35 protein-coding genes (1 of these 35 running past the window's edge) are annotated in these 57,671 nt (G+C 69.7%); 18 read left to right on the forward strand and 17 right to left on the reverse strand.

Annotation, left to right across the window (positions count from 1 at the left end):
• Window positions 1-20,000, reverse strand: a 20,000-nt coding sequence (locus ACWFRB_RS11945; RefSeq protein ID WP_452641214.1) for a non-ribosomal peptide synthase/polyketide synthase, incomplete at its 3' end; no start/stop codon positions are given.
• Window positions 20,001-20,462: 462 nt separating this feature from the next.
• Here ACWFRB_RS11945 and ACWFRB_RS11950 point away from each other — a divergent pair.
• The 6 genes from ACWFRB_RS11950 (at window position 20,463) to ACWFRB_RS11975 (ending at window position 26,086) form a co-directional block, all read left to right on the forward strand.
• Complete coding sequence (locus ACWFRB_RS11950; protein WP_452641215.1) at window positions 20,463-21,359, forward strand: sulfurtransferase; 897 nt, start codon at window positions 20,463-20,465, stop codon at window positions 21,357-21,359.
• Window positions 21,356-21,769 (forward strand): SufE family protein, encoded by a 414-nt coding sequence (locus tag ACWFRB_RS11955; protein WP_452641217.1) that lies wholly within the window; start codon window positions 21,356-21,358, stop codon window positions 21,767-21,769. Before ACWFRB_RS11950 ends, ACWFRB_RS11955 begins: the two co-directional genes overlap by 4 nt.
• 106 nt (window positions 21,770-21,875) lie before the next feature.
• Window positions 21,876-23,288: a condensation domain-containing protein gene (locus ACWFRB_RS11960; RefSeq protein WP_452641218.1), complete on the forward strand. Its 1,413-nt coding sequence runs from the start codon at window positions 21,876-21,878 to the stop codon at window positions 23,286-23,288.
• Between the two features lie 188 nt (window positions 23,289-23,476).
• Complete coding sequence (locus ACWFRB_RS11965; RefSeq protein ID WP_452641219.1) at window positions 23,477-25,264, forward strand: acetyl/propionyl/methylcrotonyl-CoA carboxylase subunit alpha; 1,788 nt, start codon at window positions 23,477-23,479, stop codon at window positions 25,262-25,264.
• Between the two features lie 76 nt (window positions 25,265-25,340).
• Entirely contained in the window at window positions 25,341-25,751 is a 411-nt protein-coding gene (locus ACWFRB_RS11970; protein WP_452641220.1) for a DUF1707 SHOCT-like domain-containing protein, read from the forward strand.
• Window positions 25,751-26,086, forward strand: a complete 336-nt coding sequence (locus ACWFRB_RS11975; RefSeq protein WP_452641222.1) for a hypothetical protein — start codon at window positions 25,751-25,753, stop codon at window positions 26,084-26,086. The genes ACWFRB_RS11970 and ACWFRB_RS11975 overlap by 1 nt, the downstream gene beginning before the upstream one ends.
• On the opposite strand, the gene ACWFRB_RS11980 is transcribed toward ACWFRB_RS11975, so the two are convergent.
• Together ACWFRB_RS11980 and ACWFRB_RS11985 are read right to left on the reverse strand one after the other, a co-directional pair.
• Complete coding sequence (locus ACWFRB_RS11980) at window positions 26,079-26,885, reverse strand: tyrosine-protein phosphatase (RefSeq protein ID WP_452641223.1); 807 nt, start codon at window positions 26,883-26,885, stop codon at window positions 26,079-26,081. The two genes, ACWFRB_RS11975 and ACWFRB_RS11980, sit on opposite strands and share 8 nt — an antisense overlap.
• Before the next feature lie 33 nt (window positions 26,886-26,918).
• On the reverse strand, window positions 26,919-27,290 hold the full coding sequence (locus tag ACWFRB_RS11985) for a MerR family transcriptional regulator (protein WP_452641224.1): 372 nt from the start codon (window positions 27,288-27,290) through the stop codon (window positions 26,919-26,921).
• A gap of 50 nt (window positions 27,291-27,340) precedes the next feature.
• Here ACWFRB_RS11985 and ACWFRB_RS11990 point away from each other — a divergent pair, with 50 nt between their 5' ends.
• Both ACWFRB_RS11990 and ACWFRB_RS11995 read left to right on the forward strand, forming a co-directional pair.
• Window positions 27,341-27,982: an NAD(P)H-dependent oxidoreductase gene (locus ACWFRB_RS11990; RefSeq protein WP_452641225.1), complete on the forward strand. Its 642-nt coding sequence runs from the start codon at window positions 27,341-27,343 to the stop codon at window positions 27,980-27,982.
• Window positions 27,983-28,124: 142 nt separating this feature from the next.
• A complete protein-coding gene (locus tag ACWFRB_RS11995) occupies window positions 28,125-29,003 on the forward strand; it encodes a sigma-70 family RNA polymerase sigma factor (protein ID WP_452641226.1) in 879 nt (292 codons plus the stop codon).
• A 4-nt stretch (window positions 29,004-29,007) separates the two neighbouring features.
• On the opposite strand, the gene lat is transcribed toward ACWFRB_RS11995, so the two are convergent.
• Together lat and ACWFRB_RS12005 are read right to left on the reverse strand one after the other, a co-directional pair.
• Window positions 29,008-30,339, reverse strand: a complete 1,332-nt coding sequence (lat, locus tag ACWFRB_RS12000) for an L-lysine 6-transaminase (protein ID WP_452641227.1) — start codon at window positions 30,337-30,339, stop codon at window positions 29,008-29,010.
• A 65-nt stretch (window positions 30,340-30,404) separates the two neighbouring features.
• Window positions 30,405-30,845, reverse strand: a complete 441-nt coding sequence (locus ACWFRB_RS12005) for an Lrp/AsnC family transcriptional regulator (protein WP_097210503.1) — start codon at window positions 30,843-30,845, stop codon at window positions 30,405-30,407.
• Between the two features lie 50 nt (window positions 30,846-30,895).
• Here ACWFRB_RS12005 and amaB point away from each other — a divergent pair, with 50 nt between their 5' ends.
• Window positions 30,896-32,416, forward strand: a complete 1,521-nt coding sequence (gene amaB / locus ACWFRB_RS12010) for an L-piperidine-6-carboxylate dehydrogenase (protein ID WP_452641228.1) — start codon at window positions 30,896-30,898, stop codon at window positions 32,414-32,416.
• Here amaB and ACWFRB_RS12015 read toward each other — a convergent pair.
• The 3 genes from ACWFRB_RS12015 to ACWFRB_RS12025 are packed head-to-tail and all read right to left on the reverse strand — an operon-like array spanning window position 32,367 to window position 35,682.
• Window positions 32,367-33,266 carry an SDR family oxidoreductase gene (locus tag ACWFRB_RS12015; RefSeq protein ID WP_452641229.1) on the reverse strand — a complete coding sequence of 300 codons (900 nt, stop codon included), beginning with the start codon at window positions 33,264-33,266 and terminating at the stop codon, window positions 32,367-32,369. The genes amaB and ACWFRB_RS12015 overlap by 50 nt on opposite strands.
• On the reverse strand, window positions 33,263-34,750 hold the full coding sequence (locus ACWFRB_RS12020; protein ID WP_452641230.1) for a flavin-containing monooxygenase: 1,488 nt from the start codon (window positions 34,748-34,750) through the stop codon (window positions 33,263-33,265). The genes ACWFRB_RS12015 and ACWFRB_RS12020 overlap by 4 nt, the downstream gene beginning before the upstream one ends.
• The gene (locus tag ACWFRB_RS12025; RefSeq protein ID WP_452641231.1) at window positions 34,747-35,682 is read right to left on the reverse strand and encodes a patatin-like phospholipase family protein; all 936 of its coding nucleotides are present in this window, start codon (window positions 35,680-35,682) and stop codon (window positions 34,747-34,749) included. The genes ACWFRB_RS12020 and ACWFRB_RS12025 overlap by 4 nt, the downstream gene beginning before the upstream one ends.
• A 70-nt stretch (window positions 35,683-35,752) precedes the next feature.
• On the opposite strand from ACWFRB_RS12025, the gene ACWFRB_RS12030 reads away from it, so the two are divergent.
• Complete coding sequence (locus ACWFRB_RS12030) at window positions 35,753-36,370, forward strand: TetR/AcrR family transcriptional regulator (protein ID WP_452641232.1); 618 nt, start codon at window positions 35,753-35,755, stop codon at window positions 36,368-36,370.
• On the forward strand, window positions 36,367-37,392 hold the full coding sequence (locus ACWFRB_RS12035) for an acyl-CoA dehydrogenase family protein (RefSeq protein WP_452641233.1): 1,026 nt from the start codon (window positions 36,367-36,369) through the stop codon (window positions 37,390-37,392). Before ACWFRB_RS12030 ends, ACWFRB_RS12035 begins: the two co-directional genes overlap by 4 nt.
• 28 nt (window positions 37,393-37,420) lie before the next feature.
• Here ACWFRB_RS12035 and ACWFRB_RS12040 read toward each other — a convergent pair whose 3' ends face one another.
• Complete coding sequence (locus ACWFRB_RS12040) at window positions 37,421-39,130, reverse strand: alpha/beta hydrolase (RefSeq protein WP_452641234.1); 1,710 nt, start codon at window positions 39,128-39,130, stop codon at window positions 37,421-37,423.
• A 24-nt stretch (window positions 39,131-39,154) separates the two neighbouring features.
• Entirely contained in the window at window positions 39,155-39,559 is a 405-nt protein-coding gene (locus ACWFRB_RS12045) for a DUF7144 family membrane protein (RefSeq protein WP_452641236.1), read from the reverse strand.
• A gap of 126 nt (window positions 39,560-39,685) precedes the next feature.
• Here ACWFRB_RS12045 and ACWFRB_RS12050 point away from each other — a divergent pair, with 126 nt between their 5' ends.
• Both ACWFRB_RS12050 and ACWFRB_RS12055 read left to right on the forward strand, forming a co-directional pair.
• Window positions 39,686-44,215 carry an ATP-dependent helicase gene (locus ACWFRB_RS12050; protein WP_452641237.1) on the forward strand — a complete coding sequence of 1,510 codons (4,530 nt, stop codon included), beginning with the start codon at window positions 39,686-39,688 and terminating at the stop codon, window positions 44,213-44,215.
• Window positions 44,202-44,993, forward strand: a complete 792-nt coding sequence (locus tag ACWFRB_RS12055) for a DNA-formamidopyrimidine glycosylase family protein (RefSeq protein ID WP_452641239.1) — start codon at window positions 44,202-44,204, stop codon at window positions 44,991-44,993. The genes ACWFRB_RS12050 and ACWFRB_RS12055 overlap by 14 nt, the downstream gene beginning before the upstream one ends.
• Window positions 44,994-44,996: 3 nt before the next feature.
• On the opposite strand, the gene ACWFRB_RS12060 is transcribed toward ACWFRB_RS12055, so the two are convergent.
• The 4 genes from ACWFRB_RS12060 to ACWFRB_RS12075 all read right to left on the reverse strand — a co-directional run bounded on the left by ACWFRB_RS12060 (window position 44,997) and on the right by ACWFRB_RS12075 (window position 48,174).
• Window positions 44,997-46,346, reverse strand: coding sequence for a permease prefix domain 1-containing protein (locus ACWFRB_RS12060; protein WP_452641240.1), 1,350 nt, complete (start codon window positions 46,344-46,346; stop codon window positions 44,997-44,999).
• Window positions 46,343-46,708, reverse strand: a complete 366-nt coding sequence (locus ACWFRB_RS12065; protein WP_452641241.1) for a PadR family transcriptional regulator — start codon at window positions 46,706-46,708, stop codon at window positions 46,343-46,345. The genes ACWFRB_RS12060 and ACWFRB_RS12065 overlap by 4 nt, the downstream gene beginning before the upstream one ends.
• A gap of 82 nt (window positions 46,709-46,790) precedes the next feature.
• Window positions 46,791-47,378: a TetR/AcrR family transcriptional regulator gene (locus ACWFRB_RS12070; protein WP_452641243.1), complete on the reverse strand. Its 588-nt coding sequence runs from the start codon at window positions 47,376-47,378 to the stop codon at window positions 46,791-46,793.
• 28 nt (window positions 47,379-47,406) lie between these two features.
• Entirely contained in the window at window positions 47,407-48,174 is a 768-nt protein-coding gene (locus tag ACWFRB_RS12075; RefSeq protein WP_452641244.1) for an SDR family NAD(P)-dependent oxidoreductase, read from the reverse strand.
• A 61-nt stretch (window positions 48,175-48,235) separates the two neighbouring features.
• On the opposite strand from ACWFRB_RS12075, the gene ACWFRB_RS12080 reads away from it, so the two are divergent.
• Both ACWFRB_RS12080 and ACWFRB_RS12085 read left to right on the forward strand, forming a co-directional pair.
• Window positions 48,236-48,904, forward strand: coding sequence for a TetR family transcriptional regulator (locus ACWFRB_RS12080; protein WP_452641245.1), 669 nt, complete (start codon window positions 48,236-48,238; stop codon window positions 48,902-48,904).
• A 195-nt stretch (window positions 48,905-49,099) separates the two neighbouring features.
• Complete coding sequence (locus ACWFRB_RS12085; protein WP_452641246.1) at window positions 49,100-49,594, forward strand: hypothetical protein; 495 nt, start codon at window positions 49,100-49,102, stop codon at window positions 49,592-49,594.
• Between the two features lie 32 nt (window positions 49,595-49,626).
• Here the strand turns inward: ACWFRB_RS12085 and glpD are convergent, their stop codons facing one another.
• Window positions 49,627-51,360 (reverse strand): glycerol-3-phosphate dehydrogenase, encoded by a 1,734-nt coding sequence (gene glpD / locus ACWFRB_RS12090; protein ID WP_452641247.1) that lies wholly within the window; start codon window positions 51,358-51,360, stop codon window positions 49,627-49,629.
• A 161-nt stretch (window positions 51,361-51,521) separates the two neighbouring features.
• Between glpD and glpK the strand changes: the two genes are divergently transcribed.
• From glpK to ACWFRB_RS12105, 3 genes are all read left to right on the forward strand, one after another.
• Window positions 51,522-53,018 carry a glycerol kinase GlpK gene (gene glpK / locus ACWFRB_RS12095; protein WP_452641248.1) on the forward strand — a complete coding sequence of 499 codons (1,497 nt, stop codon included), beginning with the start codon at window positions 51,522-51,524 and terminating at the stop codon, window positions 53,016-53,018.
• 699 nt (window positions 53,019-53,717) lie between these two features.
• A complete protein-coding gene (locus ACWFRB_RS12100; RefSeq protein ID WP_452641249.1) occupies window positions 53,718-54,764 on the forward strand; it encodes a glycosyltransferase 87 family protein in 1,047 nt (348 codons plus the stop codon).
• A gap of 113 nt (window positions 54,765-54,877) precedes the next feature.
• Window positions 54,878-55,201 carry a hypothetical protein gene (locus ACWFRB_RS12105; protein WP_452641250.1) on the forward strand — a complete coding sequence of 108 codons (324 nt, stop codon included), beginning with the start codon at window positions 54,878-54,880 and terminating at the stop codon, window positions 55,199-55,201.
• A gap of 30 nt (window positions 55,202-55,231) precedes the next feature.
• Here the strand turns inward: ACWFRB_RS12105 and ACWFRB_RS12110 are convergent, their stop codons facing one another.
• A complete protein-coding gene (locus ACWFRB_RS12110) occupies window positions 55,232-56,380 on the reverse strand; it encodes an aminotransferase-like domain-containing protein (protein WP_452641279.1) in 1,149 nt (382 codons plus the stop codon).
• Between the two features lie 211 nt (window positions 56,381-56,591).
• Window positions 56,592-57,671, reverse strand: the 3' portion of a protein-coding gene (locus ACWFRB_RS12115; RefSeq protein WP_452641251.1) for an NAD(P)H-quinone dehydrogenase. It continues 324 nt past the right edge of the window; 1,080 of the gene's 1,404 nt are visible here — the last part of the coding sequence; its start codon lies off the right edge, out of view; it ends in the stop codon at window positions 56,592-56,594.

Below are 57,671 nucleotides of genomic sequence, written 5' to 3' on the forward strand. Positions count from 1 at the left end.
GGCACCATGTACGCGGGCAACGACGCCGACAGCTCGGTGCGCAGTTCCTGCGGGTCGAGCGCGACCTCCGGGTCGGCGACGACGTAGCCGAGCAGCCGCTGTCCGGTATGCGGGCTCTCGTGCACCGTCACCACGGCCTGCGCCACCCCGGCGCAGGCCAGGAGGGCGGACTCGATCTCACCGAGCTCGATCCGCAGACCGCGAAGCTTGACCTGCGAATCGGCGCGGCCAACGAAGTCCAGGTCACCGTCGGACGTCCAGCGCACCAGGTCGCCGGTGGCATACATCCGGGTGCCTGACTCGCCGAACGGGTTAGCCACGAACTTGCTCGCGGTGAGCTCGGCGCGGTCGTGGTAGCCACGGGCCAGCCCGGCACCGGACAGGTACAGCTCACCGACCACGCCGAGCGCCACGGGCTGCAGGCGTGTGTCGAGCACCACCGCGCTCACACCCGCGATCGGTGCACCGATGGTGATCCGATCGCCTGCCGCAAGCGTGCCGGTCCGGGTGACGACGATGGTGGTCTCGGTCGGACCGTACCCGTTGAAGAACAGCCGGCCCGGTGCCAACCGCGTGACCAGCTCCGGCGGGCAGACGTCACCGCCGACGCCCACCATCTCCAGGTCGGGCAGGTCCTCGGCGCGCATGGTGCCCATCGCCGCCGGCGCGCTGATCAGGTGGCTCACCCGCTGCTCGCGCACCAGTCCCGCGAGTTCGTCGCCGCCGACGACCTCCGGCGGCGCGACCACCATGGTCGCGCCCGCGCTGAACGCGGTCAGCATCTCGAACATCGAGGCGTCGAAGCTGGCCGAGGCCAGGCGCAGCACGCGTGACTGCGCTGTGACCGCCAACTCCTGATGCGAATCCACGGTGAACGCGGACAGCCCGGTGTGGGTGACCACGACGCCCTTGGGCATGCCGGTCGAACCCGAGGTGTAGATCATGTACGCGACGTTGTCCGCGGACAGCGCCGCCGTCCGGTCCCTGTCGGTGACCGTGGTGTCCGCCAGACCCTCGGCCACGTCGCCGTCGAGCTCGAGCCACACGGTGGTGGCGGGCAGCTGTTCGCGTACCCCGGCCGTCGTCAGCCCCAGTGCCGCACCGGAATCGGTGAGGATGTGTTCGATCCGCGCCGCAGGCAACGCCGGGTCCACCGGCACGAATGCCGCGCCGGTCTTGGCGACCGCCCACATCGCGACAACCGACTCGATCGACCGCGGGAACGCCAGCGCAACAAACGTCTCTGGGCCGATACCCCGCGAGATCAGCAACCGTGCAATCCGGTTCGACGTCGCGTCGAGCTCCGCATAGGACAGCTCGATGCCGGACCCGGTCAGCGCGACCGTGCCCGGATCCAGCGCCGCCCCGGTGGCGAGGATGTCCGGCAGCAGCTGCGTCTGCAGCGACGGCACACGGGCGCGGCCCACGATGGTGGCCCGCTCTGCCCCGTCGAGGAGGTCCACCTCGCCGACCACCACGGCCGGATCTGCCACGAGCGTGCCAAGCAGTCGCACGAACCGCTCGGTGAACGCACGCGCCGTCGACTCGTCGAACAGGTCCGCCGCGTACGTCAACGAGCCCAGCAGACCGTCCGCGGAATCCCGGAACGTGAGCTCCAGGTCCAGCTTCGCCACGGAGACGTCCGCCTCGAGCGTCGACACCTCGACACCGGGCAACTCGAACGAGGCCAACCCCTGGTTCTGCAGCGAAAGCGCCACCTGGAACAGCGGCGAATGCGCCTGCGAACGTGGCGGGTTCGCCACCTCGACGACTCGCTCGAACGGCACGTCGGCGTTGCCGAACGCCGCCAGATCGGTGCTCCGGGTCCGGGCCAGCAACTCCGCGAACGTGAGGGTCGGGTCGACCTCGGTGCGCAGCACCAGCGTGTTGACGAACATGCCGACAAGCTCATCCAGCGCGGCCTCACCGCGCCCGGCGATCGGGGTGCCGACGGTGATGTCTGTCGTCCCGCTCAGCCGGGACAGCTGCACCGACAGTGCCGCGTGCAGCACCATGAACAACGTCGACTGTCGCTCGCGAGCCAGGTCCGTCAGCTTCTCCAGGAGCTCCGCACCCAAGGTGAAGTCGGCGCGGGCGCCGCGCATCGACGCCACCGGCGGACGCGGACGGTCCGTCGGCAACTCCAGCACCGCGGGCGCCCCGGCCAACTGCTCGGCCCAATAGCCGAGTTGAACCGCCGCCAACGACTCCGGATCGTCCTCCGACCCGAGCACCTCCCGCTGCCACAACGCGAAGTCCGCGTGCTGCACCGCGAGAGGCGCCCACCCCGGGGCCAGACCCTCGGTCCGCGCCAGGTACGCCACCATCAAATCCCGCGCCAACGGTCCCGCTGAGACGCCGTCCGACGAGATGTGGTGCACCACGAACGCGAAGACGTGCTCGGACTCGGAGAGCCGGAAGAGCTTTGCCCGCAGCGGAATCTCCGCCGACACGTCGAAGCTCTGCGTCACGAATCCGGCCAGCTCGGCCATCAGCGCAGCGGCCGATGCCTCCGCCCGTTCGAGGTCCACTCGCACCTGCTCGACACCCAGGATCAACTGGTACGGGCCCTCGGCCGACTTCGGGAACATCGTCCGAAGCGATTCGTGCCGTGCCAACACGTCACCGACCGCCGCCCGCAGGGCATCGACATCCAGCGTGCCCGACAGCCGCACCGCCACCGGAATGTTGTATGCCACCGACTCCGGATCGAACTGGTTCAGGAACCACATCCGGGACTGCGCCAACGAGAGCGGAATCCGTTCCGGCCGCGGACCCGCCACCAGTGCCGGTCGTCCACCGGAGCCCGCATGATGCTCGAGGGCCACCGCCAGAGCCGCCACCGACGGCGTCTCGAACAGCATCCGCACCGGAACCTGCGTGTCCAGCGCAGCACCCAGTCGCGAGACCACCTGCGTGGCGATCAGCGAGTTGCCACCGAGCTCGAAGAAGTCGTCGTCGACGCCGACCCGCGGCGTCCCGAGCACCTCGGCGAACACGCCTGCCACGATCTCCTCGATCGGCGTCGACGGTGCCCGGAACTCGCGCACCTCGAACACCGGCGCCGGCAACAACTTCCGATCCACCTTGCCGTTGGCGCTGAGCGGCATCCGATCGAGAACCGTCACCGACGACGGCACCATGTACGCGGGCAGCCGCTCCAGCAGCGCCGACCTCAGCTCGTCCACCGAGACGACCGCACCGGGCTTCCCGACCACGTAGCCCACCAATCGGTCGCCCACGTGAGCATCGTTGTGCAGGACCACCACGGACTGCCCGACCGAACCCTGGTCCAGCAGAGCGGCTTCGATCTCGCCGAGCTCGATCCGCTGACCCCGCAGCTTCACCTGGAAGTCCGAACGCCCGACGTACTCGAGTTCGCCCGAGTCATTCCAGCGGACCAGGTCGCCGGTGCGGTACATCCGCTCACCGGGCGCCCCGAACGGGCTCGCCACGAACCGGTCGGCGGTCAGTCCGAACAGGCCCCCGTAACCTCGGCCGACACCGACCCCGCCGATGTAGAGCTCACCCTCCACCCCTGCAGGGACCAGCCGCATCCGACGGTCCAGCACGAACAGGCCGATATCGGCGATCGGACGCCCGATCGGCACCCCGGAGACATCGGTGACCGAGGCGTCGAAGAAGGAGACCACGTCCGAGGCTTCCGTCGGCCCGTAGCTGTTCACCACCCGCAGACCCGAGTTCATCAGCTCGGTGAGCTTGCCGAGCCGGATCGCCTCGCCACCGAGGAACACCGAATCCAGCCCGGCCAGCACCCCGTCCGTGTCGCTGTCGACGAGCGCCTCGAACGCGCTCGGCGACATGTTCGCCGCCGCGACGGCACCGGCGCCGACGATCCGCAGGATGTCCAGCGGGTCGAAGCCGTCCGAGGCGAGGTGAACCGTGCGCCCCTCGCTCAGCGCGGCCCACACGTTCTTCTGGGTCAGGTCGAAGCTCGGCGACGACGCGATCAGCAGCCCGCCGTCCGCCGGTAGTTCGCGCCGGTACCAGGCGAGGGTGTTCTCGATGCCCGCCATCGGCACCAGCGTCGGCTTCGGCTTGCCCGTCGACCCCGACGTCGAGATCACGTAGCCAACACGCTGACCCGCACCCGGCTCCCGCCACCGATCGACCGGACGCTCCGCGTCGCCATCCGGTGCCGCGAACTCGTCCAGCGCGACGACCGCGACCGGCAGCTCCCGGGCGGTCTCGCTCACCACGCACCGGGCACCGGTGCCCGCGACAACGGACTCGACCCGCTCCGCCGGGTAGGTCGGATCGACCGGCGCATAGGCGGCACCCGCCTTCCACACCGCCAGCATCGCGACGATCCACTCCACCGACCTCGGCAGCACCAGCGCCACCACGTCGTCGGCGCCGACACCCAGTCGGGTCAGCTCCACGCACAACGCGGTCGAACGCTCGTCGAGCTCCGCGTAGGTCATCGATTCGTCACCGGTTGTCACCGCGACGGTGTCGGGGCGGCGGTCCGCCCAGTCACCGAACAGCGAGACAGGCGACCGATCCTCGGCGTCGGCCGGGCGGCCGCGCGACCATCCCAGCACGCGGGCCTGCTCGGCGCCGTCGACGATCTCGACATCGCCGACCGCGACGGACAGGTCCGCGATCATCGCGGACAGCACCCGCCGGAACCGGTCCGCGAACGAGGCGATCGTCGCCTCGTCGAACAGGTCTGTCGCGTACTCGAATTCGGCAAACAGTCCGTCTCCGGCCGCCACGCCCTCGGACATCGTCAGCTGCAGGTCGACCTTCGAGGTCGCGGCGTCGTGGTCGACCGCGGAGACCGTGAGGCCCGGCAACTCGAAGGTGGTCTGTGCCAGGTTCTGGAACACCAGCATCACCTGGAACAGCGGGTGCCGGGACTGCGAACGGGCCGGGTTCAGCACCTCGACCAGCCGCTCGAACGGCACATCCGCGTGCCCGAAGGCCTGCAGATCGATCTCCCGTGCGCGCGTCAGCAGCTCGGCGAGGGACTCGGCCTGGTCCAGTTCGGTTCGCAGCACCAGTGTGTTGACGAACATGCCGACGAGGTCGTCGAGCGCCGCGTCACCGCGCCCGGCCACCGGGGTGCCGATGGCGATGTCGTCGGTGCCGGACAGCCGCGACAGGAGCACGGCCAAGGCCGCGTGCACGACCATGAACAGCGTGACGTTGTTTTCCCGCGCCACCCGGTTCAGCCCGAGCTGCAGGTCGGCGTCGAGGGTGAAGCGGTGGCGAGCACCGCGGTAGGACGCAGTGCCCGGGCGCGGCCGGTCCGCCGGCAGGATCAGCTGATCCGGCAGACCGTCCAGTGCGACCCGCCAGTGCGCGAGCTGACCGGCGATCAGCGACGTCGGATCGTCCTCGGAGCCGAGGACCTCACGCTGCCACAGCGCAAAATCCGCGTACTGCACGGCCAACGGTGACCAGGTCGGCGCCGCACCGAGGCAGCGGGCTGCGTAGGCGACCATCACGTCGCGGGCCAGCGGTCCCATGGAGAACCCGTCGGCCGCGATGTGGTGCACGACGACGACGAGCAGGTGGTCGGTCTCGGAGAGCTCGAACAGTTGCGCCCGTACCGGAACACCGGACGTGACGTCGAATCCGGCCGAGGCGACCTCGGTCAGTGCCTGGATCAGCACATCAGGTGTGAGCGTCCGGGAACCGAGTTCGATTCCGGCCTCGACAGACCCGAGGATCCGCTGCTGCGGACCGTCGTCGGAGTCCGGGAAGACGGTACGCAACGACTCGTGCCGCTCGAGCACGTCCCCGAGTGCTGCCTGCAGCGCCGCGGAATCCAACTCGCCGGTCAACCGCAGGGCGATGGGCACGTTGTATGCCGCCGACTCCGGGTCGAACCGGTTCAGGAACCACATCCGTTGCTGTGCAAGCGACAACGGGAGTCGCACCGGTCGCGGACCGGCCACCAATGCGCGCCGCCCACCCGAACCCGCGTGCCGTTCCACCGCGACCGCGAGGGCACCGACAGTCGGTGCCTCGAACAGCACCCGCACCGACAGCTGCGCGTTGAGCGCAACCCCAAGACGCGAGACCACCTGCGTCGCGACCAGCGAGTTGCCACCGAGGGCGAAGAAGTCGTCGTCGACGCCGACCCGCTCCACCTCGAGCACCGCGGAGAAGACACCGGCAACGATCTCCTCGATCGGCGTCGACGGCGCGCGGAAGACGGCGGCCTCGAAGCTCGGTACCGGCAGCGCCTTCCGGTCCAGCTTGCCGTTGACGGTGACCGGCAGCGCGTCGAGGACGAGCACCTGCGCCGGCACCATGTACGACGGCAACGGTCCGGCCAGCTCGTCGCGCAGCGCCTGCGGGTCGAGCGCGACCCCCTCTTCCCCGACGACGTAGCCGAGCAGTCGGTCCCCCGTGTGCGGATCGTGGTGCAGCACCACGACCGCCTGGGCCACGCCCGCGCAACCCACCAGGGCGGCCTCGACCTCACCGAGTTCGATGCGCAGTCCGCGCAGCTTGACCTGGGAGTCGGCGCGGCCGATGAAGTCGAACTGACCGTCGGCGGTCCAGCGCACCAGGTCGCCGGTGGCATACATCCGGCTGCCGGGTGCCCCGTGCGGGTTCGCCACGAAGCGGCCTGCCGACAGACCCGCCCGGTCGTGGTAGCCGCGGGCCAGACCGGCGCCCGACAGATAGAGCTCACCCACGACACCCACCGGCACCGGACGCAAGCGCGCGTCGAGGACGGCCGCACCCGCGCCCCCGATCGGGGCGCCGATGGTGATCCGGTCACCGGGCGACAACGGTTCGGTGGACGTGATGACGATGGTGGTCTCGGTGGGGCCGTAGCAGTTGAAGAAGCGCCGCCCCGGCGCGAGCCTCGTCATCAGCTCCGGCGGGCACACGTCGCCGCCGACCATCACGGAGCGCAGGTCGGGCAGGTCTCGCGTGTCCATGGTGCCGAGCACCGCGGGCGCGGTGAGGACGTGGCTGACCCGCTCCTCACGCAGGAGTGTCGCGAGTTCGTCGCCGCCGAGCACTTCGGGCGGGGTGATCACCATCGTCGCACCGGCGCTGAACGCGGCCAGCATCTCGAACACCGAGGCGTCGAAGCTGGCGGACGACAGGCGGAGCACCCGCGACTCGGGTTCGAGGCCGACCTCGGGGCGGGTGTCCGCGCAGAACGCGGCGAGCCCGGTGTGGGTCACCTCGACACCCTTCGGGGTGCCCGTCGACCCGGAGGTGTAGATCATGTAGGCCACGTTTGCCACGGTCAGGGCGGCGGTCCGATCGAGGTCGGTGACCGGGGTGTCCAGTCGCGAGGACTCCTCGCGCAGCACCTCGTCGTCGTCGAGCACCAGCCACTCGACGCCGCCGGGCAGCGCGCCGCGGGTGCGCGCGACCGTCATGCCGAGGGCCGCGCCGGAATCGGCGAGGATGTACTCGATCCGGGCGGTCGGGAGGGCGGGGTCGACGGGAACGAAGGCCGCACCGGTCTTGGCGACGGCCCAGAACGCGAGCAATGCCTCGACCGAGCGCGGGAACGCCATCGCCACGAAGGTCTCGGGACCGATTCCCCGTGAGATCAGTACCCGCGCAAGGCGGTTCGAGCGTCCGTCGAGCTCCGCGTAGGACGTCTCGACCCCGTGGAGGGTCAGCGCCGCCGCCGCAGGATCCACGGCCGCGCCGGTGGTGAGGATCTCGGGCAGCAGCCGGGTCCGCGGCATCTGCGCGACGGCGCGCTCGGCGAGCAACGCCCGCTCGGTTCCGCCGAGCAGGTCGACCTCGCCGACGACAGTCGACGGGTCGGCGACGACGGAGCCCAGTACCCGCACCAGCCGGTCGACGAACCGACGTGCGGTGGCCTCGCCGAACAGGTCCGCAGCGTAGGTCAGCGAACCGGCCATGCCCTCGTCGCTCTCGCGGAAGGTCAGTTCCAGATCGACCTTGGCGACGTCGATGCCCGGATCGAGCATCGACACCCGCACGTCCGGCAGCTCGAGCGAGCCGACACCCTGGCTCTGCAGCGACAGCGCCACCTGGAACAGCGGCGAGTACGACTGCGACCGAGGCGGATTCGCGATCTCGACGACCCGCTCGAACGGCACGTCGGCGTTCCCGTACGCGGCCAGGTCGACCGCACGGGTGCGGGCCAGCAGGTCCGCGAAGGTCAGCTCGGGGTCGACCTCGGTCCGCAGCACCAGCGTGTTGACGAACATCCCGACCACGTCGTCCAGCGCCGCCTCGCCGCGACCGGCGATCGGGCTGCCCACGGTGATGTCGGTGGTCCCGCTCAGCCGCGCCAACTGCACCGACAGTGCCGCGTGCAACACCATGAAGAGAGTCGCGCTCTGCTCGAGCGCCAGCTCGCGCAGCCGGTCGGTCAGATCCGCATCGACGGCGAAGTCGACGCGGGCGCCCCGGTACGAGGCCACCGCCGGACGGGGACTGTCTGCGGGCAGCTCGAGCACGGCCGGCGCCCCGGCCAGCCGGTCGGCCCAGTACGCGAGCTGGACCGAAGCCTGCGAGGCGGGGTCGTCCTCCGACCCGAGCACCTCCCGCTGCCACAGCGCATAGTCCGCGTACTGCACCGGCAACGGCTCCCAGTTCGGATGCTCGCCACTGGTGCGGGCCGTGTACGCGGTCAACAGGTCCCGGGCCAACGGCAGCGTCGAGAACCCGTCGGCACTGATGTGGTGGATAACCAGGACCAGCACGTGGTCGACGGGATCGAGCCGGAAGATGCCGCCCCGCAGCGGAACCGCGGCGGTCACGTCGAATCCGCCGGACACCAGGCCGGCGATCGCGGCCGGCAGCGCGGCCTCGCCGTCGACCTCGACCGGGGTGAGCGGGATCGTCACCTCGGCCGCAGGCAGGATCGACTGCCGCGGACCGCGATCGGAATCCGGGAACACCGTGCGGAGCGATTCGTGCCTGGCGATGACATCGTGCACGGCGGCGGCGAGGGCCACCGTGTCAAGCGCGCCGGTCAGTCGCACAGCCAGCGGAATGTTGTACACCGCGGACTCGGGGTCGTAGCGGTTGAGGAACCACATCCGCTGCTGCGCCAACGACAGCGGGATCGTCTCCGGCCGCTCTCGACCCGCCAATGCGATTCGGTCCGAGACCTCGTGCGTGTCGACCAGCGCCGCGAGACCGGCAACGGTGGAGCTGCCGAAGATCTCCCGGACACGGAGCCCGGTGCCCGCGGCCGCGTTGAGCCGAGCGACAACCTGGGTGGCGCTGAGCGAGTTGCCGCCGAGCGCGAAGAAGTCGTCGTCCGCGCCGACCCGCTCGCTCCCGAGCACCTCGGCGAAGATGTCGGCCACCACCTGCTCGGTGGCCGTGCGCGGCGGCAGGTACTCGCGTACCTCGAACACCGGTGCAGGCAACGCCTTCCGATCGAGCTTGCCTCCCGGCGTCAACGGCACCGCCTCGAGCACCGTCACCGATGCGGGCACCATGTACTCCGGCAACCGATCGCGCACGAAGGTCGTCAACGCGGAGGCCTCGACCGGGGCACCCGCCCGCGGCAACACGTACGAGACCAACGACCGGCCGCCGGCCGGGCCGTCGAATCCGACCGTCGCCGCGAAATCGACGTCCGGGTGCGCGGACAGCACGGCGTCGATCTCACCCAACTCGATCCGGTGACCCCGGATCTTCACCTGGGCATCGGTCCGTCCGAGGTACTCGAGGGTCCCCTCCCGAGACCACCGCACCAGGTCACCCGTCCGGTACAGCCGCGACCCCGCCGCGCCGAACGGGTTGGCAACGAACCGCTCCGCGGTCAGCTGCAGCCGCGCGTGGTAGCCACGCGCCAGCCCGACTCCCGACAGATAGAGCTCTCCCGCGACGCCGACCGGCACCGGGTGAAGCCGGGCGTCCAGCACCACGACGTCGGTGCCAACGACGGGACCACCCAGCACCACCGGCCGACCCGCGACCATCGGGTCCGAGTGCACCGCGACGACCGTCGACTCGGTCGGCCCGTATGCGTTGAACATCCGTCGGCCCGGCGCCCACCGCTCGACCAGTGAGGCCTCGCAGGCGTCACCACCGACGACGACGACCTCGAGCTGCTCGAGCCCGGCCGGGTCGACGGTGGCAAGGGCCGCGGGGGTCACGAACGCGTGTGTCACCCGCTGCCCGCGCAGCAGGTCGGCGAGGGCTTCGCCGCCGTAGACGTGTGTCGGGGCCACCACCATCGTGGCCGCGCCGCCCACCGCGAGCATCAGCTCCAAGACGGACGCGTCGAAGCTGGGCGACGCGAAATGCAGTGTCCGTGAATCGGTCCGCACCCCGTAGCGGCCGCGCTGATCGTCGGCGAAGGCACGTAGGCCTGCGTGGCTGACCACGACGCCCTTCGGGACCCCGGTGGAGCCGGAGGTGTAGATGACGTACGCCGGGTTCTCCGGCCGCAGTGCACCCAGCCGATCTCCGTCGGCGACCTGCGCCGACGACCTGGCCTCGATGCGCTCGACCGCCGCCGCGTCGTCGAGCACCAACCAGTCCACGGAATCGCTCAGTGCGGGACGGTTCCGTCCGACGGTCACACCGACCACAGCACCCGAATCCGAGAACATGTGCTCGATCCGCTCGGCCGGATAGGTCGGATCCACCGGCAGGAACGCGGCACCGGTCTTCGCCACCGCCCACACGGTGGTGACCGATTCGATCGACCGTTCGAGGGCCACCGCCACGCACGACTCGGGGGCGACGCCCATGCCGATCAGTTCGCGCGCAACACGATTCGAGCGTGCATCCAACTCGGCATAGGACAGAGCTGTCCCCTCGAACACCAGCGCGTGCCCGTCGGGGTTGGCCGCGACGGCGTCGGCCAGCAGGGACGCCAGGGTCGATGCGGGCAGCTCGAGGCGCGAGGGGGCTCCGCCCAGCTCCAGCAGCGACGCCCGCTCGGCCGCATCGAGGATCTCGATGTCGCCGACGGGCGCCGCGGGAGTGCGCACCGCGGCGGTGAGGATCCGCAGGAAACGCTCGGCGAAGGCAACCACGGTCTGCTCGTCGAACAGGTCGGTGGCGTAGACGAACTCGGCAGCCGCGCCCTCGGCGTCCAGCAGTTCACTGACCGTCAATTGCAGGTCGAATTTGGCAACCCCGACGTCGAGCGGCTCCCGCCCGATCTGCAGTCCTGGCAGGGCGAACCCGTCCACGGGCAGGTCCTCGAAGGCAAAGACCACCTGGAACAGCGGGTGGTGCGCGGTGGAACGGGCCGGTGCGGCGATCTCCACCAGACGCTCGAACGCCACGTCCGCATGCCCGAACGCGGCGAGGTCGACCGCGCGGACCTCGCTGACCAGCTGGTCGAACGAGCGCGCCCCGCCCACCTCGGTGCGCAGCACCAGGGTGTTGACGAACATGCCGACCACGTCGTCGAGGGCGGACTCGCCGCGGCCCGCGACCGGGGTGCCGATGGCGATGTCGGTGGACTCGCTCAACCGGGCGAGCAACACCGCCAATGCCGCGTGCAGCACCATGAACGGCGTGGCGTTGGCGTGCCGCGCGATCTCTCGGACCCCGTGGTAGACATCTGCGTCGATGGTGAAGGGCACCGCGGCGCCCCGGTAGCTCGGCGTCGGGGGGCGGCGGTGGTCGTGTGGCAGCGCCAGCAGGTCCGGCATGCCCGCCAGTCGTTGCGACCAGTACCCGAGCTGGCGTGCGACCAGCGACTGCGGGTCCGATTCCGATCCGAGGATCTCCTGCTTCCACAACGCGTAGTCCGCGTACTGGACCTCCAGCGGCTCCCACCCCGGCGCCACTCCGTGCGCGCGGGCACCGAAGGCGACCATCACGTCACGCGCAAGGGCCTGCATCGACCAGGCGTCGATGCTGATGTGGTGCACCACCATCGAGAGCACGTGTTCGTCGGCCGCAACCCGGAACAGGCGCAGGCGCACCGGTGGCGCTGCGGTGACGTCGAACCCGCCGGCCATCTCGGCGAGGAGTCGATCCGCGAGCTCCGCCGGTGTCACCGCAACGAGAGGCAGCTCGGCATCGGTGCCGCCCGCGGAGAGGATCACCTGGCTGGGGCCGTCGAGCGAATCCGGGTACCGGGTGCGAAGCGACTCGTGCCGCCCCACCACGTCCGCGATCGCCGCCCGCAGCGCCTCGATGTCGAGCGTGCCGCTCAACCGCAGCGCGACCGCGACGTTGTACGCACCGGAGTCCGTGTCGAACTGGTTGAGGAACCACATCCGAGACTGAGCCGGCGACAACGGGATCCGCTCCGGCCGCTCCGCCCGGACCAGCGGTCGGCGCGTACCCGTTCCTACGGCGTCGTCCAGTGCCGCGGCCAGCGCCGACACCGTCGGCGACTCGAACAGATCCCGCACGCTCACCCGCACGCCCAGCTCCGAGTCGAGCCGCGCGAGCAGACGCGTGGCGAGCAACGAGTTGCCGCCGAGGTCGAAGAAGTTGTCGGACGCGCCGACCCGAGGCTTCCCGAGCAACTCCGCACAGATCCGCGCGACCACGATTTCGGTGGCCGTCGCGGGGGCGACGAACTCCGCGCCCGCGAACTCGGGTTCCGGCAGCGCCTTCCGGTCCAACTTGCCGTTGGCGTTCAGCGGGAGTTCGTCGAGTACGACCAGCACCGACGGCACCATGTAGGCCGGCAGGTCACGCCCGACGGCCTCGAGGACTGCCGCCTGGTCGATCTCGGCGCCCGGTGCCGGCACCAGGTAGCCGGCGAGGAACTCGCCGCCCGCACCCCCACGCAGGGTGACCACGGCCTGACCGACCTCGTCGGCAGCGGTGAGCGCGGACTCGATCTCGCCGAGCTCGATGCGCTGACCCCGAAGCTTCACCTGGAAGTCCGAGCGGCCGATGTATTCCAGGTTGCCGTCGCCGTTCCAGCGCACCAGGTCGCCGGTGCGGTACATCCGAGCGCCCGCATCCCCGAACGGGTTCGCAACGAATCGATCCGCCGTCAGGCCGAATCGCCCGCCGTAGCCACGGCCGACACCGACACCGCCGACATAGAGCTCACCCACGACACCCGCAGGGACGAGCCGCATCCGGCTGTCGAGCACGAACAGGTCCAGGTTCGCGATCGGCGAGCCGATCGGCACGCCGGTGAGGTCCGAGGCGGACGCCGCGTGGCTCGAGACCACGTCCGAGGCTTCCGTCGGACCGTAGCTGTTGACCACGTGCAGCCCGGAACTCATCAGCGCCGCAATCTTGCCGACCCGGATCGGCTCGCCACCGAGAACGACCATGTCGAGCCCGGACAGGACGCCGTCGACGTCGCTGTCCACGACCGCCTCGAACGCGCTCGGCGACATGTTCGCCAGCGCCACACCACCGTTGCCGACGATCCGCAAGATGTCCCACGGGTCGAAGCCGTCCGCCGCGAGGTGGATCGTGCGCCCGTCGGTCAGGGCCGCCCACACGTTCTTCTGGGTCAGGTCGAAGCTCGGCGAGGACGCGACGAGCAGCCCACCCTCGGACGGCAGCTCGCGGCGGTACCACGCGAGGGTGTTCTCGATGCCCGCCATCGGCACCAGCGTCGGCTTCGGCTTGCCCGTCGACCCCGAGGTGGAGATGACGTAGCCCAGCCGCTGCCCCGCCCCCGACTCACGCCACCGGTCGACCGGACGGTCTGCAACCGGCTCGGTCTCCGCGAAGGCGTCCATCGCCACGACCGAGACCGGCAGGTCCCGCGCCGATTCGGTCAGCGCGCACCGTGCGCCGGTGTCGGTGAGGATCGACTCGATCCGCTCCGCCGGGTAGGTCGGATCGATCGGCGCGTACGCCGCGCCTGCCTTCCAGACCGCCAGCATCGCCACGACCCACTCCACCGACCGGGGCAGCAGCAACGCCACCACGTCGTCCGCACCGATGCCGAGCCCTGTCAGTGCGAGAGACACCGCCGTCGAACGGTCGTCGAGTTCTGCGTAGGTCACCGACCGGTCGCCCGCGACCACCGCGGCGTGGTCGGGGCGATGGTGCGCCTGCGCCGCGAACAAGGCCACAGGGGAGAGCTGTTCGGCGGCCACCCGGTCGCCGCGCGACCACCCGAGCATCCGCTCCCGCTCACCCTCGGCGAACAGGTCGATCTCCCCGACCGCGAGGTCGGGCCGGGTCGCCATGGTCTCGAGGATCCGGACCAACCGGTCGACGAGCACCGTCGCCTCGGCCCGGTCGAAGGACTGCGGTGCGAACCGCAGACTCAGGCGCAGCTGCGGGTCGAGGATCGAGGTCAACGTGAGTGCGAAGTGGGTCGCGTCCTGCGCGTCGAGGTCGAGCACCCGCATTCCGCCGATGTCGGTGTTCTCGTCGAACCCGGACTTGTCCATCGGGTACGACTCGAAAACCGTCAGGGTGTCGAACAGCTCGCCCACTCCGACTGCCGCCTGGATGTCACCGAGCCCGATGTGGTGGTGATCGAGCAGGTCCGCCTGATCGCCCTGCAGGCGCGACAGGAAGTCCGCCACCGCCTCGTCGGGGTCGATCTGCACCCGCACGGGCACGGTGTTGATGAACAGGCCGAGCATCGACTCGACGCCGGTCAGCTGCGGCGGGCGCCCGGACACGGTGGCACCGAAGGTGACGTCACCACGCGAGAGCAACCGGGCCAGCAGCAGACCCCACGCCGCCTGGACCACGGTGTTCACCGTCACCCCGCGCGCACGGGCCATGCGTCCCATACCGTCGACCAGCTCGTCGGGTAGCTCGACGAGCAGTTCCTCGGGCAGCGGTCCCTGCTCCCCCGGCAACCGGGTGGGTGCGATCAGGGTCGGTTCGGTCACCCCGTCGAGCGCACGCGCCCAGGCGGCGCGGGCGGCGTCGTCGTCGGACTCGGCCAGCCAGGCGAGGTAGTCCCGGTACGAACGGGGCCGGGCGAGGTCGGCGACGTCGGCTCCGGCGGCGTAGGAGACGAGCAGTTCACGCACCAGCAGCGGCATCGACCAGCCGTCGAGGACGATGTGGTGGTTGGTGATGGCGAGGACGTACCGGTCGGCTGCCATGCGGATCAGCAGGATCCGAAGGAGCGGCGGGTGGTCCATCTGGAACCGGGCGATCCGCTCGTCGTCGAGCAGCTTCTGCAGGCGGACCTCCTGCTCGTGCTCGGACAGTGCCCGCACGTCCACCTCGCGCCACGGCACGTCGACGTTCTCGTGGACGATCTGCACAGGGGTGCCGTCCTCGGCGTACCCGAACCCGGTGCGGAGATTCTCGTGTCGGCGAACCAGATCTGTTGCTGCCGAACGCAACCGGCTCGAATCAACGACACCCGCCAGGCTCAGTCGCAGCTGCGCGGTGTACACGTCCACCGTCTGCTCGGCGAGTTCGGCGTGGAAGAGCAGGCCGCGCTGCAGCGGCGAGAGCGGCCACACGTCGGACAGCAGCGGGTGCCGGCTCTCCCACCGCTCGATCTCGCTCTGGCCCACCCGGACCAGCGGGAAGTCCGAGGGCGTGAACCCGCCCGCGGCGGGCTGCTCGGCGTGCGCCGCGAGCCCCACCAGGGCTCGCTGCCACAGGCCGGCGAGCTCGGCGACGTCGTCGGCGGTCAGCACCCCGGTGGGGAACGCGAAGGTCGCCGAGAGCCGCGGCCCGTCGACTCCGTCGTCGACCACCGCGTTGACGTCCACCACCGCCCCGACGGTCAGGTCGGAACCGCTCGCGGCGTTGAGGTCCGGTGCGTCCGGGTCCGGGATCCACCCGAGTCCCCGCATCGACTCGGGCACCTGGGCCGCGCCGGTGCGTCCGAGATAGTTGAAACTGACCTGAGGCACGCGCAATGACGCGAGGACCGGAGAGGTCTCCTCGTCGAGATACCGCAGCACGCCGAACCCGACACCACGACTCGGAACCGCGTGCAGTTGCTCCTTGACGGCCTTCATCACTGCGCCCGCGGCGTCGCCCCCGTCGACGGCGTCGGCGAGATCCACCCCTGCCAGGTCCACACGCACCGGGAACAGGCTGGTGAACCAACCCACCGTCCTCGACAGGTCCGCACCGGCGACGGCCTCGTCCTCGCGACCGTGGCCCTCGAGGTTCAGCAGGAGGGAGGGCAACTCGAGCCCGCGATCCCGGCGCCACACCGACACCGCCACGGCGAGTGCGGAGATCAGCCCCTCGCTGACTCCGCAGCGGAAGGCTCCTGGCAGGGTGGTCAGCAGGGATTCGGTGACGGCGGTGGTCAGCTCCACCCGTACCCGGCCTGCGGTCTTCACCGTGTCCAGTTCCGGGTCGAGGTCCCGGGTACCGAGCGCCGGGTCCGGGCCCGAGAGAACATCCGTCCAGTAGTCCATTTCGCCTGCGAACGTCTTCGCGGTGGCGGAATCGGCAACGCCGTGGGCCCACCTGCGCAGCGAGGTCCCGATCGGCGCGAGTTCCGGGGTGGCGCCGGCGGCCGCCTGCATCCACGCCTGCGCGAGGTCCGGCACGAGGGTGCGCCAGGACACCCCGTCGACGACGAGGTGGTGGGCGACTACAAGGAGTCGGTCCGCAGATTCCGTTGTCAGCCATACGAACTGGACCATGACTCCGCCGGCGGGGTCGAGCCGGCCCGCGGCCGTCTCGCACTCGTCGAGCAGGGCTTCGGCCATGCCTGCCGGGGCGACGGTGACCCTGCGCAGCAGTCGTTCCGGGTCGAGCGAGTCGGCCCGGGTCTCGAAGACCCAGCCATCGCCGTCAGGACGGAACCGCGCGCGCAGCGCGTCGTGGCGATCGGTCAGCGCGGCGACGGCGGCGGTCAGCGAGGCGTGGTCGACGCCGTCGGGCAGGGTCAGGGCGATCGCCTGGAAGAACGTGCCAGGGCCGCCGCGGTCGAGCATCGAGTGCACGATCGGCGTCAACGGCACCGTTCCGATGCCCCCGCCTGCGAGCTCCTCGAGCGCAGCGCTCTCCGTGCCCTCCACCTGGACCGCGACCTTCGCGATCTCGGCAATTGTCTTGCGCTCGAAGACGTCCCGCGCCGAGAACCGCAGTCCACGCTCCTTGGCCCGCGCGACGAGCTGGATGGCGATGATGCTGTCACCGCCGACCGCGAAGAAGGAATCGTCGACACCGATGCGCTGGACGCCGAGCAGCTCCGACACCACCTCCGCGATCAGCTTCTCGGCCTCGGTGACCGGTTCGCGGTACTCCGCCGCGGCGGTGCCGAACACGGGGATGGGCAACGCGCGCCGATCCAGTTTGCCCGCGGTGGTCAACGGGACGCGGTCGATCACCATCACCGCGGACGGCAGCATGTGACCGGGGAGGAACTCCCCCGCGCGGGTGATGACAGCGGCCGGATCCACGGCGTGACCGGTCCGGGGACGCACGTAGGACACCAGCGCGATCGCGCCGTTGCTGCGCTCGTGCGCGATGGTGACCGCGAAGTCGATCCCGTCCTGCGACGTCAACGCGGCGTCGATCTCGCCGAGCTCGATCCGGAAACCGCGGATCTTGACCTGATGGTCGGCGCGTCCGACGAACATCAGCTCGTGATCGGGCGTCCACCTGACCTCGTCGCCGGTCCGGTACATCCGAGAACCGGGCTCCGCGAAGGGATTCGCGACGAAACGATCGGAGGTCAGACCCCGCCGCTCGTGGTATCCGCGGGCCAGCGCCGGGCCGGCCAGGTACAGCTCACCGACGGCCCCCACCGGCACCGGACGGAGCAGGCGATCGAGCACCAGCGCACTCGCACCCTGGATCGGCCCACCGATGGTGATCCGATCGTGCACCGAGAGCGGGCGTCCGGTCGTGATGACGATCGTCGTCTCGGTCGGGCCGTAGCTGTTGGTGAACCTGCAGACGTCGGCGAACTTCTCGACCAGGTCCGGGGTGCAGACGTCGCCACCCACGACCACCGCTTGCAGGTCGACGAGACCCTTCGGGTCGACCGACCCGAGCACGGTCGGCGCCGAGATGATGTGCGTGACCCGCTCCGATCGCAGCAGGTCCACGAGGTCCTCGCCGCCGTACACCTCGGGCGGGGCGACCACCATCGCGGCGCCGGCGGTGAAGGCCTGCAGCATCTCGAAGACCGAGGCGTCGAAGCTGGCGGACGAGAAACGCAGCACCCGGGACTCGGACGTGATGTCCAACTCCTGCCGCGCCGCGGCCGCGAAGTTGACGAGGCCGGCGTGGGTGACCACCACACCCTTCGGCAGCCCCGTCGATCCCGAGGTGTAGATGACGAACGCCGGGTTCCCGGTGCGCAGCGGACGTCGCCGGTCCTCGTCGGTGACCGGATCCGTCGACAGCACCGAGTACCGGGCGATCGTCTCCTCGTCGTCAGTGACCAGCCAGTCGACCGAGGACGGCAACACACCGCGCTGCGCCGCCGTGGTGAGCCCGACCAGGACGCCGGAGTCGGTGACCATGTGCAACTTGCGATCGACGGGAAGTTCCGGGTCGATGGGCAGGAAGGCCGCACCGGACTTCGCCACGGCCCACACGGCCACGAGCGCCTCGACCGACCTGACAAAGGAGAGGGCCACGAACGACTCCGGGCCGACGCCGCTGTCGATCAGCAGCCGGGCGAGCTGGCTGGACCGGGCATCGAGTTCGCGGTAGCTGACCCGATCGTCGCCTGCGAGGATCGCGAGGCCGTCCGGATTCACCGTCGCGCCGTCCGCGAACAGGTCCGGCAGCAGGCGGGCATCGGAGCCCGCCGGCCCGCGCAGCGGCACCAACTCCGCGCGCTCGTCGTCGTGCAGCACGTCCAGGTCGGACACCAGCGCGGCACCATCGGCCGCGGCGAACTGCGTGAGGTACTCCAGGAACCGCGCGTGGTGCCCGTCCAGGTCCTCGGCGGTGTACAGGTTCGGGTTCGCCTCGAAGTCGATGTGGGGTCGGCTCCCGGCGACGCTCGGATAGATGTTGACGGACAGGTCCTCGACCGGACCGGTGGTCAGGACCCGCATCCGCCCGGTCAGTGCGCCAAGACGGATCTCGCTGTGGAACATCATGACGTTGATGGCGGGACCGAAGAATCCACGCTGCCCAGCACCGGAGCCGAGTCCGCGCCGGATGTCCTCGTGGCGGAAGCGCTGGTGTCGCAGCGCCCCGGTCAGTTCCAACTGCACCTGGGAGACGAGGTCCGAGACGGTCGTGCCGTTGCCGACCTGGACCCGCAGCGGGATCACGTTGGAGACCATGCCGCCGGATCGGCGCATCCGCGCGGTCGTCCTGGCCGACACGGGCAGGCTCAGCGCGACATCACTCTCTCCGGTCAGCCGGGAGAGGAAGGCCGCCACCGCCGCGATGGCGGTCGGCGTGAACTGGGAGTCCTGTCCCTCCATGGCTGCCGCGGTTGCCGCGGCCATCGGTCCGCCCGCCACCAGCGAGAAGGCGCCGACCGCCGCGGTGCTGGCGGCGAGGCTGATCGGCTCGGGCAGGTCCTGGGTCCGCTCCATCCAGTACTCGCGGTCCTTGGCGAACCGGGTGGACTCCCGGTAGCGAGCCTCGTCCTCGCAAATCTCACGGACGGGGCTGGCCGTGTGCTCGGCAGCAGGCCTGCCCTCGGCTGCCGCCGTGTACAGCTCGGCCACGCGGTTCATGTACGTCATCGCGCCGAACCCGTCGAGCGCGATGTGGTGGATGCGGGCGTACCAGTAGTAGTGGTCCGCCCCGAGCCGCAGGACGGCGGACTCGATCAACCGGTCCGTCAGCAGGTCGATCGGAGCGCTGTACTCGGCGCGCATCCAGTCCTCGGCCGCCTGGGCCGGATCAGCCGCGGACCGCAGGTCGATGACCTTCATCTGGTCGTTGAGCGTCTCGTCGACGACCTGCGCGGGCTCGCCGTCACGTTCGACGATCCGCAGCATCCCGGTGCCCATCTCCCGCGAGCCCAGTGCCCCCGCCGCTCGCAGCGTCTCGACGTCGAGGTCACCGACCACCTCGACGCACTGGGCGATGGTGATCGGCACGTCCGGCAGCAGGTGCTGCGCAAACCAGATCCCGCGCTGCGCAGCCGACAGCGGGAACGCCTCGACACCGCGGTCCGCATCCAGCTGCGAATGCGAGTGACGGGCATCGGACTCACGGACAGCGTCGCGTGCAGGAACCACGGGTAGAACCTCTCGAGATGATTGCTAAGCCCGAAGAGACTCGGCGATTAGGCAAGTGTCCAGTTGATGGGGCGATGCGTGGGGCTATGTGTGGTTTGCGGCGGGGTCCTTACAGTGCCGATGGCGAGTGCTGGGCACGCGAATTGTGCACGCGGATCGGCGCGTGTCTTTGCGGGAGACTACGAGACACCGCGGACATCGCGCATGCAAATGGTCCAATTATCCGACAAATAGCCCGATGGCCTTGCGATCGGTTCGATATCGAATCGATGCAGGTCAACGTGCCACAAGGCGGCGAACAACTGTTCTTCGACAGGCATTCTGCCGGAGTCCGAAACCGCGAACTATACACTCCTTCCCGCACGAGGACCGCGCCGATCGACGTCGGCGCGGGCGGCACACTCGGCGCCGTCAGCTTAGAATCGACGGCGACCCAATCGCCGCCTCGTCAGGAGATCCCCAGTGCCCGTAGCGCCCGACCCGAATCCCTCCTTCGCGGCGTACGCCCATCCCGAACGACTGGTCACCTCCGAATGGTTGGGCGCTCACATCGGCGCACCGGGCGTCAAGATCGTGGAGTCGGACGAGGACGTGCTCCTGTACGACGTCGGCCACATCCCGGGCGCGGTGAAGATCGACTGGCACCTCGACCTCAACGATCCGGTGACCCGCGACTACATCGACGGTGCGGCCTTCGCGGACCTGATGAGCCGTAAGGGCATCAGCCGTGACGACACCGTCGTGATCTACGGCGACAAGAGCAACTGGTGGGCCGCCTACGCACTGTGGGTGTTCACCCTCTTCGGCCACGAGGACGTGCGACTGCTCGACGGAGGTCGGGACGCGTGGATCGCGGAGGACCGCGGCACCACGCTCGACGTGCCGGAGAACCCGCGCACCGACTACCCGGTGGTCGAGCGCGACGACGCCGCGATCCGCGCCTTCAAGGACGACGTCCTCGGGCACCTCGGCAAGGGACCGCTGATCGACGTCCGCTCACCCCAGGAATACACCGGTGAGCGCACCCACATGCCCGACTACCCGGAGGAGGGCGCCCTCCGCGGCGGCCACATCCCGACCGCGGCGTCGATCCCGTGGGCGAAGGCCGCGGCACCGGACAGCCGGTTCCGCTCCCGCCAGGAGCTGGAGGAGATCTACGGCGGCTACGCACCGACCGACGACGTGGTCGCGTACTGCCGTATCGGCGAGCGGTCGAGCCACACCTGGTTCGTGCTCACCCACTTGCTCGGCTTCGACAAGGTGCGCAACTACGACGGCTCCTGGACCGAGTGGGGCAACGCGGTGCGCGTCCCGATCGCCAAGGGCGAGGAGCCCGGAGAGGTCCCCGCGACCGCATGAGTCTGCCCGAACCCCTCGCCGAGATCGTCGACGACTTCGCCGCCGTCGACGGTCAGCAGAAGCTGCAGTTGCTGCTCGAGTTCAGCCGCGAGCTCCCCGATCTGCCCGCCGAGCTCGAGCAGGCGGCCATGGAGCCGGTGCCCGAGTGTCAGTCGCCGCTGTTCCTCTCGGTCGACGCCACCGATCGGGAGCGGGTGCGGCTGCACTTCAGCGCCCCTCCCGAGGCGCCGACCACGAGGGGTTTCGCGTCGATCCTGCACCAGGGCCTCGACGGCCAGAGCGCACAGGCGATCCTCGACGTCCCCGCCGATTTCTATTCGGCGCTGGGTCTCGCGGAGGCTGTCAGCCCGCTCCGGCTCCGCGGGATGTCCGCGATGCTGACCCGCATCAAGCGGCACCTCACGGACTGATCGATACCTGCACACCGACCCGCCCGCCGGTAGACTCCCGGACGGGCGGGTCAGTGTGGCCCTGTCCATCCGTCAGCACACCACTCGCAATAATTGGATGCTGCCAATGGAATTCACCGAACTCTCCGAGTACCCCATCTCCGCGGGCACCCTCACGGAGTGGCTCCCGTCCGCGCCGTTCGACGCCGGATCGTCACCCTGGTTCGACGATCCCAGGCCGGCCTCGTACGTGCACGAGGCCCGTCTCCGTGAGGCCGCCCGCACCACAGGGCCCGAACACGGATCGTGGCTCGGAACCGCATTCGAGATCACCGGACGGCTGGACACCGCGGCCATCGCGCGTGCGCTGAACGAGTGGATCGACCGGCACGAGGCGCTGCGAAGTCACGCGAGCATCAGCCCGACCACGGGCACGGTCAGCCGTCACACCATCGATACCGGGCGAGTCCGGGTCACGGCCCGCAGCCACGGCTACCGGACCAACGGCGCGGAGAACCACGCCGACCTGGCCGAGCTGTTCGACGGCTGCACGTCCCCGCTGTCCTGGCCCTCGTATGCCTTCGCCACGCTGGTACCGCCCGGCCCCGACGATCGTTTCACCGTGTTCCTCGCGGCCGACCACGCGATCATCGACGGCCTGTCGGTCGTGATCGTCGCGCAGGAGATCGAGGCGCTGTACCGGCAGGCCCGCGACGGCGTCGACGCCGACCTGTTCCCCGTGGGCAGCTACGTGGACTTCGGGGCGCGCGAACGGGACGGCGCCGCCGAGTTGGACCCCGCGCACCCGGTGGTCGAACTGTGGCGGTCGACCCTCGACCAGTGCGGCGGCGCGCTGCCCGAGTTCCCCCTCGATCTCGGCGCCGCCGACCCCGGGCCGGTGCCGCAGAGCGGGGTGTCCGCCTGGGCGCTCGACGCGGACGGTGCGGATGCGTTCACGCTGGCCTGTCGCAAGCTCGGGCACAGCTTCTTCGCGGGCACCCTCGCGTGCCTTGGCATCGTCGGTGCCGAGCTCGCGGGCGAGCCGCGCTTCGAGGCGGTCACCCCGATGCACACCAGGAACGATCCGCAGCTTGCCGCGTCGGTGGGCTGGTACGTCGGGCTCGGACCGATCTGCTTCGACGTGTACGGCGCCCAGTCGTTCGGCGAACTGGCCGCGCGTGCCCAGGAGCAGATCGCCGCGGCCAAGCCCGCGGCCCGGTATCCCTACGAACGGGTCAGCGAGGTCCTCACCACGGCGGCCCGGCCGCGATTCGTCGTGTCCTACATGGACCTGCGCTTCGTCCCCGCGGCGACGCAGTGGCCGGACTGGAACGCGCGGGCGTTGCGGAGCAAGCAGTACGAGCACGACGTGCACATCTGGGTGAACCGCACCCCGCGAGGGGTGAACATCGCCGCCAGGTACCCCGACACCCGCGAGGCCGCGGCCAACGTGCACCGCTATCTCGGCCGGCTCCGGAACCTGATGGAGGAGGTCGTGGGCACCGGTACCTGCACGCTCGCGGACCACATCACCCGGTGACCGGAAGAATTACTGGTCAGTAGTGTTTGGCCGGCCCGCGGGGCCATCGAGACGAATTCGCTATCCGATTACATCGGGTCGGTGGGCGATGCCTACACTCCGATGTGATGCCCGTAACCACCCCGCCGGGTACGACCCCCGGAAGGGGATCGAACAGCGGGTACCCCTTGCGACAAACAGGAGGCTCAGTGCCCAGTCATGCCAGCGCGCACATCACCAAGGTGCTCGTCGCCAACCGCGGCGAAATCGCCGTGCGTGTGATCCGGGCGGCAGCGGACGCAGGCCTGGCCAGCGTCGCCGTGTACGCCGAGCCGGATGCCGACGCGCCGTTCGTGCGCCTGGCCGACGAGGCCTTCGCCCTCGGCGGCCAGACATCCGCCGAGTCGTACCTCGTGTTCGACAAGATCCTCGACGCAGCGAAGCGGTCCGGTGCCGACGCGATCCACCCCGGCTACGGCTTCCTGTCCGAGAACGCCGACTTCGCCCAGGCCGTCATCGACGCCGGGCTGATCTGGATCGGTCCCTCGCCGCAGTCCATCCGCGACCTCGGCGACAAGGTCACCGCCCGGCACATCGCCGAGCGCGCCAAGGCCCCCATGGCCGCGGGTACCAAGGATCCGGTCAAGAACGCCGACGAGGTTGTCGCGTTCGCCAAGGAGTACGGCGTTCCGGTCGCGATCAAGGCCGCCTTCGGTGGCGGTGGCCGCGGCATGAAGGTCGCCCACACCATCGAGGAGATCCCCGAGCTCTTCGACTCCGCCACCCGCGAGGCGATCGCCGCCTTCGGCCGCGGCGAGTGCTTCGTCGAGCAGTACCTCGACAAGGCCCGCCACGTCGAGGCCCAGGTCATCGCCGACCAGCACGGCAACGTCATCGTCGCGGGTACCCGCGACTGCTCGCTGCAGCGCCGCTTCCAGAAGCTGGTCGAGGAGGCGCCCGCGCCGTTCCTCACCGACGACCAGCGCGCCCGCATCCACTCCAGCTCCAAGGCCATCTGCAAGGAGGCCGGCTACTACGGCGCGGGCACGGTCGAGTTCCTGGTGCAGGGCGACACCGTCTCGTTCCTCGAGGTCAACACCCGCCTGCAGGTCGAACACCCGGTCACCGAGGAGACCGCGGGCATCGACCTCGTGCTCCAGCAGTTCAAGATCGCCAACGGCGAGGAGCTGGAGTTCACCGAGGATCCGGCACCGCGTGGCCACTCCTTCGAGTTCCGGATCAACGGCGAGGACGCGGGCCGCGGCTTCCTGCCCGCCCCCGGCCCGGTCACCAAGTTCGTCCCCCCGACCGGCCCCGGCGTCCGCATGGACTCCGGCGTCGAGTCCGGCTCCGTCATCGGCGGCCAGTTCGACTCGATGCTGGCCAAGCTGATCGTCACCGGTGCCACCCGCGACCAGGCCCTCGCGCGCGCCCGCCGCGCGCTGGCCGAGTTCCAGGTCGAGGGCCTCGCGACGGTCATCCCGTTCCACCGCGCCATCGTCTCGGACCCCGCGTTCATCGGCAACGGCGAGAGCTTCGACGTCTACACCAAGTGGATCGAGACGGAGTGGAAGAACACCGTCGAGCCGTTCACCGCCGGTGAGGCGCTCGACGAGGACGAGGCGCTACCGCGTCAGTCCGTCGTGGTCGAGGTCGGCGGACGCCGCGTCGAGGTCTCGCTGCCCGGGCAGTTCTCGCTCGGTGGTGGCGGGTCCACCAACGGCGCCACCCGCAAGAAGCCGAAGCCGCGCAAGCGTGGCGGCGGCGCGGGCGGAGCGGCGTCCGGTGACGCCGTGACGGCCCCCATGCAGGGCACCGTCGTCAAGGTCGCCGTCGAGGAGGGCCAGGAGGTCGCCGAGGGCGACCTGATCGCCGTGCTCGAGGCCATGAAGATGGAGAACCCCGTCAACGCGCACAAGGCCGGCATCGTGACCGGACTGGCCGTCGAGCCGGGCGCCGCCATCACCCAGGGCACCGTCCTCGCTGAGCTCAAGTAGCACAAGCACTCTCGCTGCGCCCCCGGTTGCCAAGGCAGCCGGGGGCGCTGTGCTGTGCGCGCATTATCCTGATGCCATGGCAGACCTTCCCGAGATCCGCATCGGCACAGCCGAACGCGAGCAGGCGCTCGCGCAGCTGAGCGACCACTTCAGCGACGGCCGGCTGACGATGACCGAGTTCGACGAGCGCAGCGCGGTGATCGCCGCCGCCACCACCCGCGGTCAGCTCGAGCAGGTGTTCGCGGATCTGCCCTCGACGCCGGTGCCCGCGGCCACGGCGCCCGCGCCTGCCGAACGTCGCTTCCAGCCGGACTGGTCGGGCCGGATGATGGCGATCGTCCCGATCGCCGCGCTCATCCTGTTCTTCGTCACCGACCAATGGCTGTGGTTCCTCGCCGTTCCCGCTGCCGGTGTCCTGCTCTTCGGCACCGACCGCGAGCGCAAGGACAGGAAGCGACGCGACCGCGAGCACGGGGGTGACGAGTAATGGAGCCCATCGAGGTCAACGCGGGCGCCTGGTACCTGCGCGCGTTGCGCGCCGACGAGCGGGTCGACGACCGGCCCGCGCTCGCCGACGGCGGGATCGACGACCCGGACTACGTCGCCACCCGCACCGCGCAGTGGGCGTCCGACGAGCACTACTCGTGGGCGGTGTGCCAGCCGAACACCGGCGAGCTGCTCGCCGAGGTCGGCCTGACCCTTGACGGGCAGCGGGCCGTGTTGGCCGGCTGGGCCCGCGCCGGGCACGAGGACGCGCTGAGCACCGCGACGACCGTCATCCGCCGGTTCGCCGAGGGCGCGCTGGAGCTGACGGTTACGTGAGCAGGTTCGCGCGCAGCGCGTCCCGGTCCGCCGCCGAGATCCCGAGACCGTCCGCGAAGTAGCCCTCGACGTCTCCGAATCCGGAGCGGACCTGCTCGATCGCCGCCTCGAGATAGGCCCTGCGCACGCCGAGGATGGGCAGCAGGATGTCGGGGTTGCCGCCCGCCGCGCGGAACTTGCCGAAGACCGGCTCGAACGAGGGCAGCAGCTGCTCGTTGGTCAGCAGGTAGTCGGCGAAGGCGTTCTCCTCGCTGACCCCGAGGAACATCAGCAGCGCCGCGCTCGCCCAGCCAGTCCGGTCCTTGCCTGTCGTGCAGTGGATCAACGCAGGCGTGCTCTGCGCCCGTGCCAGGTCCGTGAACAGGCCGCGGTAGGACGCGACAGCGCTGGGCAGGGTGACGAAGTCCCCGTAGCTCTTGAGCAGGTAGTCGTTGGTGTCGCCGGTGCCGAGCAGACGCTCCGCCAGTTCCGGGTCCGTGAGGATCTGCTGCATCATCGCCGGGGCCGCGCTCGGATCGGTGTCCGCCAGCACATCCAGCACCACCTCCTTGGCGCCGGCCGGGATCCGGTCGGGCAGCAGGGCCCGCTCGGCCTCGGTCCGCAGGTCGAAGACGGTGGTGATGCCCAGCGCCTCCAACGCGGCGACGTCGCCGTCGACCACCCGGCCCAGGTCGGTCGACCGGTAGACGACGCCGGTCCGCACCGTGGCCCCGTCTGCTGTCGGGTAGCCGCCGATGTCGCGCAGGTTGGGCACCGAGACGATGGGAATGCCGGCGCCGACCGTGGAAGAAGTGCTCATACCAGCACGGTAACCCACGGTCCCGCGCCGCTCTCAGGCCCGCCCGTAATTTCGTTCGATGTTCGAACGGATTTCATGGATGCCTGCCTTCTCGGCGAGCAGTCGCGCGATGGCCACGTCCAACTGCCTGCTCCGTTCGTCGAGCTTGGCCAGCACGGCCTCGCGCTCGCCCGCCGAAGCGTTCGGCTCGTCGCCGCAGACGATGTGCAGCATCGAAGCCGCCTCGGACAGCGACAGGCCCGATGCCAGCAGGCAACGGACATCGTGAACCGTCTTCGCGTCCTCGGGCGCGTAGCGGCGATAGCCGTTGAGGTCGCGGCCGGGCGAGAGCAGGCCCGCACTCTCGTAGTGACGAAGCATCCGCGCACTCGCGCCCGTCACCGCGCTCAACTCGCTGATCCGCATCAGACCTCCACCTTGACATTGACGTTAATGTCATACTTTACGTTGGCCGCATGACGAAGGAAACGACTCGACCGCATGTGGTTCTCGTGGTTGCGCATCCGGACCACGACTCGGCCACCTGGGCCATCGGCCGCGCAATCGAGCAGGGCATCGAGACCGATGGGAACGCGACCGTCACGACGCATGACCTCTCACGTGCGGGATTCGATCCCGTCTTCGGCGAGCAGGATCTCGCGCACTACCGGCAGTCGGGCGCCGTCCCCGCCGACGTCCTGCGCGAGCAGCGACTGCTCGATTCCGCCGACGTGGTCGCCGTCCTCTTCCCCGTGTACTGGTGGGCCATGCCCGCCCTCGCCAAGGGCTGGATCGATCGGGTGTTCACCCGCGGCTGGGCCTACGATGACGGTCCGGACGCCGGCCCGAGCGCGATCGACCAGCTGCACTTCGTCGGGGTCGCCGCCGTCGACGAGGGCACCTACGATCGGCGCGGGTACCGAGAGGCGATGACCACCCAGCTGCAGCACGGCATCGCCGGATACTCCCGAATCGACGAGTCGTCCGTGCGGCTGCTCTTCGGCGCGGAGACCGCGGACCCGCACGTGCACGAACACCTGATCGCCGAGGGCCACAAGATCGGCGCCGACCTGGCGCAGCGCGCACAGCTCGTCGCCGATCGGGCAGCCGAGGCCTGAGCCGGGCGCCGGCAACGCATCCATCACGCCTGGAACCGCCATCGCCGGGTTGTCCATCCGTGCCTGCATAATGACTTCTCCAGTGTTGACCGGGTTTTCGTCCGTCACGGTGATGACGGAACGCGACGGGAGTGTGTGACGGATGGACGAGAACGACTCGTTGGCGCTGCGTTTCGAGGACCACCGCACCCATCTGCTGGCGGTGGGGTACCGGATGCTCGGCTCGTTCAGCGACGCCGAGGACGCGATCCAGGAGACCTGGCTACGACTGAGCCGGTCCGAGGCCGACAGCCTCACGAATCTCGGTGGGTGGCTGACGACCGTCATGGGACGGGTGTGCCTGGACATGCTGCGTTCCCGCAAGGTCCGCCGCGAGGACTCCATCGACGACCAGCAGTTGCCCGATCCGATCGTCAGCGCGGTGGAGGGCACCAATCCCGAACACGAGGCGCTGCTCGGTGATTCCGTCGGCCTCGCGCTGCTCGTGGTCCTGGACACCCTGACACCCGCCGAGCGCCTCGCCTTCGTGCTGCACGACATGTTCGCCATGCCCTTCGACGAAGTGGCGGCCGTCGTGGGGAAGTCCACCGCCACCACCAGGCAACTCGCCAGCCGTGCCCGCCGCCGTGTCCAGGACTCGACCCCGGTTCCCGATCCCGACCTCGCCCGACAGCGAGAGGTCGTGGACGCGTTCCTCGCCGCATCCAGGGGCGGCGACTTCGACGCCCTGGTCGCCGTCCTCGATCCCGACGTGGTGCTCAGGGCCGACACCGGCGTCGGAATCCTGAAGGTGGTTCGCGGGGCGGAGGCGGTGTCCGCGCAGGCGCTCAGCTTCGCCCGGTTCGCCCACTCGTCCATGGCCGCGCTCGTCAACGGTGCGGTCGGAATGGTCAACGCCCCGGACGGCCGGCTGCAGTCGGTCATGGCCGTGACCATCACGAACGGGCGGATCGTCGAGATCCACATCCTCGCCGACCCGCTGCGCCTTGAGCGTCTCGGCCGGGAGGCGGCCAAGGGCTGACGCGCTACCGGCTCAGCACCCGATCGAGCGCGTCGATCGCGGCGTCGAGTTCGGCCACCGTCACCGTCAGCGGTGGCCGGAACCGGATGCCGCGCTCCCCCGTCCCGAGGATCAGCACGGCCTCGCGTTCACGCATCTCGGTCACGACGGCGTCGCGCCTCGCGGTCGAGTCCAGCGTGCACGCGCACATCAGCCCCCGCCCGCGGGGGTCGGTCACGATCGGATGGCGCTCGGCCAGTTCGACGAGCCGCGCGAGCAGGTGCGCGCCGAGCAGCCGGGCCCGATCGATCAGCCGGTCTCGTTCGATCACCTCGAGGATGCGGCGAGCCCTGACCATGTCGGCGAGGTTGCCGCCCCAGGTCGAGTTGATCCGCGAGGCCACCCGAAACACGTTGTCGGGCACCTCGTCGACCCGGCCACCGGCCATGATCCCGCACACCTGCGACTTCTTCCCGAACGCGACCACGTCGGGCGCGAGCCCGAGCTGCTGGTACGCCCATGCGGTCCCGGTCAGGCCGACACCGGTCTGCACCTCGTCGAGCACGAAGAGGGCGTCGCGCTCGTGGCACAGCGCCGCCATCTGCTGGAGGAACTCGGGCCTGAAATGGTGGTCCCCGCCCTCGCCCTGGATCGGCTCCGCGATGAAGCAGGCGATGTCGTCGGGATACCGATCGAACGCCAGCCGCGCCTGTGCCAGCGCCCGCTCGTCGGCCTCGTCCGCGTCGCGGCCGGGCTCGAGGTAGGGGGCGTCGATGCGCGGCCAGTCGAACTTCGGGAACCGTGCGACCTTGTTCGGGTCCGTGTTGGTCAGCGACAACGTGTACCCGCTCCTGCCGTGGAAGGCATGGCTCAGATGCAGCACCCTGGTACCGAGCGCCGGATCGAGTCCGCGGGCCTCGTTCGTCCGGCTCTTCCAGTCGAACGCCACCTTGAGCGCGTTCTCGACGGCGAGCGCCCCGCCGTCGACGAAGAACAGGTGTGGCAGTGCCGGGTCACCGAGGACCCGGACGAAGGTGCGCACGAACTCGGCCATCGGCACGGTGTAGATGTCGGAGTTGCTCGGCTTGTTCACCGCGGCGGCGGTGAGCTCCGCCAGGAAGGTCTCGTCCGCCGCCAGGTCGGGGTGGTTCATCCCGAGCGCCGAGGACGCGAAGAAGCCGAACATGTCGAGGTAGGTGGTGCCGTCGCGCTGATCGACGAGCCGCCGCCCGTGTGATCGTTCCAGGTCCAGCACCAGGTCGAAGCCGTCGACCAGCAGGCTCGCCCGCAGCACCTCGTGCACCTCGTCAGGAGCGAGGCCGGGGACGGGCCGAGAACGCCGGATCGCGGTGCTCATCCCTCAAGATTATGTTAATAATCCTGTCAAAGTCACTAGAAAGAGGAAAATTGTTCGGCAGTTAGCTAATCGCCGTAAAATGTTTGCAGAATGATGGTGCTGCGAGTGCGCACGTTCGCCGTCGACCGGATCTCCTGCAGCAGCGCCTCGAGCGCCCGGGGCGAGGCCACTCGCACCAGCAGGACGTAGCTCTCCTCCCCTGCGACCGAATGGCAGGCCTCGATCCCCGGGATGTGCTCGAGGCGGGCAGGCGCGTCATCAGGACTGGACGGGTCGAGCGGGGTGATCGCGACGAACGCCGAGAGTTGGTTCCCCAGCGCTTCCGGATCGACCTTCGCGGCGTAACCCCGGATCACCTGACGGGCCTCCAGCCTGCGCACCCGGGTCTGGACGGCCGACACCGACAACCCCGCCTTCTCGGCCAGCGTCGCCAGCGTGGCCCTGCCGTCGGCGATCAGCTCACGCACCAACAGGGTGTCGATCTCGTCCAGTGTGTCCGGCACCAAGGCAGGCTAACTCAGCGGACACTGGAGCAGGCACCGACAGGAGGAACACCATGAACCTTCCCGACACCGAGACCCTGCGGACGATGGCCGAATCGGCGTTGCGCGCCTGTGGTGCCCGCGACGAGCACCCGTCCGTCGACGGCACCCTGCTCGCCCGCACCCCGATCACCGGCGGAGTCCTCTGTGCCCTGACGCCCAGCGGCACGGATCAGGTGGCGGACGCGACGGCCGCGGCACACGACGCCTTCGCGGTGTGGCGCACCGTGCCCGCGCCCCAGCGCGGCGCCCTGGTCCGACGGCTCGGCGAGCTGCTGACCGAGCACAAGTCGGACCTCGCCACCCTCGTGACGCTCGAGGCGGGAAAGATCACCTCCGAGGCGCTCGGTGAGGTCCAGGAGATGATCGACATCTGCGAATTCGCGGTCGGCCTGTCCCGCCAGCTGTACGGCAGGACCATGGCGTCCGAGCGCCAAGGACACCGGCTGATGGAGACCTGGCATCCGCTGGGCGTGGTGGCGGTGATCTCCGCGTTCAACTTCCCGGTGGCGGTCTGGTCCTGGAACACCGCGGTCGCCCTTGTGTGCGGGGACACCGTGGTGTGGAAGCCCTCGGAGCTGACGCCGCTGACCGCGATCGCGTGTGATGCATTGCTGCGCAGGGCCGCCGAGGACGTGGGCGCGCCTGCCGGGGTCCATCGCCTTGTCCTCGGCGCCGGCCCCGTCGGCGAGCAGCTCGTCGACGACCCGCGGGTCGCCCTGGTCAGCGCGACCGGGTCGGTCCGGATGGGCCGGGAGGTCGGGCCGCGGGTCGCGCAGCGCTTCGGCCGGTGCCTGCTGGAGCTCGGCGGCAACAACGCGGCCGTGGTCGCGCCGTCCGCGGACCTCGACCTGGCCGTGCGCGGGATCGTGTTCTCCGCGGCAGGCACGGCAGGCCAGCGCTGCACCAGCCTGCGCCGGCTGATCGTGCATTCCTCGATCGCCGACGAGACGGTCGAGCTGATCGCCTCCGCCTACCGGCAACTCCGGGTCGGCAACCCGCTCGAGGCCGACACCCTCGTCGGTCCGTTGATCCGCGAACGGTCATGGGAGGCCATGACTGCCGCGCTGGACAAGGCCAGGGCGGACGGCGGCACCCTGGTGTGTGGCGGCGAACGGGCGGAGTCGGGCGACGGCCACTACGTATCCCCCGCGCTGGTCCGGATGCCCGCGCAGACCTCCGTGGTGCGAGAGGAGACCTTCGCCCCCATCCTGTACGTGCTCACCTACGAGACTCTCGACGAGGCGATCGCGTTGCACAACGATGTGCCGCAAGGGCTTTCATCCGCGATCTTCACCACCGACCAGCGCGAGGCCGAGCGGTTCCTCGCGGCGGACGGCTCCGATTGCGGGATCGCCAACGTGAACATCGGCACCTCGGGAGCGGAGATCGGCGGTGCGTTCGGCGGCGAGAAGGAAACCGGGGGCGGGCGCGAGTCGGGCTCCGACGCATGGAAGGCCTACATGCGCCGGGCCACCAACACCGTCAATTACTCCGATCAGCTTCCGCTCGCGCAGGGGGTGAGGTTCGGGTGATCGACTTCACCCGCTCCTCGTAGTCCGCCCGTCCGGCCGGGTCGACGGACGTCACCGCCCGGTTCCCACCGACGAGCCGGCGGATCAGGAGGAGCAGCGGCTCCGGCGCGATGGCCTGACCCAGGTCGAGAGCGGCCAGGTAGCCGGGTACCGGGGTCTGCGCCCGCCGCGTCGACACCGTGCGCACCACCGCCGCCGCGATGTCCTCGGGGTCGACGGTCGGCAGGCCCTTGCCGAGCGGAAGCCCCGAGCTCAACGTCGTCCGCACGGCGCTGGGCAGCACCGTGGAGACGCTGACCCCCGCCTCGGCGAACTCGAGGCGGGCCGCCGAGGAGAGCCCGACGGCGGCGAACTTGCTGGCGTTGTACACGGCCAGGCCGGGGATCGCGATCTTGCCCGCGAGCGAGGCGACGTTGACGATGTGACCGCGGCCGCGGGCGACCATCGCGGGCGCCACCGCCCGCATGCCGTGGATCAGCCCCCACACGTTCACGTCGATGGTGGTCTCGCCGATCTGGTCCGGCTCGTCGAGGAAGGCCGCCACCGGCATCACCCCTGCGTTCCCGACCAGCACGTCGACGGGTCCGAGATCGGCCGTCACCGCCGTGACGCAGGCGTCCCACGACGCCCGGGTCCGCACGTCGAGGGTGTAGGCCCGTGCCGCCGAACCGATCTCGGCCACGACCTCGTCGGCCGCAGCGCGATCGAGATCGGCGACCGCGATCTTGGCGCCGCGCGCGGCCATGGCATGCGCGGTGGCCCGGCCGATCCCGCGGCCTGCCCCGGTGATGAGGACGACGGCCCCCGCGAGGTCGATCGCCGGGTAACGCTGCTGTGCTGTCAAGTTCATCGGGTCACCATTTCTGTGGGGAGGACGGTGGAGGTCTCGTACGCCCGCTCGTCGAACTCGCCGAGCCGGTTGCGCATCCGGTCCGTGGACCAGGGCCAGTTGAAGCTGTTGCGCCCGTTCACGTCCAGGAAGTAGCTCTGGCATCCACCGGCGTTGTAGACGGTGGTGGCCAGCGCCTGTTGCACCTCGGCGTTGAAGGCCGCCTGCACCTCCGGACGGGTCTCCATCCGGGTCCATTTGCCATCCTTGGCCGCGGCGATCGCTTTCGCCAGGTATCCCAGCTGCGCCTCGAGAATCATGAATGCCGAGGTGTGGCCGGTGCCCAGCGCCGGACCAAGCAGCACATAGGCATTGGGGAACCCGGCGATCGTGGTGCCGAGGTAGGCCTGCGGGCTGCCCTTCCAGTGATCGTCGAGGCTGCGGCCCTCACCGTCGAAGATCTTGCCGCCGATCGGCATGTCGAGGATGTGGAAGCCGGTGCCGAAGATGATCGCGTCGACCTCCCGCTCGGCGCCGTCGGCCCCGACCACGGTGTTGCCCCGGATGGAGGCGACCGCGTTGGCGTGCACCTCGACGTTGGGGCGGGTCAGTGCCGGGTAGTAGGTGTTCGACAGCAGCATGCGCTTGCAGCCGAGGGTGTAGTCGGGCGTGAGTGCCTTCCGTAGCTCCGGGTCGCGGACCTGGGCACGCAGCTGCGCCTTGCCGATCTGCTGCACGATGCGCAGGAGCCACGGGTGCCGGAATCCGAGCCCGAGCGTCTCCATGATCGAGTACTCGATCGCGCGCAGTGCACGATGCGCGCCAGGAACACGGCGCATCACCCAGCGTTCGGCCTTCGGCACGTGATGGTCCGGCTTCGGCAGCACCCACTGCGCCGTGCGCTGGTAGAGGTGCAGCTCCCCCACGCTCGGCGCGATCGCGGGCACGAACTGCACCGCAGAGGCGCCGGTGCCGACGACCGCGACGCGCTTGCCCGCAAGGTCGTAGTCATGATCCCAGCGCGAGGAATGGAACACCTTGCCGCCGAAGGTGTCCAGGCCGGGGATCGGCGGCACCAGCGGTTCGTTCCACGGCCCGACGGCCGCGACCACGGAGTTCGCGGTGAGCGTGCCCGTCGAGGTCTGCAGTACCCAGCGGAGGGCCGACTCGTCCCAGTCCGCCCGGATCAGCTCGGTGCGCAAGCGCACGTGCGCGTCGACCCCGTGTTCGGCGGCGGTGCGGTCGATGTAGCGGCGGATCTCGTCCTGACCCGCGAACAGCCTGGTCCACTCCGGATTCGGCGCGAACGAGAACGAGTACAGGCCGGACGGGACGTCGCAGGCACACCCGGGGTAGTCGTTGTCGCGCCAGGTGCCACCGAGCGAATCGCCCTTCTCCAGGATCGCGAAGTCGGTGATCCCCATCTGTCGCAGGGTGATCCCGGCGCCGATGCCGGAGATGCCGGCCCCGACGATGAGGACCTCGAAGTGTTGTTCCTGTGTCATGCGAGCGCCTTTCGAGTCGTGCGCAGTGCGGCCTCCAACGTGGCCAGACGCCTGCGGTCGTCCATGAAGTTCGGGCCCATCACGGCCAGGTCCTCGGCCGTGGCGTCGAGCCGGATGACCCGGGTGCCCGCCGCCGAGGTCGCGGCGATCTCCGCGTCGAGGCCCGCGCTCATCCAGCTCCGCAGGACCAGTCGTTCCGCACGGGCGGCGCCGCGGGCACGAACGGGGCCGGTGGAGGCCATCGGCGCCAGCACGACCAGTTCGTCGAGGTCGAGCGGGGCGACCAGGTCTGCGGACGCAGTCGAGGCGGCGCCGCCGTCGACGTAGCGGCGGCCCTTGATCCGCACCGGTGGCATCCAGCCCGGGATCGCCCAGGACGCGCGGAGCGCCTGCGACAGTGTCGCTTCCGGCGCGCCGGGCGAGCCGAACGCGACCCGGGCTCCGGTGTCGTAGTCCATCGCCACGAGCCAGGTCGCGGGGTGCGGGACCCAGGCACGGTCGGGATTCAGCCCCACCGCGAGCCGGTGCAGCCAGGTCGCGTCACCCCCGCCTGGCGGCAGTAGCCCGCTCAGTGCCGTCACCGGCGCCACCTCACGGCGCAGGCCCGCGCGCACCAGCGAGGGCGAGCCGAGCCCGAGTCGGGGCAGCGGCGGCATCCGGCCGGGGGCGTCCGCCAGGTGATCGCGCAGCGCCGGATGGGTCGGCTGCTCCCCCAACTGCATGGCCAGCATCTCGTCCACGCCCACCCCGCTGCCGAGCATGGTGACCAGTTCCGCGCCGGCCGAGGTGCCGACCAGAACGTCGGCCTCGCGCGGATCCCAGTCCAGCGCGTCGCGGACCGCGGCCAGCGCCGCGACGGTCCACGCCGCGCCGAGGGTTCCACCGCAGCCGATCACCAGGCCCCGACGAAGTTGTCTGTCACTCGAAGTCATATTCAGAAACTAGCAGTATTCGAATACGATGGGTATACCAAATTTGAATTTTTCAGCGAACGGAGTTGTGATGGCGCGAATGACCAGGTCGGAGAGTCAGGCCAAGACCAGGGCCGACCTGATTGCGACCGCGCGCGACCTGTTCCTCGCCGACGGGTACGCCGCGACCTCGCTGGAGAAGGTCGCCGAGGAGGCCGGCTACTCGAAGGGTGCGGTGTACTCGAACTTCCGCAACAAGAACGAGCTGTGCCTGGAGGTGCTGCAGCTCATCCACACCACCAAGGGCGCAGAGGTGGCCGCGGTGATGGCGCGGCAGGCCCCGCTGGAGGAGCGGCTCGCCGCGTTCGAGGACTGGGCCGAGCGGACGCTAGGAGACGTCGGCTGGACGACTCTCGAGTTCGAGTTCATCGTGCTTGCCCGCCACGATCCGGAGCTGCGGGCCGCGCTCGCCGCCGGCCTCGGCACGGTTCACGGCGTTGTGGCCGCACTGCTCGCCTCGCTCGTGGCATCCGGTGAGGTCACCCTGCCGATGTCGGTGGACGACGCTGCGACCAGCATGCTGAGCATGGGCATCGGCCTCGGCATCCAGCGCGCCGTCGACCCCACCATCTCGACCGGCATCGTCACCCGAAACCTCCGCGCGCTTCTCACCGCAGCAGGCCCAACGGATCTACCCTCACAGGCGTGACGAACTGGCCCGAGCTCGCGCGTGAGATCGCCGACGACGTGCTGTATCCCGCCGCCGACAGCGTCGACGCCGACGGCGAGATCCCGCTCAGTCACTTCGAGGCGCTGGCCGCGGAGGGTTTCTACGGCCTCGCCGCGCCGCCCGACTTCGGCGGACCCGGCCTCGGCGTCGACGACCTGGTGGCGGTGGTGGAGACGCTGTGCGGCGGTTGCCTCGCCACGAGTTTCACGTGGATGCAGCACCACGGGGTGGTCGCGGGACTGGCGTCGAGCCCGAATCATGATCTGCGCGATGAATATTGGGACGCGTTGATGGACGGATCGGTTCGGGCAGGCGTCGCCTTCGCGGGCGCCATCCCGCAGCCGCCGCTGCTGTATGCGCGCCGCGTCGACGGTGGGTACGTGCTCGACGGTGTCGCACCGTTCGTGACCGGATGGGGCATCGTCGACATCCTGCAGCTGAGCGCCCGTGACGAGTTCGACGATTCGATCGTGCACGCCGTCGTCGACGCGGTCCCCGGCCAGGGCGTGTCGGTCGAGGAGCTTCCCCTGATCGCCGCGCGCGGGAGCAACACCGTCCGGATGCGGTTCGACGGTTTCGAGGTGCCGGACGAGCGGGTGAGCAAGGTGGTCACCCAGGAGGAGTTCGCGGCCGGTCAGGGGTTCGGGTCCTGGCTCAACGCGTGCATGGCGATGGGTGTCGCCCGGCGCTGCCTCACCGAACTCGGCGAGCGGGGCGTGGACACCGTCGGGTTCGCGTCGGAGGCGTCGGCGGTGCGGGCAAACCTCGATGCCGCGCTCGGCGGCCGATTCGACCTCTTCGCGGCGCGGGCACAGGCATCCGAGCTCGCGATCCGGGCCGCCGCAGCGCTGGTGACCGCGACGGGCAGTTCCGCGGCCGTGAACGGCGCCACCGCGGAGCGGCTGATGCGCGAGGCCACGCTGACCCTGGTGGCTGCGTCCAGGCCGCAGATGCGAGCGGCATTGCTCGGCGAGCTCGGGGCAGACGCCGCCACCACCTGAATCGTCTCGACGCGGCGGCCGATCGCCGCTACTCGCCGGCGCCGATGACCGTCCGGAGGGTGGTGAGCTGCTCGGTGGTGAGGTCTGCTGGTCGCAGGACCGCGTTCCATCCGTCGACGTACTCGGTGGTGTACTTGTGCCCGTGACCGCCAGGAACGCCGGTGGAGAACGGCAGGTCGGCGGTGATCTGCCAGAACGTCACGAACGGTATCCAGACCATGTCCTCGAGCACGTCCCGCCCTGGCGGCTCACCGATCCAGTCGGGCTGACTCAGGATCAGGTTCGGGCTCCACCAGACGATCGGGTCGGACGGATGCATCAGGTACAGCACCCGGGTGCCGTCCCACGGGCTCGCGGTGGGAGGAATTCCGGCCTCGGGGTCGTTGCTGAACCGCACCGTTCGCCCGTCCTTGTACACCGGCTCGACCTCCGGGCTCCCCGGCTCTCGCCGATCGCTGAACTCGCGGAACAGCGTGTTGAAGTTGGGAGGGCCTGCGAACAACGTTCCCGAGGTGCGGTTGCGCAGGTCGTACTCACCGCTGAAGGCGGTCTCGCCGCCGAATGAGCCCAAGCTCTCCCCTGCGACGAACAGCCGGGGCCGGTCGTCCTGCGGCAGTTTGGACCACACGTCGTAGACCGCGTCGAACAGGTCGCGCCCTGCTTCCCTGGCCTTCGACTGGTCGACCAGGTACGAGATCCACGACGGCAGGTACGAGTACTGGATCGCCACGGTCGCCGCGTCGCCACCGGTGAGGTACTCGAAGGTGTCCACCAGGGCCGGGTCCACCCAGCCGCTCCCCGTCGTCGTCACCACGAGCAGGTCGGCGCGCTGGAATCCTCCGGCACGGGTGAGATCCTCGACCGCCAACGCCGCCCGGGACTCGGAGTCCGCCGACGACGCCAGACCGGCATACGTGCGAATCGGTTCCAGCGCCTGATGATCGACGAACTGGCTGATCTGATCGGTGGACGGGCCCTCGCCGATGAAGCTGCGCCCCTGCCACCCGAGCGAATCCCACGGCACGACCGATCCGGGCCCACCCGACCGCAGGCCGGTCACAGGCTGCTGCACACCTTCCGGTGTCATCGTGTCGCGCAACGAGAAGGCCCCGTTGGCGATACCGACGAGGCCGCCGAGCAGGACTCCCGAGACCACCGCGTAGACGAGTCCGGCAATCAGAAACCATCCGACGACGCCCGCCGCCCGCTGCCCGATCCACCGGTCGAGCAACCTCGCGCTCCAGCGGTACAGCCAACGGATGCCGCGCCCGATCGCCAGGAGGAGGCAGAACACCGCCGCCGCGATGACGGGTGCGAGAACCACGAGCGGGATGCTGTACTCGGTCACACCCATCAGCGCGCGAATTTGGTGCTGCCAGTACTGCCCCAGCCCGAACGCGGCCGCGAACAGCACCACCGCGCCGACGAGGAAGACCCCCCAGGAGCGACGTCCAGGATGCCCCGCAGGTCGGTCGGCGAACGCGCGCCACACGAAGGCCGCGAACACTCCCAGCCCGTACCCGATCGCGGCAGTGATTCCGCAGACCACTCCCTGCAGGAGCCCTCCGCGCGGGAGCAGCGAGGGGGTGAAGGACAGACACGCGAACACGAGTGCACCCCAGCACCCGGGAAGGGTGACGTACAGCAGCTTCCTGTGCCCGTCGGACTTGGGCGGCCCGCCGTCGTCGACTCCTGCGGCCGGCGGACCGCCGGACGAATCCAAGACCTTCAGCGCCATGGCCACCTCCGCCTACCGTTACGGCTACTCCCAGCCGGAGCTCGGAATCCAGTTCCAGACCGCCCAGATGACGACCACATCGAGCGCGATGACCAGGACGGCCCACCCCGGGGCATAGGGCAGCCAGAGGAAGTTGGCGATGATCGACAGTCCCGCGATGACGATCGCCAACGTCCGCGCCCATATCCCGGCGCCGAACAAGGCGACGCCCACCAGCGCGATCGCCACACCGAGCACGATGTGGATCCAGCCCCACGCGCTCAGATCGAGTTTGTATGTGTAGTCGACACCGACGGTGTAGACCGCGTCGTTGCCGACCGCGGCGATCCCCTGGAGGACCTGGAGCACACCGGCGGTGACCAGAAGCACCGCGGCCCCGACCGACGCGCCTGCCGCGACCTCCTGCTTGACGCTCGACTTCTCGGACACGACGGTTCACCTCTCCGGACCAAGCGACGCGGAGCGTAGCGGAGCCGGCGTCTACCGACTCCTCGGATGCGCTACGCCACTCTCAGTGTGCGCCCGGTGTCGGGGTCCCGGGGCACTATGGACACCATGGATACGGTGCTCGGCAAGTTCTCCGCCCCCACCCGGGAGTGGTTCGCCGGCGCCTTCCCCGCCCCCACCGCGGCCCAGCTCGGGGCCTGGGACGCCATCGCGGACGGCTCGCACGCGCTGGTCGTCGCGCCGACCGGATCCGGCAAGACCCTCTCCGCCTTCCTGTGGGCGCTCGACCAGCTGGCCGCCCGCCCACACGACGAGCAGCGTCCGCCGGGCACGACGGTCCTGTACGTCTCGCCGCTCAAGGCGCTCGCCGTGGACGTCGAGCGGAACCTGCGCGCCCCGCTGGTCGGCATCACCCAGACCGCCAAGCGCCTGGGCCTGACGCCGCCTGAGATCACCGTCGGCGTCCGTTCCGGCGACACCAGCCCCGCGGATCGCCGCGCCCTGGTGCGCACGCCCCCCGACATCCTCATCACCACGCCCGAGTCGCTGTTCCTCATGCTCACCTCGGCCGCCCGCGAATCCCTCGCCACCGTGCAGACCGTGATCGTCGACGAGGTGCACGCCGTCGCGGCGACCAAACGCGGTGCACACCTGGCTCTCTCGCTCGAGCGGCTGGACATGCTGCTCCCCAGGCCTGCGCAACGGATCGGGCTCTCCGCGACGGTCCGCCCGCACGAGGAGGTCGGCCGCTTCCTCACCGGGTCCGCGCCCATCCACATCGTCAGCCCGCCATCCCCGAAGACCTTCGACCTGACGGTGCGGGTGCCGGTCGAGGACATGACCGAGTTGGGGGTCACGACACCGGACGAGGAGTCCGGTTCCCCGGCCCCGCAACAGGGTTCGATCTGGCCGCATGTGGAGGAGCAGATCGTCGACCTGGTCCTCGAGCACCGGTCCTCGATCGTGTTCGCCAATTCCCGCCGGCTCGCGGAGCGGCTCACCGCGAGGCTCAACGAGGTCTACGCCGACCGCCTCGGCGCCCCGGTCGAGACGGTGCACAAGCCTGCCTCGCTGATCGGCTCCACCAGTGAGGTGGGGCACGGCGCCGACGCGCTGCTCGCCCGTGCCCACCACGGCTCGGTGAGCAAGGACCAGCGCGCGCTCATCGAGGACGACCTCAAATCCGGACGGCTGCGCTGCGTGGTGGCCACCAGCAGCCTCGAACTCGGAATCGACATGGGCGCGGTCGATCTCGTCGTGCAAGTGGAGGCGCCGCCCTCGGTGGCGAGCGGGCTGCAGCGGGTCGGGCGAGCCGGTCACCAGGTCGGGGAGATCTCCAGGGGCGTGCTCTTCCCCAAGCACCGCACCGACCTCATCCACTGCGCGGTCACCGTGGAGCGGATGACCGCGGGCCGGATCGAGGCGCTCGCCGTTCCGGCGAACCCGCTCGACATCCTGGCCCAGCACACCGTGGCCGCCTGCGCCCTCGACCAGCTCGACGTCCAATCCTGGTTCGACGCGGTCCGCCGCACCGGGAACTTCGCGACATTGCCCCGGTCCGCATTCGAGGCCACCCTCGACCTGCTGGCAGGCCGCTACCCGTCCGACGAGTTCGCTGAGCTACGCCCGAGGCTCGTCTGGGATCGCGACGCCGATGTCCTCACCGGCAGGCCCGGCTCGCAGCGGCTGGCCGTCACCTCCGGTGGGGCGATCCCGGATCGTGGGCTCTTCGCCGTGTACATGGTGGGCGAGAAGGCGTCCCGGGTGGGCGAGCTCGACGAGGAGATGGTCTACGAGTCGCGGGTCGGTGACGTCTTCGCGCTCGGCGCCACCAGCTGGCGGATCGAGGAGATCACCCACGACCGGGTCCTCGTCAGCCCCGCTTACGGCCTGCCCGGGAGGCTCCCGTTCTGGCACGGCGACGGACTGGGTCGGCCCGCCGAGCTCGGCGCGGCACTGGGCGAGTTCCTGCGCGAGATGTCCCTCGGCGCGGACACGGATCTGCGGGCCCGGCTGTCCGCCCAGGGACTCGACGCCAACGCCACCCAGAACCTGCTCGCACTGGTCGCGGAGCAGCGGACGGCGACCGGACAGGTCCCCACCGACCGCACCCTCGTCGTCGAGCGGTTCCGCGACGAACTCGGCGACTGGCGACTGGTGCTGCACTCGCCCTACGGCCTGCCGGTGCACGCGCCATGGGCCCTCGCCGTCGGTGCCCGGCTGCAGGAGCGGTACGGGATCGATTCCGCGCCGACCGCATCCGACGACGGCATCATCGTCCGGCTACCGGACACCGAGGACGCCCCGCCCGGCTCGGAACTGTTCGTCTTCGATCGCGACGAGATCGCGGACCTCGTCACCGAGCAGGTCAGCAACTCCGCGCTGTTCGCGTCCCGATTCCGCGAGTGCGCCGCCCGCGCCCTGCTGCTGCCGCGGCGCAATCCGGGCAAGCGGGCGCCGCTCTGGCAGCAGCGACAGCGCTCCGCCCAACTGCTCGACGTGGCGCGCAAGTTCCCGACCTTCCCGATCCTGCTCGAGACCGTCCGCGAATGCCTGCAGGACGTCTACGACCTGCCCTCCCTGACCGCCCTGTTCGACGGCATCGGCCGCAAGCAGATCAGGCTCGTCGAGGTCGAGACGCCGTCGCCGTCGCCCTTCGCCGGGGCGCTCCTCTTCGACTACGTCGGCGCGTTCATGTACGAGGGAGACAGCCCGCTCGCCGAGCGGCGGGCCGCCGCCCTGTCCCTCGACTCCACCCTGCTCGCCGAGCTGCTCGGCCGGGTGGAGCTGCGCGAACTACTCGACGCCGACGTCATCGACCTCACCGAACGTGAACTCCAACGCCTGGTCCCGGACCGCAGAGCAAAGGACATCGAGGGAGTCGCGGACCTGCTGCGTCTGCTCGGGCCGCTGACCGACGCGGAGATCGTGAGCCGGACGCACGGTGATGCCGAGCTCTGGGTCCGCGAACTCGAAGCGCAGCGGCGGGCGATGCGGGTCGGCTTCGCGGGCGAGCAGTGGTGGGTGGCGATCGAGGACGCGAGCCGGATGCGCGACGCGCTCGGCGTCCCGCTGCCGATCGGCACCCCCGCCGCGTTCATCGAACCGGTCGACGACCCACTCGGCGACCTCATCGCGCGGTACGCCCGCACCCACGGTCCGTTCTCGCTCGCCGACGCGGCCGCCCGGTTCGGACTCGGGACCTCCGTGGTCCGGGACGTATTGCGCCGCCTCGCCGCCGACAAGCGCGTGTTGGAGGGCGAGTTCCGGCCCGCAGCCACCGGGAGCGAGTGGTGCGACGCCGAGGTGTTGCGGCGGCTCCGGCGCCGCTCACTCGCGGCCGCCCGTAAGGAGGTGGAGCCGGTCGAGCCCTCCGCGCTCGGCCGCTTCCTGCCCGACTGGCAGCACATCGGCGGCGGGCTGCGCGGTATCGACGGGGTGGCCGCGGTGATCGAACAGCTTGCGGGCGTACCGATCCCCGCCTCCGCCTGGGAGGCGATGATCCTGCGTTCGCGGGTGCGCGACTACCAGCCTGCGATGCTCGACGAGCTGACCGCCACGGGCGAGGTGCTGTGGTCGGGCGCAGGCGCGATCTCCGGCAGCGACGGCTGGGTGTGCCTGCACCCGGCCGACGCGGCGCCGCTGACACTGGCCCCGCCCGTCGACGCCGAGTTGTCCGAGCAGCAACGCCAGATCCTCGACGCGCTCGCGCCTGGCGGCGCCTACTTCTTCCGGAACCTCTCGGACCTGATCGGCGGGACCGACGACGCCGCCCTCGCGGCCTCGTTGTGGGACCTTGTGTGGGCCGGGCACCTGAGCAACGACACCTTCGCTCCCCTGCGCGCCCTGTTGTCGGGGCCCTCGCGCTCGGCGCCGAGTCACCGGGCGCCGCGCCGGGCACCGAGGGCCCGGCCCTACCGCGCCCTCGCCCGTCCGGCGTTGCCGAGCCGGACCGGGCCGCCCACCGTCGGGGGCCGGTGGTCGCTGCTGCCCGAACTCGAACCCGACCCGACCATCCGGGCACACGCGCGGGCGGACGTGCTGCTGGACCGGTACGGAGTGCTCACGCGGGGATCGGTGGTCAGCGAATCGGTCCCCGGCGGCTTCGCCCTGATGTACAAGGTGCTGCGGGGTTTCGAGGACAGCGGCCGGTGCAGGCGTGGGTACTTCGTCAACACCCTCGGCGCCGCACAGTTCTCGACCTCCGAGGTGGTCGACCGGCTGCGGGCCTACGGCGACAGGGTCGGCCCGGCCAACGCGCCCGCCGCGGTGACGCTCGCCGCGACGGACCCGGCGAATCCGTTCGGCGCCGCGCTGGCCTGGCCGGCGACGGCCGGCGGGCACCGGCCCGGCCGCAAGGCCGGCGCCCTGGTGGTGCTGATCGACGGGGAGCTCGCGCTGTACGTCGAACGCGGCGGCAAGACCGTGCTCACCTTCACCGATGATCCCGGCGCCTTGCACGGTGCCGCCGGATCGCTTGCCGCCGTGGTGGACCACGGCGGCGTCGACAAGATCGTCATCGAGAAGGTCGACGGCGAATCCGTGCACACCAGCCCCCTCTCGGCGGTCCTCGTCGAGGCCGGTTTCTCCGCGACTCCGCGCGGCCTCCGCAAGCGGGCCCTCCATGCCAGAGGGTGACACCGTCTGGCAGGCCGCGGGACAGCTCCGCGCTGCGCTCGTCGGCCGGCCGCTCACCGTCTGCGACATCCGCGTGCCGCGCTTCGCGACCGTCGACCTCACGCCCGGACCGGTCGACGAGGTGGTCAGCAGGGGCAAGCACCTGCTGATCCGGGTGGGCGGGCAGACCGTGCACACCCATCTGAAGATGGAGGGCGCCTGGCACGTCTATCCCGAGGGCGGACGCTGGCACCGGCCCGCGTGGCAGGCCAGGATCCTGTTGGGCACCAACGACTTCCTCGCGGTCGGGTTCCAGCTCGGCATCGTCGAGGTCCTCGCACGCCGCGACGAGGAGCACGTGGTCGGGCATCTCGGTCCGGACCTGCTCGGCCCGGACTGGGACCCAGGCCGCGCCGCAACGAATCTCGCCGCCGACACCGGCCGCCCGATCGGCCTGGCTCTGCTGGACCAGCGAGTGATGGCCGGAGTCGGCAACGTCTACCGCAACGAACTGTGCTTTCTACGGGGCGTGCACCCGGCAACCCCGGTGGCCGCCGCAGGCGAGCCCGAAAAATGGACCGAGCTCGCGCACCGACTACTCGTGGCGAACCGGGACCGCACCGTCCGCGTCACCACCGGCGACCGCCGCCGCGGCCGCACCACCTGGGTGTACGGCCGACCCGGCAGGCCCTGCCTGCGCTGCGGCACCCTCGTCGAGGCAGGCACCCTCGCCGACGGAACCCGAGAAGGCGAGCGGCAGATCTTCTGGTGTCCTCGCTGCCAACCCGCCCGCACGTGACCCTCACACGAAGCCGAAAAGCGGTGGCACCAGCAGGACGACGAGTACCGCCCATCCCCCGAACACGGGCAGGTAGCGGGTCTGCCAGCGCTCAATCGACTCGAATCCGACTCGGCCGCGGACGAATCCGAGCACCAGGCGGGCCGACCACACGAGATTGACGAGCAGGACGAGATTCAGTCCCAGCGCGACCACCTTGTTCGGCGTGAAACCGAACTCCGCGATCCGGGTCAGCATCGCCGCCAGCATCATCAGGTCGACGGCCAGCGCGCTGACGACGAGCACCAGCTGGAGCCGGTCGAACAGGTCCGGCGGCGCCAACGGGTCCCGCGCCGACGTCGCGTACAGCACCAGTCCCAGCACAACCACGAGGATCAGATCCATCAGGATCAGCAGGTTCCGGTCGACATCGGCGACGTTGCCGTCCACCGCGAACGCAACGAGCAGGACCAGCAGCATCACGATCGTGATCGGCGTGAACACGCGGGTCAGGACGGGCGCGATGTTCTCCACCACGCTCTGTTTCGCCTCGACGAGCCACGCCGCGACGACGACGGCACCGGCCGCACCGAACGGCAGCACCCAGTCCTCGATCACCCACTCCATGTCGGTGCCGAGCGAGGAGAATGCGCCGATCGTCAACCCGATGAGGACGCCGCCGCCGAGCGCGAGGAGGGTCAGGTAGACGACCCATTCGCCGGTGAACCTGATGAAGTCCATCCGCCTGCGGTCGGAGCGCCAGTCGCCGCCGACGTACGCCAGACCGACGGCGAACCACAGTACGACCGGTGCGTGGATCGCGGCGATCAGTTCGGTCGATCCCTCCGGATCGAACGGAAAGAGGTTCAGCACCAACGCGACCCCTGCGAACGGCACCGTGAGCGCGGCCGCGACCCGGGCGCTCACCCGGCGCTTCCACGCGAAGTAGCCCGCGAGGAAGGGCAGGATGAACACGCTGACGTTGCGCGCGAAGACGTGGTCGTCCAGGTGCGCCCATCGCGCCAACTCGAGCGTGACACCCGCGCACAGTGCCAGCACGAGGACGACGAACAGCTCACGACGGGGCGGGCGCGAGCTCGCGCCGGTCTCCGCCTGGACGAGCACCAACTGCTTCCAGAGCCGTTCGGAGTGCTCCCGGGCGAACTCACGGGAGATGGCGTCCACGCTGCCCATCCGTTTGACCGCGACGAGGAAGGCCTCGTCGTCGGCCAGGCCCGCGGCGGTGAGGTCCGAGATCCGTTCGCGCAGATGGTCTTCCATCTCGTCGACGTCCGCGGACGAGATCACGCGATGCCGCTCGACGTAGCCGCGCCACTGGCCTATCTGGGACTCCAGCGCGGCGTCGGCCGTCATGCCCACCCCGGCGCGACGGCCGTCGGCGGCAGTTGCGCGCTGCGCCACACCTGGTTCAGCGCGCCCGCGACGACGTCCCACTGGCCACGCCGCTCGGCGAGCACGCCGCGGCCCGCCTCGGTGATCGTGTAGTGCTTGCGCCGGCGCCCCGCCTCCGATGTTCCCCACGACGCCGAGACATACCCGGACCGCTCCAGACGATGCAGCAACGGGTAAAGCATCCCGTCCGTCCACTGGATCTGCCCACCGGACAGATCGTGGACCCGCTTGAGGATGGCGTATCCGTACGACTCGCCGTCCATCAGGATGCCCAGCACGAGCAGCGTCGCCGAGGCGGCCACCAAGTCCTTGTCGATGTGCACGGCACCTCCATACCTAGATCTGCTAGGTATGGACCCTAGCAGCTCTAGGTATACCGGTCGGGGACATGCGAACCGACGCCGGTCACTGGCGGGCGGCGCGGTCCAGCAGTCCGAGGCAGTGCCTGATCAGGGTCTCGCGGGGCACGGTCACCGTGCCGTCGAGGTAACCGATGAACAGACTCGTGAGGGCGCCGACGAGACCGAGCGCTCGCAGGGCACGTTCGTCGGGATCGACGATGTCTTGCAGTTGATCCTGCACCAGCACAACGAAACTGGGGGCAAGCTCCAGGCCGCGTCCGCCCAGCGCGGGTTCTCGCAGCGGCGCCAGCAACAGGACCCGGCCTGCTTCTGGGTGGTCGAGGACGAGGGCCACGAACGCGCGGACCGCGAGTTCCGCGATCTCCGTCGGCGTCTCGGCGCCCGCGACCGCGGACACCAGCGCGTCGCGGGACCGCTCACCCACCTCCGCGTACACCCCGCGGATGTAGGCGTCGCGGTCATCGAAGCTCTCGTAGAAATACCGCTCGGTGACCCCGGCCGCGCGGCACGCCGCGCGCACGCTCACCGCGGGCCCGCCGGCCGCACCGAGCAGATCCACCCCGACCTCGAGCAGGCGTGTCCGTCGCTGCAGACGGCGCTGATCGAGGCCGGGGCGGTCGGTGGTGCTCATCGGACCCAGTGTATTCGGGCCCGGTCGATCACATGTGGGTGCCGCCGTCGATGCGAATCTCGGTGCCGGTGACGAACTTTCCGTCGTCGGAGGCGAGCATCGCGATCACGCCCGCGACGTCCTCCGGCGGCGCGAAACCCTCGCCGATCCACGGGTAGAGCTTGCCGATCAGGGTCGGGTCCAGATCGTGCTCCGGGAAGCCCGGGTTGCTGGTCATGCCGGAGGCGATGCTGCCCGGCTCGACCGCGACCGCGCGCAGGCCCGCCTTGGCGTACTCGAGGGCGATGGCGTGGGTGAAGGACCGGATGCCGCCCTTTGTGGCCGCGTACGCCGCCATGTACGGGTGCGCGAACGACGCCGAGGTGGAGCTGAAGTTCACCACGACGCCCTTGCCGTTCTCGACCAGCGCGGGCAGGGCCTCGCGGGTGACGAGGAAGGTGCCGGTGAGGTTGATGCCGACCACGGTGTTCCAGGCATCGAGGCTCGTCTCGTGCGTGTGCGAGGCGCGCAGGATGCCCGCGGCGTTGACCAGCACCTGCAGCCCGCCGAGGTCCTTGATCGCGCCGCCGATGGCCTCGTGTACCGACGTCTCGTTCGAGATGTCGACGACGACGGTGGTGAGCCGATCCGCGACTCCGGCCTCCTCGGCGCGGGCGCGCGTGACCGCGAGGCCCTCCTCGGACACATCGGCGGCGGCGACCACGCCACCCTCCGCGAGAATCCGGGCGACCGTCGCCTGACCGATGCCGGATCCGGCCCCGGTGATGAGCGTCTTGCGGCCCTCGAAGCGGTTCATGAACTGATCTCCTTCTGCTGGGTGGTTTGTGTTCCCGGTCTCAGTTGCACGTTACGCCGAGATGGCACAACGTGCCATGATGGTGACCATGGCGGACCCCGGCGCACAAGCCCCCCTCCCTCTCACCGAGCGACGGCGACTCCAGACCCAGCTCGAGATCGCGCACTGCGCCGCCGAGCTGTTCGCCGCACGGGGCGCCTCGGCGGTCACGGCAGAGGACATCGCGAACGCCGCAGGAATCAGCCTGCGGACCTTCTACCGGTACTTCCGGACCAAGGAGGAGGCGGTCGCCCCGATGCTCGCGGGCGGCGTCCGGGACTGGATCCACGACCTGGCCCGTGGTCCCAGGGACCTGCCGGCGGCCGAGGCACTCGAGCGGTCCGCGCGCCGCGTCCTCTCCCGCACCGACCAGGCCGGCCTCGCTTCGCTCCGGCTCACGCACGAACTCTTCCGGGCGATCCCAGGCGACCCCGGGCTCGAATCCGTCTGGTTCCGGATCGTCAACGACACGGAGGAGTCCCTCGTCGGGGTGCTGCGTGACCTGATGGGCCCCGACGCCGACCCACTGGACGTGCGGCTGATGGCGGTGGCGGGCAACACCGCCATGCGCATCGCCATCCAGACCTGGGCGGATTCGGATGCCGCCGCAGGAAGCGACGGCACTCCCGCCGAGATAGTCGCGCGGTGCATCCGGACGCTCACCGCCGGTCTGCGTCCACCTCAGGGATGACCCGACTCTCAGCGAGTTCACACCTGGCGCTGATGTGCATCAAGGGTTCGCCCGCGATCCTTGAGGCATGATCACATTCCCGCTCGTCTTCCTCGTCCTGACCGCCATGGCCCTGTCCGGCCTCGCCGCCCGTTCGGTTCCCTCGACCGTGGTCCGCACGCGTTGACCCACCCGGACGTGGAAAGCTCTACGTCCATGGAGCGAACCCCCCTGGATGTCGAGGACTCCGCGAGCCGAATCAGCGCGTACGTCTACGGGAACATCCTGGTGCTCACCGCGCTCATCCCGCTGAACAACGCGAGCACCACCCACGCCGCACTGGTCGTCATCGGCACCTCGCTGTCGACCTTCGTCGCGCACGCCTTCGCCGAATCGGTCGGGAGAAGCGCCCGAATCGGGCGCCCGCTGACCACTGCCGAACACCTCGAGGAGCTCCGCGACTCGGTGCCCATCCTGACGTCAGGACTCGTCCCGGCCGCGGTCGTCGGGCTCAGCGCACTCGGCGCGTTCGAACAGCAGACCGCGCTGCTGCTCGCCGAGCTCTGGGTGGTCAGCCGCATCGCCGGCCTCGGCATCGTCATCACGCGGCTTCGCGGCGAAAAGCTCAGCAGGCGCAGCCTGAGGGCCTGCTTCGTGCTGGCCTTCGTCGCGATCGCGGTGGTCGCGGTGAAGCTCTTCCTCACGCACTGACCCCCGCCGAGCCCTCGCCGCCCAGCCCGCGATCAGCGCGAGATCGGGACCGGCTCCAGGATCTCCGCCCGCGCCTCGGGCGCGGCGACCCGCAGGGCGTCGGCAGAGGAGTCGTCGGGCTCCGCCTGGGAATGGACCTCCGCCTCGACCCGCGCCCGGTAGGTCTCCACCTCACGGTCAACGGTGGCCGCATCCCAGCCGAGCACCGGCGCCACCAGCTGCGCGACCTGCTCGGCGCAGTTCACCCCGCGGTGCGCGTACTCGATCGAGATCCGGGTGCGACGCGCGAGGATGTCCTCGAGATGCAGCGCGCCCTCGGCCGCGGCCGCGTACACCGCCTCGACCTGGAGGTAGTCGGGCGCATCGGTGATCGGCTGCAGCAGTTCCGGGGTATCCGCCGCGAGGTCGAGCACCTCGTGAATCAGCGAGCCGTAGCGGTCGAGCAGGTGCTTGACCCGGTACGGATGCAGCCCGTACTGCTGACCGACCGCGGTCGTCTGGTTCACCAACGCGAAGTAGCCGTCCGCCCCGACCAGCGGCACCTTCTCGGTGATCGAGGGCGCGACGCGGGCCGGAATGTCCTCGGATGCCATGTCGACGGCGTCCTCCGCCATCACCCGGTACGTCGTGTACTTGCCACCGGCGATCGCCACGAGTCCCGGCGCGACCCGCGCCACCGCGTGCTCGCGTGAGAGCTTGGACGTCTCGTCGCTCTCCCCCGCGAGCAACGGCCGCAGCCCGGCGTACACGCCGTCGATGTCGTCGTGGGTCAGCGGGGTGACCAGCACCTTGTTCACGTGGCCCAGGATGTAGTCGATGTCCGCCTTGGTGGCGGCCGGATGGGCGAGGTCGAGATTCCAGTCGGTGTCGGTGGTCCCGATGATCCAGTGGTTACCCCACGGGATCACGAACAGCACCGACTTCTCCGTGCGCAGGATGATCGCCGCCTCGCTGACGATCCGGTCGCGGGGCACCACGATGTGCACCCCCTTGCTCGCGCGCACACGGAACCGTCCACGCTGGTTGGACAGCGCCTGGATCTCGTCGGTCCACACGCCGGTGGCGTTGATGACGACGTGACCGCGGACCTCCGCGGTGCTGCCGTCCTCCGAATCCCGCACCCGCACACCGGAAACCCGGTCGGCCTCGCGCAGGAACCCGACCACCTGCGTCGAGGTGCGGACCACCGCGCCGTAGTGCGCGGCGGTGCGGGCCACCGTCATGGTGTGGCGGGCGTCGTCGACGACGGTGTCGTAGTAGCGGATTCCACCGACCATCGAGCTCCGCTTGAGGCTGGGGGACAGTCGGAGCGCGCCGGACCGGGTGAGGTGCTTCTGCGCAGGCACCGACTTGGCGCCGCCCATGGTGTCGTAGAGGAAGATCCCGGCCGCCATGTACGGGCGCTCCCACACCCGATGGGTGATCGGGAACAGGAACTGCAACGGCTTGACGAGGTGCGGGGCGAGCGTCGACAGCGAGAGCTCGCGCTCGCGCAAAGCCTCACGCACCAGTCCGAATTCGAGCTGCTCCAGGTAGCGCAGGCCGCCGTGGAACATCTTCGACGACCGCGACGAGGTGCCGGAGGCGTAGTCACGCGCCTCGACCAGGGCGACCCGCAGCCCCCTGGTGGCGGCGTCGAGCGCGATGCCGGAGCCCACGACTCCGCCACCGACGACAACGATGTCGAATTGCTCGGAACCCAACTGGTCCCAGGCATCCTTACGCTGTTGCGGGCCCAGAAACTGTGCTCCCGATTGCTTGCTCAACGCCTGCTCCTGTGAATTGTCGACGAATCAGCACCAAGGCTAGGCCATGTCGACCCGTCTTCGCTGCTTCGAACGGGTGGTATCCAGGACCGGGACGCCCGAGATGGGCGGCGTCTCACGATCGACGTGAATTGTGAGGCGCGCTTTAGTAGCTTTTAGCCGTGTATGTCGCCGCGATCGACCAGGGCACCACCTCGAGCCGATGCATGATCTTCGATCATGACGGGCTGGTGGTCGCCTCCGCCCAGAAGGAACACGAGCAGATCTTCCCGCGTGCCGGGTGGGTCGAGCACGATCCGGAGGAGATCTGGCGGGCCACCCGCGAGGTGGTTGCGGCCGCGCTGGCCAAGAAGGATCTGACCCGACACGACATCGCCGCGGTCGGCATCACGAACCAGCGAGAGACCACCGTCGCCTGGGACCGCCGCACCGGCAAGCCGGTGTACAACGCGATCGTCTGGCAGGACACCCGCACCGACGAACTCTGCACCGAACTCGCGGGCGACGAGGGACCCGGACGCTACCGCGAGCGCACCGGACTGCCCCTGTCCACCTACTTCTCCGGCCCCAAGATCCGCTGGATCCTCGACAACGTCGAGGGGGCCCGTGAGCGGGCCGAGGCGGGCGAGCTCTGCTTCGGCACGATGGACACCTGGATCCTGTGGCACCTCACCGGCGGCGCGGACGGCGGCCTGCACGTCACGGATCCGACCAACGCGTCCCGGACCATGCTGATGGACCTGCGGACGCTCGCCTGGGACGAGCAGATCTGCGCCGAGTTCCGGATCCCGACCTCGATGCTGCCGCAGATCCGCAGTTCCTCCGAGGTGTACGCGCAGGTTCGCGAGCGCGGCATCCTGGCCGGGGTGCCGATCGCGGGCATCCTCGGCGACCAGCAGGCCGCCACCTTCGGGCAGGCCTGCCTGAGCGTCGGTGAGGCCAAGAACACTTACGGCACCGGCAACTTCCTGCTGCTCAACACCGGCACCACACCGATGCCGAGCAACAACGGGCTCCTCACCACCGTCTGCTACCGGATCGGCGACGCGCCGGCCGTGTACGCGCTCGAGGGTTCGGTGGCGGTCACCGGATCGCTCATCCAGTGGCTGCGGGACAACCTCGGGATCATCAACTCCGCCAAAGAGATCGAGGGACTCGCCGCCAGCGTGGAGGACAACGGCGGGGCGTACTTCGTGCCCGCCTTCTCCGGCCTGTTCGCGCCGCGGTGGCGCCCCGACGCGCGCGGGGCGATCGTGGGACTGACCAGGTTCGTCAACAAGGGGCACCTCGCACGGGCCGCGCTGGAGGCCACCGCCTTTCAGACCCGCGAGGTCCTCGAGGCGTGCCTCGCCGACTCCGGTGTCGAGCTCACCGCACTGAAGGTGGACGGCGGCATGGTGCTCAACGAGATCCTGATGCAGTTCCAGTCCGACATCCTCGACGTCCCGGTGATCCGGCCGGTGGTCAACGAGACCACCGCGCTCGGCGCCGCCTACGCCGCCGGGCTCGCGGTCGGGTTCTGGGCCGGCGAGGACGACATCCGCAACAACTGGGCCGTCGGGCGCACCTGGGAGCCCACCATGGCCGCGGCCGAGCGTGATCGGCTGTACCGGGAGTGGAACAAGGCCGTCGAGCGGACCTACGACTGGGTCGACTAGGAGCTCACGACGTTGATGACACGCGTGGAGTCGGGTCGCTCGTGGCCGGTTCCCGGCGACGGTGTGCGGTCGAACGCCGCCGGATATCTGGCGACGATGGTGGCCGTGGGCTGACGGTTATCGGCTCCGGTCTGTTCGAGGAATCTGCGTCGGTTCCGTCCGAGGCGCACCAGTTGCCGGCTGACGGTGCGGACCGAGACGGCGACGCGCGCCGTACGCTTCGATTTGGGCGATGACCTGTGCCGCAAGGGCCGGCCGTTCGCGGTGAGGCATGCTCTGCCCACACACCCGGCCTAGGATTTATGTAACGAAACCATAACCCAATCAGACAAGCCACCCCGACTTGTAGCATCAATGATGCGTAGCCTAAGTAGCGAAGACCTGTGGGGGGTAGTTCGACAATGCGCAAATCACTGATGAGACAGCCGGCCGCGATTGCATCGGTGGGCACTTTTCGCGCCGCATTTCTGCCTCGTGGATAGGCCGAAGTCGACGCCGCCACTTTCGTTGCAGTTCCCTCCCGGGAAGACTCCGCTGCTCGCGCTTGCCGCAAGCGCGGTTCTATCCGTATTCCTTGTTCTCACTTTGGTTGATCCCTGGATGAACGGGTCGGGCATACTCGCCGGAGGCGCGGATCTACACGTCTACAGAGACGGCGCTCGGCGAATCCTCGATGGGCGCCCCCTCTATACCGAACCGATGATCTTCGGACTGCTCTACACCTACACGCCCTTCTCCACCATCGTGTTCATCCCGATCTGGGAGATTCCCGGGGGCTACGTCAACAACGTATGGATGGCCTTTAACCTGGGCGTTCTGGTTGCATGCATCCTGCTGTGCTGGAAGATGCTCGGCTACAGGCCCACTCCGAGACTCGGAGCGGCCAGTGCAGCACTCGCGCTGACGTGCACTTTCCTTGAACCCGTTCGGACAACGCTGTTCTACGGGCAGATCAACCTCGTGCTCATGCTGTTGGTGCTCTGGGACTTCTCACGAGACAACCACGGCCGGTTGCGTGGCCTCGGGGTCGGGTTGGCCGCAGGCATCAAGCTCACGCCCGTCTACTTCATCGCCCTGTTCGCCGTATACCGTCAATGGCGAGCGGCCGCAACTGCCTCAATGGTGTTTGTCGCGTCAATTGCGTTGACGTGGCTCGTCCTACCCGTCGATTCCCGCCAATACTGGACGTCAACGTTCTTTCAGTCGACTCGGATCGCGGACGACAGGCACCCGTCGAACCAGTCGATCCGCGGCGCCATCGCACACCTAACCGGTCAGCCTGCACCCATGTGGCTTTGGATCGCGGTAGCGGGGATCGTCGCTGTCGTTGGTCTGACGATTGCTGTGCGGCTGTATCGAATCGACGAAGTCCTCCTGTCGGTAACGCTCTCCGGGCTGACAGCGTCAGCCGTGTCTCCCTTTTCATGGAGCCATCACTGGGTGTGGTTCGTTCCCCTGCTGATCTACCTTGTGCACCGGGCGTTGATTCAGCCCTGGTGGTGGACCGCGGCCGCCGGGCTGTACGTGGCGGCGGGAGCATGGCCGTACAGGTGGGACGAGTCCAACGTGGTGATCGGCCTGTTCCTCTTCCCGCCGTGGTGGCCGGTCACCAAAGCACTCCTGGCAAACATCTACGTCATCGCATACATCTGCGTGGTTGCCGGCGCGCTCGCGATGCTTGCTCGAAGTGGCAGACAGGAGATTGAACAACAACACAGTGAACCTGCTCGCATTACGACGGCGTAAGCGGGGCCGGCAAAGCGGTCCCCCGCCTGTCGATACCTACACACGTAACGACGATCACGCCAGGTCCGAAAAACAGAATGACCGTTTCCTTTTCACCGTGGGCAGGAACTTGCATGAATCGCAAGATGTTGGTGGCAGCGGGTGCGATGGCGATCGGAATCGGCGCCGTCCTAGCGCCTAGTGCTTCCGCTCAAGCACCCGGCGAGCACGCGCCGTGCAGTCAGATGTTTCGGGTGCCGATCGCTCCGGACGCCTGGAACACAACCAACAGGGTCGTGTTCAGCCCCTTCGGCACGGACAACATCTACTGCACCGGTGTCCACGGCCTAATCGGTGGATACCAGCTCGATCCGCGGGGCAACAGGCACCGTCTCAACGCTCCCTTCGCCGGCCCATTCACTGGACATGTGTACTTCTGGGATCCGGCCACGTTCTGATTTCGTAGCCCAGTCCGGACGGAAACTGATTCAGCGGCCGCCGTGCGCGGCCGCCAGCCTGCCGATCGCGTCACCAAGGGTGGACTCGTCATTGGTGGTGAAGCACAGCCGCGCGGTGCCCCGATGGTCACCGCCGACGGCAAAGGCCGACCCGGGCACGAAGGCGACGCCGTGGTCGAGCGCGGCCGCCAGGAGCAGCCCGGTGTCGGTGCCGTCGCGGAACTCGAGCCAGCAGAACATGCCGCCGCCGATCTCGGTCGCGGACACGGCGTCACCGAAGGCGCCGGTGACCGCCGCGGCGAGCGCCCTGGCGCGGGAACCGTAGACGGCGCGGATCCGCTCCAGGTGCCCGGCCAGCCACGGCGTGTCGGCCAGCATGGTCGCCGCGATCTGCTGCGTCAGCGCCCCGCCACACAGGTCCGCGCCCTGCTTGACCAACTCGACGGCCTCGCAGACCGCGCGGGGGCCACGCAGCCACCCGACCCGCAGCGCCGGCGCCAGGATCTTCGACGCGCTCGAGAGCCGGATGACCCGGTCCGAGTGGTCCGCGACCGGTGCGGGTGGCGCGGCGTCGAACCAGATCTCGCCGTACGGGTCGTCCTCGATCACCCAGAATCCGTACGCCTCGGCGAGCTCCGCGAGATGCCGCCTGCGCGCGACGGACATCGTCGCGCTGCCGGGGTTGTGGAAGTTGCTCACCGTGTGCACCAGCGTGGGCCGTTCGCCCGCGGCGAGGAGCTCCTCCAGGTGGTCGGTGCGCATCCCGTCCGCGTCGAGCGGCACCGTCAGGATCCTCGCCTCGGCGAGGCGAAACACCTGGAGGGCACCGGTGTAGGCGGGTTCCTCGACGACGACCGTGGCGCCGGGGTCGAGCAACACCTGGGCGAGCAGGCTCAGCGCCTGCTGGGATCCGTGGGTCACCACCACCTCGCGCGGGTCCACCGAGCGCGATCCGGCCGCGGACTCCCGCGCGGCGATCACCTCGCGCAGGCCGAACCAACCCGCGGTCTCGGTGTACTGGACCGCGTCCGGTCGCGCGAGCACCACCTCGCTCGCCTCGCGGATCCGCTCCCGCGGAATCAGCTCGGGGTCGGGAAGCCCGCCTGCCAGGCTGACGATCTCGGGACGGGCGGTGATGGTGAGCAGATCCCGGATCGCCGAGCTGCGCAGCCCGTTCATGCGGCGTGCGAACGCGGGGTGTGGGGACGGGGACACGAGACCTCCCGGGGCAGACTGGGGACAGGACGAGGCAAAAACACCTGGTCGTCCCGGGTCTGCGGGGCGGGAGGCGCCGAAGCGGGGGCCGATGGTCGCGGCCGGCACCATCGACTATCACACAGGCAGGCCCACGATATGAACCCTTCGTATCGCATCGTGGGACCGACGGGGGTCAGTCGAGGTCGTCGTGGCGCATCAACTGACGGGCGGCCTCGGTGATGGATCCGGTCAGCGACGGGTACACCGAGAAGGTCTGCGCCAGATCGTTCACCGACAGGTTGTTCTGCACCGCGATGGCGATCGGGAGGATCAACTCCGAGGCGGTCGGGGCGACCACGACCCCGCCAATGACCACGCCGGTGGCCGGGCGACAGAAGATCTTCACGAAGCCGCGGCGCAGTCCGGACATCTTGGCCCGCGGGTTGGTGTTCAGCGGGAGCATCACGGTGCGCGCAGGCACCTCGCCGTCGTCGATCGAGGCCTGGCTGACGCCGACGGTGGCGATCTCGGGACGGGTGAACACCGCGGAGGCGACGGTCTTGAGCTTGATGGGGCTCACGCCCTCGCCGAGGGCGTGGTACATCGCGATCCGGCCCTGCATCGCCGCGACGGAGGCCAGCGGCAGCAGTCCGGTGCAGTCGCCCGCCGCGTAGATCCCCGACACCGCCGTCCGCGAGACGCGGTCCACCCGCAGGTAGCCGCCCGGGTCGAGCTCGATGCCCACCCGCTCGAGGCCGAGACCGTTGGTGTTGGGGATGGAGCCGACCGTCATCAGGGCGTGGCTGCCGGTGACCACCCGACCGTCGGCCAGCGTCACCGCGATGCCGTCCGCGGTGCGCTCGACGGAGTCGGCGCGGGCGTGCTTGACCAGGGTCACACCGCGCTCGGACAGCGCTTCCTCGAGGACGAGGGCCGCGTCCGCGTCCTCGTGCGGCAGCACCCGGTCGCGGCTCGAGACCATCGTCACCTTGACGCCCATCTCGGTGTAGGCGGAGACGAACTCGGCGCCTGTCACGCCCGAACCGACCACCACCAGGTGCTCGGGCAGCGAATCGAGGTCGTAGAGCTGACGCCAGTTCAGGATGCGCTCGCCGTCCGGCTTGGCCGTCGGCAGGACGCGGGGGCTGGCGCCGGTGGCGATCAGCACCACGTCCGCGTCGAGCACCCGCTCGCCGCCGTCGTGCAGGGTCGCCTTCACCTGGTGAGCCGCCATCCCGAGCTCCTGGTCGATCAGCTCCCCGTGTCCGACGAG

Source organism: Rhodococcus sp. NPDC055112 (assembly GCF_053607505.1).

Coding starts and splice junctions, on each gene's coding strand:
- ACWFRB_RS12075 (WP_452641244.1), bottom strand. CDS start 48,174: ATGAACCGCTTCGAGGGCCGCAAGACGCTCATCACCGGGGCCGGATCC.
- ACWFRB_RS12020 (WP_452641230.1), bottom strand. CDS start 34,750: ATGACACAGGAACAACACTTCGAGGTCCTCATCGTCGGGGCCGGCATC.
- ACWFRB_RS12100 (WP_452641249.1), top strand. CDS start 53,718: ATGATCTTCGGACTGCTCTACACCTACACGCCCTTCTCCACCATCGTG.
- ACWFRB_RS12050 (WP_452641237.1), top strand. CDS start 39,686: ATGGATACGGTGCTCGGCAAGTTCTCCGCCCCCACCCGGGAGTGGTTC.
- ACWFRB_RS11985 (WP_452641224.1), bottom strand. CDS start 27,290: ATGCGGATCAGCGAGTTGAGCGCGGTGACGGGCGCGAGTGCGCGGATG.
- ACWFRB_RS12055 (WP_452641239.1), top strand. CDS start 44,202: ATGCCAGAGGGTGACACCGTCTGGCAGGCCGCGGGACAGCTCCGCGCT.
- ACWFRB_RS11995 (WP_452641226.1), top strand. CDS start 28,125: ATGGACGAGAACGACTCGTTGGCGCTGCGTTTCGAGGACCACCGCACC.
- lat (WP_452641227.1), bottom strand. CDS start 30,339: ATGAGCACCGCGATCCGGCGTTCTCGGCCCGTCCCCGGCCTCGCTCCT.
- ACWFRB_RS11980 (WP_452641223.1), bottom strand. CDS start 26,885: ATGAGCACTTCTTCCACGGTCGGCGCCGGCATTCCCATCGTCTCGGTG.
- amaB (WP_452641228.1), top strand. CDS start 30,896: ATGAACCTTCCCGACACCGAGACCCTGCGGACGATGGCCGAATCGGCG.
- ACWFRB_RS12080 (WP_452641245.1), top strand. CDS start 48,236: ATGGCACAACGTGCCATGATGGTGACCATGGCGGACCCCGGCGCACAA.
- ACWFRB_RS12030 (WP_452641232.1), top strand. CDS start 35,753: ATGGCGCGAATGACCAGGTCGGAGAGTCAGGCCAAGACCAGGGCCGAC.
- ACWFRB_RS12085 (WP_452641246.1), top strand. CDS start 49,100: ATGGAGCGAACCCCCCTGGATGTCGAGGACTCCGCGAGCCGAATCAGC.
- ACWFRB_RS12015 (WP_452641229.1), bottom strand. CDS start 33,266: ATGAACTTGACAGCACAGCAGCGTTACCCGGCGATCGACCTCGCGGGG.
- ACWFRB_RS11960 (WP_452641218.1), top strand. CDS start 21,876: ATGGAATTCACCGAACTCTCCGAGTACCCCATCTCCGCGGGCACCCTC.
- ACWFRB_RS12025 (WP_452641231.1), bottom strand. CDS start 35,682: ATGACTTCGAGTGACAGACAACTTCGTCGGGGCCTGGTGATCGGCTGC.
- ACWFRB_RS11970 (WP_452641220.1), top strand. CDS start 25,341: ATGGCAGACCTTCCCGAGATCCGCATCGGCACAGCCGAACGCGAGCAG.
- ACWFRB_RS12060 (WP_452641240.1), bottom strand. CDS start 46,346: ATGACGGCCGACGCCGCGCTGGAGTCCCAGATAGGCCAGTGGCGCGGC.
- ACWFRB_RS12070 (WP_452641243.1), bottom strand. CDS start 47,378: ATGAGCACCACCGACCGCCCCGGCCTCGATCAGCGCCGTCTGCAGCGA.
- ACWFRB_RS12040 (WP_452641234.1), bottom strand. CDS start 39,130: ATGGCGCTGAAGGTCTTGGATTCGTCCGGCGGTCCGCCGGCCGCAGGA.
- ACWFRB_RS11990 (WP_452641225.1), top strand. CDS start 27,341: ATGACGAAGGAAACGACTCGACCGCATGTGGTTCTCGTGGTTGCGCAT.
- ACWFRB_RS11955 (WP_452641217.1), top strand. CDS start 21,356: ATGAGTCTGCCCGAACCCCTCGCCGAGATCGTCGACGACTTCGCCGCC.
- ACWFRB_RS12105 (WP_452641250.1), top strand. CDS start 54,878: ATGAATCGCAAGATGTTGGTGGCAGCGGGTGCGATGGCGATCGGAATC.
- ACWFRB_RS11975 (WP_452641222.1), top strand. CDS start 25,751: ATGGAGCCCATCGAGGTCAACGCGGGCGCCTGGTACCTGCGCGCGTTG.
- ACWFRB_RS12110 (WP_452641279.1), bottom strand. CDS start 56,380: ATGAACGGGCTGCGCAGCTCGGCGATCCGGGATCTGCTCACCATCACC.